Raw genomic sequence first — 57,213 nt, 5'->3', positions numbered from 1 at the left:
GAAAATAAATATGAAGAATTCATCGAGAAATACAGCAAACAATTCATCGTTCATCAAAGCATCATTAGCAGGGGCGAAATGTCCGATGCTGATTGTTTTGTGGAACGAACAAACTTGGTGCATGAATACCGTAAATTTTTATTTATCGATCCGGGCCTGCCAAAGGAACTTCTGCCTTCAAAGTGGAATGGCAATCATGCTGCTCTTTTATTTAGCCAGTATTATCAAGTCTTGGCTGAACCAGCAAGCCGTTTTTTTGAAAGCGTATTTCAGGAAAACAATGATTTATGCCGGAAAGATGAAACCTATGATGCCAAGGACCATCCACTGATCATTAAGTGAAAAAGAGCTTCAGCCAGTCGTTAACTACGACTTGCCGAGGCTCTTTTCACATTATCATTTTCGACTCTTGCTTTTAATTAATCAAGTATCCCTTTGAAGTCTTTTCCTTTTTGAACATATGTATCGATTGAAAGTTGGATCAATTCAAGGTCTTTATCATTCAATCTGCGAACCACTTTCCCCGGGGAACCAATAACCAGTGAACGTGGAGGTATGATTTTGCCAGAGGAAATCAATGTGTTCGCTCCGACGATGCATTCTTCGCCAATCTCTACATTATCCAATATCGTTGATCCCATACCGATAATGGAGCGTTTGCCTATTTTACAGCCATGCAGGATGACATTGTGACCAACCGTCACTTCGTCTTCAATGACAACTGGGCATCCTTCGAATAAATGAATGGTGGAATTATCTTGTATACTGCATTTTTCTCCTATTGTAATTGAATCTTCATCACCGCGCAGTACGGAATTAAACCAAATGGTCGAGTCTTTCCCAATCGAAACATCACCGATTAAATGAGCGCCGGGTGCCACGAAAACAGTATCATCAATGGATGGTTTTTTATTATTGTAAGGAATAATCATAGTCTCGCTCCTTTTTGAAAAGTCAGAATTGTTTTTCTAATGAATATAGTATAACATTAAATTGACAGGGAGGGATGAAAGTGAAATATATTTGTGAACTTTTTGCGATAAAATATCCCATTATACAAGGCGGCATGGGGAATATAAGCAATGCAAGTCTTGCGGCTGCAGTATCCAATGCAGGAGGACTTGGGACAATAGGGTGCGGTACCATGAATCCTGAACAGGTGGAAGCCATCATTCTCGAAACCAAAGATAAAACCAATAACAATTTCGCGTTGAACATTCCAATAAATGTTAGTCCATATACAGATGAGTTAGTGAATCTTGTCCTGAAGCATGAAATACCTGTAGTTTCCTTATCTGCAGGAAATCCTGCCCCTTTCATTCCGCTATTGCAAAAAAAGAATATAAAAGTGATTGCCATCGTTGCGTCGGTCAAGCACGCGCAAAAAGCGCAAGCAGCAAGGGCTGATGTGTTGGTCGCAGAAGGGTTTGAAGCTGCCGGCATCAATTCGAACCTGGAAATGACGACCTTTACACTCATTCCGCAAATCAGCAAGCATGTGACGCTCCCGGTTTTGGCAGCTGGCGGAATAGGCAATGGACAGGGTTTGGCAGCGGCATTGATGCTGGGGGCTTCAGGAGTCCAATTGGGAACCAGGCTGATCGCTACACAAGAGGCACCGTTCCATCCGTCATATAAACAGAAACTAATCGAAGCTATGGGCAATGATACGGTAATTTTGGGCAGAACGTTTGGCCAGGTCAGAAGGGTATTGAAGGATCCATATACCGAGAAAGTCCTTGATTTGGAAAAACAGGGGCTGTCTTCTGTGAATTATCGTGAAATGACCTCTGAGGTCCATCATATTAATGGCGCGATGAACGGGGATGTTAACAATGGTTTTATGAACAGCGGCCAGGTTGCCGGATTGATTGACGATATACCCACTGTAAAGGAATTACTTGATGGCATGATGAAAGATGCAAAAAAACAAATGGAAGATGGATTGAGGAGGCTCTCTGCCCCTTTTATGATTTGAGAGGGTTACCGATCTTGTCATGGGTACATCTCTACCCATTTAGGGGCTATTCACTTGATTAACTATAACGAATGCTTGAGGTCAATTCGTCCTCAAGTTTTTTTCGTTTCGGGACATCTGATATTCTATTATCCTTCTTTTTACAAGCGTAGTTCTATAGTGAATAGCCCGATAACAAAATATGGACTCCATAAGAACACTGTTTTAGGATAACATTATAGAAAAATGCGGGTTAACTTGTGATACAATGGACAATGTCCTTTTTGACATCATGGGTGCCCGCATTCATCTTGAAGCACCCCTTTTTATATGTAATAAAAGTTAGAAAAGGGGAAACCTCAATGGAAACTTTAATTATGGATATGATTGAAGCGTTTAAATCTTTATCTTATTTCGGTGTTTTGCTAGCTTTGACTTTTGAATTCATTCCTGCTGAAATAGTTTTGCCACTGGCAGGATACTGGGTTTATCAAGGTGATATGAATTTATACTTGACTATCCTTGCCGGTTCGCTTGGCGGGGTAACGGGCCCATTGACGCTTTATGCCTTAGGCAAGTATGGCGGGAGACCGCTTGTATTAAAGTTCGGAAAATACTTTTTGATCAAAGATGAGCAGCTGAACAAAGCTGACCGCTTCTTTGAAAGGTATGGTGGGGGAATTGCCTTCTTTGGACGGTTTGTACCAGGTATACGTACCGCCGTGTCGCTGCCATGCGGAATATTGAAAATGAATATTTGGAAATTCATATTATATACTTATATGGCGATGCTTCCTGTTACAAGCGTTTATGTTTATTTAGGGTTTAAGTTAGGACCTAGATGGGAGCAGGCGGGAGCCATCTTTTCACAATATGCGAATTTCTTGCTTATCCCTATTGCACTTATAGTCATTTGGTTCATTATGAAGACTCGAAAACAAAAGCAAAGAGAAAAAATAAAAGTCAATTCATAACAAAGAAGGCGCCATGCTCAGGCGCCTTTTTGATTTAGTATATTAGCAGCATCCACCGCCGCCGCCGCCGCCGAATCCCCAACTGCATCCGATGATGATCAACAAGATGAATAATACGATCAGCAATGCAAATCCGTTATCGAAACCGCCGCAGCCGCCACCGCCGCCACAACATTCGTTACCATTTCCACCCATTTGATTTCCTCCTCATACATATTATGAATTACATACCTAGCAAAACATCTTTACCGGGAATACTTCATACTATGTATTCTAGGCCGAAGTGTTTGCTTATTCATAAAAAATGGGCGTGGGCAAAATCAAGGGAATAAGCCCGAATATTTTTTTGATTTTGTTTTAAATGTTATAATATACCATGTGGATTGTGGGGGAAGGGAGCTGAACTAACTCATGAAAGTTGCCATTATTACGGATGTGCATGGTAATGCTTCAGCGTTGAAAGCCGTTCTTAGGGATATTGATCAAAGGGAAGATATAGATCGTCTCTATTGTTTGGGAGATATGGTCGGGATTGGCCCGGATACTAATGAAGTCCTTGAACTTTTATTTTCAAGAAATGATGTATCGATGATAACTGGAAATCATGATGAAGCTGTCCTGGCCATCATTAACGGGGAGCCGCATCCGGACGGTCATATTCATGTTAAGGAGCATCATGAATGGATAGCTGAAAGGATGCATAGGAAATTCATAAATGAATTGGAAAAATTGCCTCGAACCATACATCATATCATTAATGATCACTCCGTTTACTTCACCCATTATCACATGGAATCGAAGAAATTGGATGAGCACATAAGCCAAAATCCATTTAGTAAAATCGTTGAACCGAGTTTAAGTAACTTAGAAACGCTTTTTAAAGATCAGCATCACGATTTAATCGGATTTGGACATCATCATCCCATCCACCTTTTTAAAAATGACCGAACGATATTCCTGAACCCTGGTTCTCTTGGCTGTAATGGTGAACCAGTTGCCCCTTATGCGATTGTTGCGATTGAAAATACCGGTATTCAGGTAAATCTTGAAAAAGTCGCCTATGATAATACATCGTTCCTGTCATCGTATCAAAGCTTACAAGTCCCAGAGCATGAATTCATTATTCGTGCCTTCCATGGCGGCCAGCAGGTCTAGGGCGCTTAAAAAAGATGAAGTATGGGGAAATGTTGAGCATAAAGGTACATGCCTGTGGATACGATAATAGGCAAACTCAACGAAGCTGGAGGTATGTCATGAAGGAAAAGGAACGGGTAGTAAATCAAGAGCAGGAAGAGATGGAAGGGCACAGTTTTGTCTGTAATGATGAATTGTTTAATAAGGATCTGTACGCCATTGTCGATGATACGATGAAAGAGGAAGGATAAACGGGAAAAACGCTGCAGTTAATGTCTGTAGCGTTTATTTTTACATTGAAATGGCTGAAGCCAGAATTTAGGGTTTTCGTAAAAGATCACGTCCTCCTGATTCCATCACTCTTTTTACCGCCAGTGAATCCCGGAAGTGAATCATTTGAAACCATTCTGGATTTATCCCATACTATATATAAGTTTCAAATCCGAGAGGAGGGATGGCATGGGACATCATCATGGTCACTCCCATGATCATGGGCACGGACACCACCACCATTCTAATAATAAAAAAGCCTTGTTGGCATCTTTCTTATTAATCTCCACATTCATGATCGTCGAGGTCATTGGCGGGTTCTTGACAAATAGTCTGGCTTTACTGTCGGATGCAGGTCACATGCTTAGCGATGCAGCAGCTTTAGGGCTTAGTTATACAGCGATAAGGTTGGGGGAAAGGAAAGCGACATCGTCCAAATCGTTTGGATATAAACGGTTTGAAATCATTGCTGCTTGTTTGAATGGATTGACCTTGATCGTCATATCCGTATTCATTTTCATAGAGGCAATTAAGAGGTTCCTGGATCCCCCCGAGGTGCAAAGCTTGGGAATGCTAATGATTTCAATCATCGGCTTACTTGTTAATATCATTGCGGCCTGGATTTTAATGAGCGGAGATAAGGAAGACAATCTGAATGTACGGAGTGCTTTTTTACATGTTATTGGTGATATGCTTGGATCTGTGGGTGCCATTGCGGCCGCACTTTTGATTTATTTTTTCGATTGGGGAATTGCAGATCCGATTGCGAGCATCATAGTCGCGATTTTAATCATTATCAGCGGTTTTAGGGTAGTGAGGGATTCTTTCCATATCTTGATGGAGGGCACACCAGACCAAGTCGATATGGATGAAGTGAAAGCATCCTTGATGGAATTGGATGGTGTATCAGATGTCCATGATCTCCATATCTGGACGATCACCTCTGGCTTTTTGACAATGAGCTGCCATGTTGTCATAGATGAGAGCGGTAATCACGATTCCGTTTTAGCAGAAGCGCAAAAACTACTTCATGATCAGTTTGGAATTGAACATAGCACGATCCAAGTGGAAAGACAGGAAGCGGGTTGTCCGAATCCACACGAGACATGTAATTGAAAAGGGCTGGCTCAGTTTAGAGCCAGCCTCTTAAGAGTGTATTTTCTGGATGATCATTACGACCATGCAGAAGCATTCCTGTTAAAATGAATCGAGATCACTTACACAAGGTTATTATGTGAAAACATCGGCTAATTTTACTGCGAACATAATCCTGACACATAAAAATGGTAAGATTGAGGGAAAATGCTTGGTCTTTTTAATAGTTAGCATATATAAAATGATTCCACTATAATTCAGGAAGGAGGAATCCGTCAATGAAGAAAATTCTTGTAGTAGAAGATGAAATTGCCATATCGATGGTGTTGAAAGCATATTTGGAGCGGGAAGGTTTTGATGTAGTCCAAGTTTACGATGGGCTAAAGGCCATTCCGGTGTTTGAAGAAACGAAGCCAGACCTTGTCCTGCTTGATGTCATGCTTCCTGGTAAGGAAGGCTGGGATATACTGAAGGAAATTCGGGAGGAAGATACATGTCCGGTTATCATGTTGACTGCACTGACAGATGTCGATTACAGATTATCGGGATTTAAGTCAGGTGCGGATGATTACATCTCCAAACCCTTTGTTGCCGAAGAAGTCGTGGCCCGGGTGCATGCCGTTTTAAGAAGATCATCATCGGTTGTTACGGAAGATGGTCATGTACATCAATTTGGGAGTTTAACCATCGATGATCTGTCTTATAAGGTGCATTTGAATGGGGAAGAGATAAACTTGACGCCGCGTGATTTGTCGCTGCTCGTTTTTTTTGCTAAGCACCCTAATCAAATTTTCACGAGAGAACAGCTGCTTGACCAAGTGTGGGGCATAGATTATGACGGCAGTGACCGTGCGGTGGACCTGGCGATCAAACGAATCAGGAAGGCGATAGATGCATGGCCTGTAACTGAGGGGGAAATAAAAACATTGCGTGGATTGGGGTATCAATTGAGTGTCTATGAAAACTAAAAAAAGAACCACTTTACAACGCTATTGGACAAAGAGGTACGTATTGACCTTGATTTCAGGTTTGATATTATTGTCTGTTTTTTCCTTATGGTGGATGGAAAAAACGGCTTTGGAATATAGGCTCAGCCTTCTTAAATACTTAGCTGATGAAACATCCGATCGCGCGATTAAGGAAAATGGCCAGATTGTCGTTGGTCCGATCCTTTCGGAAATTGTTGAGGAAAGGGAGAAAATCCTCCATCTGAACCAACAGCCAATCATCTATATCGTCGATCCCGATGCGACCATCATATATACGATGCCACAATTGTATATCGATCCGGATGAAAATAAACTCCCGGACGTCATCATGAAAAATACGGAGTTAGTCCAGAAGGTCAAGATTTCAGACAACAAAGTATATGTCGTAAAATCCCCCATTACTTTTAACGATGAGACGAGAGGCTGGGTGGTCATTGCCCAGGAAGAAGGGGCATTGAAGGAAATCAACCAAGACCATGGCTTGTTGGCGATCATGATTGGAGGACTTCTGATTCTGGGGACGGGAGTCATTTATTTTCTTTCCAGGCAAATTTCGCGCCCCATCCAAGACGTAGCTAACGCCGCTGTCCAGGTTCGTGAAGGCAACTATGATATCCATTTCAAAGAGGAAGAGGAAATCAAGGAAGAAGAAATTTATGAACTGATAGAATCATTTAAGGAAATGACCAATCGATTGAAGGTCATGGAGAAGTTGCGGGCGGAATTGCTTGCAGGCGTAACCCATGATTTGAAAACGCCAGTCACTTCCATTAGCGGACTGATACAAGCGGTTAAGGACGATGTCGTTAAGGGAGAGCAAAGTAAGGAATTCCTTGATATTTCCTTAAAGGAAACTCAGCGATTACAAGGTATGATAGAGGATTTACTCAATTATAATGCCATATCGGCAGGCGCTTTTAAAATCCGGGTACAAAAAGAGAATATCAATATATTCATCAAGGAAATCGCCTATCGCTGGCAGGTGACCCAGGATGATGATCAAGCGTTCGCTTTTGAGATAAAAGTTCCTGATGAACCGGTCTTTGGTCAAATTGATTCATTGCGGATGCAGCAAATCGTCATTAACCTTTTGAATAATGCCAGACATGCACTTGACGGCAAAGGGAAAATAGCGATTCACCTTTATGAAAAGGATGAAGAACGGATCTGCATTGATGTACTGGACAGCGGGCGGGGGATTCCGAAACATGAACAGCAATATGTGTTCGAACCATTTTATCGAGGTGAAAACAAAAAGCTGAAGGTACGTGGGTTAGGTTTGGGACTGCCATTCAGTAAGATGCTCGCAAAAGCGCAAAAGGGAGATCTTGTGCTTAAGGATAGCGATGAACAAGGCACCACCTTCACGATTGTCATAGAGAAAGCGGATAAGATATAAAAAAGGGTTGTCCGATGTAATGGACAACCCTCTTATTATGCAGAATGTTAACTGATTAAGCCAATTGGCTGATTGCACGCCATAATTGTACATGACGGACCTTCCTTGGAAGGAAGCGTCCCATTTCTTCTTCATTATATCCTGCATGCAAGTTCTTATGGTCGAAAATGATTGGCCGGCGAAGTAAATCCGGGTTATCTTGAATAAGCTTGCAAAGATCATTAAGTGGTGTATTATTTATATCGATATTCAGGCTTTTGAATTTTTTGGAACGGGTTGAGATGATTTCATCTGTCCCGCCTTCCGTTTTACGTAAAATCTCTTTTATTTCTTCTATAGAAAGTGGTTGGGAATATAGGTTACGTTCATTAAAGGAAATTTCGTTCTTCTTAAGCCAAGCTTTTGCTTTACGACAGGCTAAACTGCTTGGGGTAGTATAAATTGTTACCATTAAAATCGACTCCTTCAAAGTTTTCAAGTTTATTGGAATGAAATTATTTTTATATTTGTGATACTCTTACTTTAACGTTCCTTTGTGTCAGCAAGATGTCAAGAAAAATAAACTTAAATGTTATTTTAAAAAAGAAAGGGAGAAAATGAAATGGAATCTGCCTTTAATGAAAAAGAAACGGTTTGGGTAATGGTGCCGAAAAAGGACCTGCATAGGCCGTTATTTAACAGTGATGTGCGGATGGTATCATGACAGGGGATTTTTGGTCACCAGTCAGGCTATCGATACAAGTAGCGGGACTATCGGGTATCCTTGTTTTCGTTTTAGGAATTATCCTAGCGCGAATGATGGCTAAAAAGAAATTCAAGGGAAGAGTCCTGTTGGAAACAGCGTTTTTATTGCCGCTTGTTTTGCCGCCTTCCGTCGTGGGGTTTTTATTGATTGTGATTTTTGGCAAGAGTGGAATGCCGGGACAATTGATTGAAAGGGTTTTTGATCAGCCACTGATGTTCACGTGGTGGGCGGCGGTCATTGCATCTACCGTGGTAGCGTTTCCGCTTATGTACCAATCCGCTAAAACGGGCTTTGAAGGTATAGATGAAGAAATCGAAAATGCAGCAAGGGTTGACGGGGCCGGCGAGTGGAGATTATTCCTGAATGTATCCCTTCCATTGGCGGTCAAATCCATCGTCACTGGTGCCATCTTGAGTTCTGCGCGTGCATTGGGGGAATTCGGGGCCACACTCATGTTTGCCGGAAACATTCCCGGACAGACACAAACCATACCGACGGCGATTTATATCGCCATGGACTCCGGGAATATGACATTAGCCTGGCTATGGGTTGCCGTAATCATTGTCATTTCATTCATTATGCTTTTTATCGTGACATACATAAAATGAATGCTGTTTCTCGAATATGCTTATGAAAAAGAAAGGTGCGGCTTCTACGTCCTCTTTATGGGTGAATCCGTTTTTTTCGTAAAGGTTCCGTGCAGGCAGGTTCATTTTACCGGTCGAAACGGATATCTTTTCCCAGGCGCCGGGTAATTGAAGAGCATGCAGCAGTGCATCCGCGATACCCTGCCGAAAATAATCAGGATGGACGACCATCCGGCAAATCAGTATTTGACCATTTTCTTTTGTATAAGATATTGCACCCGCTAAGGTACCACCCTTTAAAAAGCATAGAAACGTTTCATGACAATGAATGAATTGTTCATATGTTTCCAATAATGGAGGGATATCAGCAAAGCCGATCATTTCCGCTTCCACCTTATAGGCTTCTTTCTGAAGATTAAAAAGCTGCCGGCCATAATCGGAGTCCAGGTCCCGAATTGTCATGAGCAATCAAATCACTCCCTTTCATTACATTATAATGGAAGAGGGGGATTATTGTTTCTAATCAGTCTATGTTATAATCGACAAACAATATGAACTAATGAAATGAGGAAGAAATTTGTTAACATTTGAAGAAAAATTGAGCATCATTGAAACTTTTCCGGAATTACAGCGAAAAGACGTTTCATTGGGACGTGTGAACTTCCATTATCCAGATAGCGTCCAAGAGAAAAAAATCGTCGTTCAGCACTTGCATCCCAATGGAAATGGATTCGTTTACGCTGGGCATATGAGAAAAAAAGACACTGACCGTAAAGGGTTTATCAATATACGTGACTATGATGAAGCGGATTTGAAAGAATTGATTCAAAAAAGCGTGGATTACCTATCAAAACCTCCGGTAGAATTCGAAGAAGAGGAAAACGAGTTCGCTAGGTTGGAAGGGGCATGGATTGGCCCTGAAAAGCAAGAGCTTACACTTGAAAGGGAAGACCTGCTTTGGAATGTTTATTCAGGGTCGAATCTTGAGGAATGTTTCGAGAGTCCGATAGAGGCGGAGCGTTACTTATTGGACGAAGGCTTCCGACAAAGCAAGAAGAGAAATATGTAGAATTTTAGGATAATTTGTCGGTTGATTTACTGCGATAATCTTGTTTTTTTAGGATTTCCCATGATATAATATGAGTAATTATTTTTGTTCGGAAAAGTTTGATAGAAGGATTTACTGTAATAGGATTCCTCTTGAAACATTATCCAGAACCAAAAATAGTAATAAAATGGATTTTTCCAAACACAGGAGGAACTATCATGGTACAAGGTAAAGTAAAATGGTTTAACGCAGAAAAAGGTTTCGGTTTCATCGAAGTTGAAGGCCAAGACGATGTATTCGTTCATTTCTCAGCTATCCAAGGAGAAGGCTTCAAAACGCTTGAAGAAGGCCAAGAAGTTTCTTTCGAAATCGAGCAAGGCGCTCGTGGACCACAAGCAGCTAACGTTCAAAAATAATTGAACGCATATAAAAAAAAGACTCCGATTTTGGAGTCTTTTTATTTTTCTTTTATTTCGGCGATTTCCTTTAATGCTTTGTCCAATTTTTCTTCGATCCGTTTAGAACGATTAAAATGCCCTGACAGGAAAAAGACGATGAATATAACGAATACTACAAGCACTAGCATAAAAATGATAGGAAGGAACTGTGTTATATTTTCAGTCATTGGATATTATCTCCTTTTTTCTTCCATTATACTCCATGCTTACGGCTGCTATGATAGAGGGAGCCAAGTTTTTAAACACTGAAAGGGGATATGCGAGCATGCATATCCCCTTTCAGTCAGTTCTGGAATAGCGAGGCGAACTTTTGAAGTCTGGGCAAGTCTGATTCTTGATACATCTGTTCTATCTTCAATGTCACCAATAACTTGCTCTTGGCAAATAACATGTCCCGGAAATGATCGACCGCCCCACAAAAATGATTATAGTTGGTTTCACCAGTGCCGAAGACTCCCGTTTTCAGATGAGCAATAGGCAACTGTTCCAGTTCTTTATAAAGGGCTGCTGATTTAGCGGGAAGCTCCCCATTGCCCCATGTATAGGTGCCGACGATCAATGCATCGTAATCTGGCAATGTACGTGAATCGAATTCATTCATTCGATATAGTCCAGCTTCAGGTAAAAGGGAAGCGAGGGCTTCAGCAAGCGCTTTTGTATTGCCGCCGGCAGAATGATAGACAATGGCAACTTTACAGCTCATCGAACCCATTGCTGGCATTTACTTGACTGTATGTCCTTGACTTCTGTTCGAAGAAATCGGTTTTGGTAAGTCCGATGGATTCATCATCGAACGTTTTGATCCATGGCATCGGGTTCTCGCCATACTCTTTATACAAATTTTCAAGGCCTAGCATACGTAACCGTTTGTTGGCGATATATTCGATGTACTCATTGAATTCTTCCAAATCAAGATCGGCTTTGGTTTGGATATCTTCGAGCATATATTCAGACCATTCCTTTTCGAGTTCGACTGCTTTTTCAATCGTTGTATAGATGAACTTCGTGTTTTCTTCATTATTTAACTCAGGATATTCATACATCAAGATTTGAATGAGCATTCCAATGAAATCGAAATGTACCATTTCATCGCGATGAATATAGGATATCATCGTAGCCGATCCGGTCATTAGATTTTGCCGTCCTAAATTATAATAAAAGGCGAAAGCCAGATAGAAATAAATTCCTTCAAGGTTCGTTGAATGGATCAGTGCCTCGAATAAATGCTGTGGGCTGGGATCGTCCACGAACGTTTGATAAGCATCAACGATCGGTTGGTTACGCTTAATCACTTCAGGATGTTCTTTGATGCGGTCGAAAAGCTGTTTTTGCTTGCCTACCGGAATCAAGGAAGCAAGGATATAGGAATAAGATTCATTATGGATCGATTCCTGCTGGGCCATGTTGGCCAGGATAGCTTTTGCCGCCGGATCTTTGATGTACCGAAGGATTTCTACTAATGTGGGCGTTTGAAGACTGTCCATTCCAGCGATCATCGTAAGGATATCGAGAAATGCATCCTGGATATCTTCATCCAATTCGCCCCACTGCTTTTTATCCTGAATCATGTTCACGCTCGAAGGCTTCCAAAAGTTATTGATGAGCTGTGTATAGGTATCATAGAATTTTTCATACTGAATATCGTTCCAAAGGAGGAAGCCTGAAGCTTCTCCTTTGAAAACACCGGTTGCCTTGGTTGGATGCGTCGGTTCGAGCATCCGAATTTTTTTGATATGATTGGTCATTCGTGAAAACTCCTTTAAGAATAGATTACTGGGTCATGATTGATTGTCGTTAACTTGAACAGCTTTCGCAGGCATTGTCATATTCGGAAGAAGTCGAACGAACATAATACGTTGATTTCAACCCGCTTTCCCATGCCGTTAAATGTATATCCAACAGGACCTTCGCTTTGATTGTATTGTGTACATACAGATTAAAGCTGATTGCTTGGTCAATATGGCGTTGTCGGGCTGCATTTTGCCTGATGCTTTCCAGTTGGTCCAAATTGAATCGCGTCTTTTTATAATATTCATACGTATTTGGCGTCAAGCCTGGTGCGGTCACCTTGAATTTGAAGTTTTTCTTTTCTTCGTAAAATTCAATTTCATACAAAGGGTCGATGCCATCCGTGGAATTACCGATTTTGGCTGTCGATGAATTGGGGGCAATCGCCATTAAATATCCATTACGGGTTCCGTGTTCCTGTACGTCTGCTTTTAAATCCATCCATTTTTGATCTGTATAGTCACGCAGTTCGAAATAGTCCCCTGTATGCCAATCAGATCCTTCAAAATATGGGTATGATCCTTTTTCCTTGGCCAATTCGTTGGATGCCTTGATTGTTAAGTAAGCGATCTTTTCGTATAAAGCATCGGCATATTGAACAGCCTCATCGGATTCCCAATAAATATTCTGTGTGGCAAGTAAATGATGCCATCCAAACGTTCCTAAACCAATTGCCCGGTAACGTTTGTTCGAGATGGATGCTTGTTTGACAGGAAGATTATTCACATCAATGACATTGTCCAGCATACGGATCTGAATGGGAATCAATCTTTCCAAAACATCGCTGCCCACCGCCCGTGGCAAGTTAATGGATGAAAGGTTGCAGACAACGAAATCGCCGCTTTTACGAACCACAACAACATCTCCATCTTCTGTTTCATATTCATCCGTGATAGTCGAAGGGCTTAGGTTTTGGGCAATCTCCGTACAAAGGTTGGAACAATAAATCATACCTTTATGTTTATTGGGATTCTTCCGATTCACTTCATCGCGGTAGAACATATACGGTACGCCTTCTTCTAATTGAGAAATCATGATGCTTTTCATGATGTCCATCGCATTGATTTTTTCAAAGCTGTAGTTTGGAAGCGTGCCATTTTCTGCGGCCTCGACAGCAAGTGCATAATGTTTCCTGAAGCTTCCTTCGCCTTTCTTCTCGTCATAAAGATCTTCAAGTGAAAATCCAAGGGTTTGCTTGACGGTATGCGGATCGAAAAGATACCATTCTTTTCTGTCGCGTACAGCCTCCATGAATAAATCCGGTATGCAAACGCCTGTAAAAATATCATGGGCTTTTAATCTGTCATCCCCGTTTTGTGTCTTCAAATCGAGGAAGCTCATGATATCTTTATGCCAGGCATCCAAGTAAATCGCGATGGCGCCTTTACGTTGACCCAATTGATCAACACTTACAGCTGTCTGGTTGAATAGTCTAATCCAGGGCGTCGTGCCGGAACTATTTCCAGAGAAACCCCGGATATCAGAACCAAGCGAGCGAACCTTACCAACGTAAAGGCCGACACCGCCGCCGAATTTAGATACTTTTGCTGCATCGTAGTTTGATAGATAGATGCCATCAATGGAATCTTCAATCGCGTCGATAAAGCAAGAGCTTAACTGTCCATGTGTTTTCCCAGCATTGGAGAGTGTAGGAGTCGCAACGGTCATATAAAGGTTGGACATGGCCCAGTATGCTTCTTTTATAAGTTGCAGGCGGTGCTCCGTTTTTTCCATTCGCATGATTTCCATCGCGATGATCATGAAACGTTCTTGCGGCAGTTCGTAGACCTTGTCCTTTTTTGGGCGGGCCAGATAGCGGTCGTTCAATAAGTAGATGCCTATGTATGAGAATAATTTATCTTTTTCCGGGTCGATCACCGAGCCCAATTCCTCAATTTCCGCTTTTGTATATGAAGATAGCAGTTCTGGCTTGTAAATTGGATAACGCTGACCTTCCGAAAGCTGGGAGAGTTCTGTGATCAGCTCATAGAATGGGCCATAACTCTTGCCTGCATAACCTCGATTGGCTTGTGCATCCCTATACATTGTATTCAACAGTTCTGCTGCAGCAACGAATGTCCAATCCGGAGCATCGATATCCACACCCTCAAGAGCGAGTTGAATCAGTTTTTTTGATGCCTGTTCTTCGGTTGAGTCACTTTTGCGATCAAGCCATTTTGTAAAACGCTTTTTGAACTTTTCCATATCGAGACGGCCTTCGAATTCCTTCGATAACATCTCAAGCTGGATGGATTTCTTTTCTGTTTCATTTTCACTTATGGTAGAGTTATATGTTTGAGTCATTAATAATCCTCCTTGTTAACTTCCGCTAAAATAAAAAAACCGCCCAAAGAATTGAGCGGATCAAACGATAGAATAAAAGAGCCATGAAAAAATAGCCGTTATACTATCGTTTCATCATCTCAATCCCCGAAGAATAAGAAACGTGAAAAATTCAAGGCAGGTCTCCTGACTCATGATCATCCTACTTTGAGTCCTTCCCGTATAGAGAGCTATACAGTGGGTTTCTCATTTCGTCACATTTACAGTTGCGGGGACAGTTCCGGGTTTACACCGGATTCCCTTTTCAGCCATCACTGGCACCTTGGATTATAAAAATTCTATATATAGTTATTGGTATAGATTATGTAATCAATATCTAGTATTTCTGCTTATATTATCGTAAGCCATATACGATGATAATTCAACTAATATATTTGAAAAAAACCAACCCTTATCTATTGACAAAGTGATGGCAGAGGGTGAAGGAATGAAAGATTTTATTGGGGAATGGATAATTCAAGCGCTGATTTTACGGGATTTTGTGTTAAAATAAAGTGTCTAGTAAAGGTGGCTCTCCCTTATTGCGGTGAGGGGATTCGCGGAAAAATATTTATGAAAAAGGGGATAAAATCTTGGAAAAAGTATTAGTTTTTGGACATAAAAACCCGGATACAGACACAATCTGTTCAGCAATCGCTTATGCAGATCTGAAAAAGCAGTTAGGTATCAACGCTGAACCAGTTCGTCTGGGTGAAGTGAATGGTGAAACTCAATATGCATTGGACCAATTCAAATTCGATGCTCCCCGTCTTGTGGAAAAAGTTGCAGGGGAAGCTGATGGCGTAATCTTGGTCGATCATAACGAACGCCAGCAAAGTGCTGAAGATATTGACCAAGTCCGTGTGTTGGAAGTTATTGACCACCACCGTATCGCTAACTTCGAAACGAGCGATCCTTTATATTACCGTGCGGAACCAGTTGGCTGTACGGCAACCATTTTAAATAAAATTTATAAAGAAAACGGCATTGAAGTTCCTAAAGCAATCGCAGGTCTTATGCTGTCTGCCATCATTTCCGATTCTTTATTGTTCAAATCACCTACATGCACGGAGCAAGACGTTGCAGCAGCTATGGAATTGGCTGCCATTGCGGGAGTCGACGCTGAAACATATGGCTTGGAAATGTTGAAGGCGGGAGCTGACTTGAGCGACAAAACGATCGCCCAGCTCATCACACTTGATGCAAAGGAATTTTCCATGGGATTGGCTAAAGTGGAGATTGCACAAGTAAATGCTGTGGATCCAAACGAAGTCCTTGCTAAGCAAGCTGAATTGGAAGCGGCGATTGAAGCGGTAATCGCTGTCAAGGAATTGGACTTATTCCTATTCGTCGTAACGGATATCTTGACTAATGATTCTGTTGCCTTGGCTCTTGGCAAAGCGGCTTATGCAGTGGAAAAAGCATACGACGTTTCATTAAACAACAACATCGCCGTCTTAGAAGGCGTTGTATCGCGTAAAAAACAAATCGTGCCGGTCTTAACGGACGTATTCAGTAAGTAATAAAGGAAAAGGGATGCTCATTATTTGAGCATCCTTTTACTGTACATGCAAAAAAAGACTCAACCATCCATTAAGGATGTTTGAGTCTTTTTTCTTAATTCAAGGCTTCCTTTTCTTTTTCATAGGCGATGACAATCAATTCTTTATTGGCTTCCTCGCCTAGTTTGCTTTCAAAGCTTTTCAGTTCATTCAATAAATCCGGTGACAGATTTGCTGCTGTATAATCCTGCTCGGGTGTCATGCTTTTCGCTCCTTTCAAAAGGAAATGATTCATATTATCTATTTTGTCGGTTTGAAAAGTTTCTATTCAGCAGAATGTTACTTCTTCAAGATATTTTACTTTCTGAGGTGGCGAGTTTTTCAAGCAATGACGAACTTTCTTCATCGAGCCCTTGGACTTGGACAGGTATTCCCAGAAGCTGATATTTAAGGATAACCGTATCAACAGCACCGACTGCTGAAGCATCCCAGATCTTGGAATGGGAGAAGTCGATGACGATTGCATCGGCTTTTTCCTTGAAGTCAAACTTCGAAACAAAGTCCTGGACAGAAGCAAAAAATATTTGTCCGCTGATACGATAAGTGATTTTCTTAGCCTGGATATCTTCCTTTTTCTCTGCTGCCACTTTAGAAATTTTAGCCGAGAAGAAAATCATGCTCAAAAGCACTCCGGCAAATACCCCTTTTGATAAGTCATGTGTATAAAGAACAATGAGGACCGTCACGATCATCACGGCTGCATCCGACTTAGGAGCTTTAGTGAGCCTCTTTAGGGAAGACCAGTCAAATGTCCCGATTGAAACCATGATCATGACTGCGACAAGTGCAGCCATCGGTATTTTAATAAGGACATCATTCAATACCACGATTAATACCATAAGGAATGCTCCCGCTACAAATGTCGAGAGCCGGCCCCTTCCACCTGATTTAATGTTGATACCGGATTGGCCAATCATCGCACATCCTGCCATGCCTCCAAAACATCCGGCGATTATATTCGAAATCCCCTGGCCCTTGGCTTCCCTATTTTTATTACTGTCCGTGTCAGTCATCTCATCGACAATTTGAGCTGTCAATAACGATTCAAGCAGCCCAACAAATGCAAGGGCAATGGAATAAGGGAAAATGATTGCCAAAGTTTCGAAGGTCAAAGGGATGTCTGGAAGCATGAACATCGGGAGCGCTTCGGTCAATTGCCCCATATCCCCAACCGTCCGCACCGTAGCCCCTGTGGTAACTGCAACGACCGTCATGAATATGATGGCGACAAGTGGTGAAGGTATGACTTTCGTGATCAGCGGAAAAAGATAAATGATTGCTAATGAAACGGCTGTCATGACATACATGATCCACGTTTCGCCTATGAAATGGGTAAGCTGTGCCGTGAAAATCAAGATGGCTAAAGAATTCACAAAACCAGTCATGACCGGTTTCGGGATGAACTTCATTAATTTCCCGATTTTTAAGACCCCTAGTAAAATTTGCAGCAAACCAGTCAATATTGTTGCAGCAAGTAAATAGTTCAAGCCATGATCTTTAACAAGGTCGACCATGACGAGTGCCATTGCGCCAGTGGCAGCCGATATCATTCCCGGCCTCCCGCCGACGAAAGAGATGACAATGGCAATGCAGAATGAGGCATATAGACCAACCATTGGGTCAACGCCAGCAATGATCGAAAAGGCAATCGCCTCCGGAATCAATGCCAAGGCAACGACAATTCCCGATAGGACATCTCCTCTAACGTTGCCGAACCATTCCTGTTTGTATGCAGATGTATTCAAAGAAACACTCCTTCTTTCTTTTATATATGTGTGTTAAATTTCTTTTTTTAACGCACTAAATTATAGCATGAGTCCTTCTTTCTATCTATATGGATAATATAAACGACAAATCGAGGGCTATTCATTTCTAATTGAATGAAGGTAAAATGCCTAAAGCGGGAAGAATTGATACAAGAGGTGCTTGAGCCATCTTTTAAGGAAACCAAGGCTGAAGAAGCCTCGATTCATCTATGGGATGAATCGGAAAACTGTCTATTGACCTTCGGTAGGGTCTCCAAAAAATGAATGACTAAAAGGGATGATATGAAGATTACCGGTTGAGTGGCAAATAAACTCGTACCTTCGTATTGGGAGGGATATATCATTATCTTATAACAGCCGATTATATATGGAGGTAGGCGGTACCACTAGAAAGCTGGATCATTTAGTATGTTTGCATACAGGGCATGCATGTAATAATGTCAATCGAAATGGATTTCCGAAAAAGTGGCTTGGCCATTTTTGACGTAATGGGCTCCTACACGCTTTGCCCCAACGATTGGAACCGGTTCATGACAGGCCAGACATGGGCTTTAGAAGGTAGTGATACGCGATAGAATCTAATGATTTTTTATAAACCACATGATGATTTATCAATCGAGCCAGTTATAGGCCGACCGTACATTTACTATTCATATAATGAAAAATGATAGTGCTTTAACTGTGTCAGTATAATTGGGCATGAGGTAATTGAGTGTTTTTTACCGGAACTATATATTCCTTTTTTTATACAAGGAAGTGGTGAGGGTTAAAAAGTAAGGAACCCCATACCATTGTTAAGGGGCTAACCCTTATCAATGCTGGATTTACATTTAGGACATGTCACTTCTTTATAATGCTTGAACCTGATCTTTCGAAGGTCGCTTCTGGACAACATTGCGAATACATTATATCTTGTGCCGCATGCACAAGTATTTTTATCTTTAACTATGTGTCTCTCATCCGTAGTAGCTGAATAAATGGTTGGAAAGAACATATATAACCCTCCTTGTTTTAATTTTAGGCAAATTAAAAAGGGGCAAGAAATTGATAATAAAGTGATCCATTCAAGAAAAATCTTGGCAGCCCGGCTGCCATGACAACTAGTTGTTGGTTTAGGCCCGTGGCTTTGCGTCTTTTACTTTCATAAAATTTGCCTATAATAATCTTAACATAAAACCTAATGTGTGATGAAGTGCAGTGCAGTAAAAATACTTATCAGTTTATGGGTGGGACCTAAGGTTGGATGGAGTTTACGGATAGGCATGAACGTTACCGGTTTCAAATTTTACCGAAACGAGATTCAGTTCCAAAAGTATCCATCGCTACAGCTGTATGAGCATAAACATGAGAAAGCCTGCTTCCATCTGGAAGCAGGCTTTCTTGCCAAAGTGTGATTAATGTGATCTGGCCAACTCCGGATTGCGGTGCATCGCGAAATAGAGGACAAGTCCGGCAATGAGGAGTAAAGTGCTGGTCGTTATGAAAACGGCGGAGAATCCGTAGAAACCAGCAACCATTCCGCCCATAGCGGGTCCGATGATATTGCCTAAAAAGCGCAGGCTCGTATTGTACCCAAGCACTTCCCCCTGCATTGCGACAGGCGCTTCTTGGCGAATGTAGGCAATCCTTACAGGGATGATGCCGCCTATTGCCATGCCTAGTATGAAACGTACAAAAACAAGCTGCCAAAAATGATTGATGAAGGCACCGGGCAAGTAGACAAGAGCTGTCAGAAAAAGAAGCAGCACAAGAATCTTCACATGACCATGCCGATCACCTATCTTGCCCCAGTGACGCGCCATCAATAAATTCCCCAGGCCTGCTGCAGAAAAGGCGATTCCTGAATAAAATCCGAGATTGGAAGTTCCATGCAGCTCGCCAACGTATAAAGAAAGAATGGGCTGGATGCTGAAGTGGGCAACTTGGACAAGTGTCGAAATGAGCATGACATTAACTAAGATGGGGTTCCTTAAGATATGCGAAAGAACCTCCCTGCTTGTATAGCTCGACTTCGTTCCCTTCTGCTGTTCCATTATGTACTCCTTGGTTGCAAAAACAAGAAGTCCAGAGATGAAAATGGTGATGGAGGTGAATTTAAAGGCGGTTGAATAGCCGAGTGTGTCTGCAAGCACGCCGCCAAGCAATGGTCCGAAAAGGGAACCGGTTATATTTCCCGTTTGTAAGGTTCCAAGTACACGTCCGGCAATTTCTTTTGGTGTCTGCGTTGATATGAAGGCCTGTGACATGGAAATGAAGCCAGTGAATATTCCTGTGAACATCCTTAAGACGAATAGCTGCCAAACATTTTCGACGAATCCCATCAGGAAGATGGACAGACCCATCCCAAAGGCGCAGGCAATCAGGATTTTCTTTCTGCCATACCGGTCACCAATCCGTCCCCAAATGGGGGAAAATAAAAAGGCTGTCACGAAAGTGATTCCAAAAGTCCATCCGGACCAATGCTGGATATATTGAGTCGAGTAATCTCCGAATGTACCAATGTATAAGGATATGAATGGAAGAACCATCGTCATGCTCCCGCCTATGAAGAAATTGGCGAACCACATGATGAAAAGATTCCGTTTAGCTATTTTATGAGCGTTCATTTTACATACAACACTTCTTTCCTCCGAAAAAACTTCGGGTTCCTAAATAATAGTATACAGAATTTAACTAATTTATTAAACGAATTTGTTTTACTGGTTTTTTAATGAATGTGCAAATGTTATAATGTGAAAATATTGATTTTTCAGAAAAATTAAAAATCTAAAGGTTCTCATATTTTCAATTAAAGGAGTTTTTAACATGTTAACGATTTTAGGATTTTGCATGATTTTAACGTTTCTTGTCTTAGTCATCACAAAGCGCTTATCAGTGGTTGTAGCTTTTATCTTCACGGCGATAGCCTTTGGTCTGATTGGTGGGTTTGCTTCGGAAATGGGAGATATGATGGTTGCCGGTATTTTAAAGGTGACACCAACGGCAGTCATGATCGTTTTTGCTATTCTATACTTTGGTTTAATGATTGACGTTGGTTTATTCGAGCCCATGATCGCTAAAATACTGAGTTTTGTAAAAGGAGACCCGCTAAAGGTTGTCATGGCAACCGCCATAATAACCATTTTGGTAGGTTTGGACGGAGACGGATCTTCTACATTCATGATCACCGTTTCAGCCATGCTGCCGCTTTATATCAAATTAGGGATGAACAGGCTCGTATTGGCCTGTGTCGTTGGTTTAGCCGCTGGTGTCATGAATATGATCCCTTGGGGAGGTCCTTTGGTCAGGGCGGCCGCGAGCCTTCAGGTTGAAGTATCGGAGTTATTCATTCCTCTCATACCGGTCATGATCTGCGGTCTTTTATGGACGCTTTTTTCGGCATATGTACTTGGCAAAAAGGAAAGGGAGAGATTGGGAGTCAGCTCCCTGGAAACGAACATGCAACCTGGTATGAGCGAACAGGCTGCAGCTGTTGAAACCGCACCTCAAGGAACATCCAAGCTTTTTTGGTTTAATTGGTTCTTGACGATTTTACTGATGGTTTTGCTGGTGATGGAAGTGCTGCCGATACAAATCTTATTTGCCTCCGCTTTTGCGATTGCACTATTCGTTAACTTTCCGAACCCAAAAGAACAGCAGGAAAGGATTTTAAGTCATGCCAATAGTTTTGTGATGATCTGTACACTCATTTTCGCTGCAGGGATTTTTACGGGTGTATTCACAGAAACAAAGATGATGGACTCGATGGCTGCTTCAATCGTAACCGTCATTCCGGAGTGGCTCGGGGCACATTTGCCAGTGGTGGTAGCGCTGACAAGCATTCCGATGGGGTTCATTTTTTCACCTGATGCCTATTACTTTGGCATTCTGCCAATAATAAGTGAAACGGCATCGAACTTCGGTATTGCTCCTGTAGAGATCGGAAGGGCGGCTTTATTAGGTCATTCGACCGCAGGGTTCCCCTTATCGCCATTGGTGCCTGCAACATTCATATTGATTGGCCTTGTAGGCGTGGATTTTGGGGATCACCAAAAATTCCTGTTTAAATGGGCGTTTGGGACAACCATCATCATGACGATTGCAGCCATTGCTTTCGGGGTCATCACTTTGTAAAATATGAGCCCATTAAGCTATATTGTAAAATCCTTGTCTGTGAATTTAGTAAGGTGTTCACTCTCACTGGTGTAATCTATTTTCCTATTTATCCCTCTTTCTGTTTATTCTTCCATAATAGTGGAAAGTAATAAGAGGAAATACATATAAGAGAGTGAGGGAATTTATCATGAACTATAAACAAAAACTTATACTGCCTATGTGTACTGCCTTTTTACTGTATGGATGTAATTCAGCGGATGATTCAAATCAGGCCGATAATAATGCAGAGGACATGACTACAGTGGGACAAGGAACAGATGCAGAGGTTGATCCGCAGGTGAAAGCGGAAGTTAAAGATGTTGAAGGTAATACACTTGGGACGGTGAACTTTACCGCTGAAGAGAATTCTGTAGTGATCGAGACCGCTTTGGAGGGCCTTGAGCCAGGCTATCATGGATTTCATGTTCACGAAAACGCAGCATGTGAGGCGGATGCCAAGGATGGCCCTTTCACTACAGCTGGAGGACACTTCAATCCAACTGACGAAACGCATTCTAAGCATGCAGGTGATATGCCTCCTTTATATGTAAAAGAAGATGGGACAGCAAAATATACGGCAACATTGGATAACATGACAATAGACCAACTGAAGAAAGAAGAGCTGGCTGTAATCGTTCATGCGAATCCAGACAACTTTGCCAATATTCCTGACCGCTATGAAGCCAATGGAGAAAAAGGACCGGATGCAGATACTTTGAAAACTGGTGATGCAGGCGATAGGCAAGCTTGCGGGATTGTTGTAAGTGCAGAGGCAAAATAAAATTAATGAAGTAAGAGCGATTCCTCTAAAGAGGAATCGCTCTTTTCATTGAAGGTAGGACTGCAGACAGCTAAAATCTAAAAGCTGAAACCATTCTTTTTACGAATTAAGAAGGTTTTTTCTATTGTGATATAGAAGTAAGAATGTAAGTAATATTGCAAAAGAAGCAGTAGTATTAAAAAAGATCATAGTTAATTCTTGCAGTGGAATGAAGTCCAAGACATAGGTTTAATATAGAAAAATAAGGTTTGGTTTGAATCGATAAAAAAACCCGAACAGGGATCTTGTCCACTGATTCGGGTTTGCTAAAATTATTTTGCCGTAATGGAATTATCGATTAGCTGTAATCTCTCAGCCACTTCTTCTTCAGAAAGGTTATGCTCGACTACATAGCGATTACGCGGATGCACTCGGCATTCATGGGTACAGCTGCGCATATGTTTGTGCTCGTTCTCTTCGCTGCAAAGGATTTTCTTGTTGCATTCAGGATTAGCGCAATTGACATAGCGTTCACAAGGTTCGCCGGAATAAATATCGCGTCCGACAATGACATGTTCCTTTTGATTGATAGGTACGGCAATCCTTTCATCGAAAACATACATTTGGCCATCCCATAGTTCACCTTGGACTTCGGGATCCTTCCCGTATGTTGCGATGCCGCCATGCAGCTGGCTTACATCTTCAAAGCCTTCTTCGACAAGCCAGCCAGAGAATTTCTCACAGCGGATACCGCCGGTGCAATACGTTAGGATTTTTTTGCCTTCGAACATTTCTTTATTTTCCCGTACCCATTCCGGAAGTTCACGGAAATTCGTGATTTCTGGCTTGATTGCACCCCTGAAATGTCCTAAATCAAATTCATAGTCATTTCTGGCATCAAGGACGATGGTGTTTTCATCTTGCATTTGCTCGAAGAACTCCTTCGGGCTCAAGTATTTGCCAGTCGTCTGGTTCGGGTTGATGTCGTCTTCCAAGCGAAGCGTTACAAGTTCATTGCGTGGACGAACATGCATTTTTTTGAAAGCATGGCCTTCAGCTTCATCTATTTTAAACACGATATCGGCAAAGCGGGGATCGCTTTTCATCATGTCCATATATTTGTCGGTTTGTTCGATCGTACCTGAAACTGTTCCGTTGATACCTTCTGAAGCCACCAAGATACGGCCTTTCAATTCAAGGGCTTTACATGCCGCAAGATGCTCGACTGCGAATTCTTCGTGATTCTCGATAGGTACATACAAATAATAAAGTAATACTCTATATGGTTTTGATTCCATTTTTTATTTACCACCTATGTTTTATATTTGCAAGATATAAAGGGTGATCATTTAGACACTTTTCTCTTACAGATAATCATTATACCAAGAAAACGTAAAAATGATAAGGGCATGAAGAAAAATCAAGAGGAGTTGTATGGAATGTTGAAAGAGTTAATGAGATATCCAATCATTCAGGCACCGATGGCAGGAGGAGCTTCCACTCCGAAGCTTGCGGCTTCAGTATCCAATGCAGGAGGATTGGGCTTTCTCGCAGCTGGCTATAAGACTGCGGAAGAGATGAAGGACGAGATTGGGCAGACCCGTCAGTTGACTGAGCGCCCTTTTGGCGTGAATATATTTGTGCCAGGCAACGAGGCGGTGGATGAAAATATATTATCTGGCTATCGTGAAAAGATCGAGAAAGAGGCCGAGAGCGTTGGGGCTGAGATTGGAAAAGCCGATAGTGATGACGATGATTGGGGAAATAAACTACATGTATTGAAGGAGGCTGGGGTCGCTGTCGTCAGTTTTACGTTTGGATGTCCAACGGAAGATGTAATAAGGGAGCTCCAAGATGTCGGTTCCCTTATAGCCGTGACAGTAACCAACCTTCAGGAAGCAAAAAAGGCGGCGGGAGCAGGCGCCGATGTTCTATGTGTACAGGGGTTTGAAGCAGGGGGGCACCGGGCCAGCTTTGATAACCGCACAGAAGATGATTATGGTCTTTTAGTATTGATACGGATGATAAAAGATGAACTGGACTTACCGATCATTGCCGCGGGCGGACTGATGCATGGAAAGGATATCGCGGCCGTGCTCGAAGCGGGAGCAACAGCGGCGCAATTGGGAACCGCTTTCCTTCGCTGTCCCGAAAGCGGGGCAAGTCCGGTCCATAAGGCGGCGCTGGGAAATCCACGATTTACTCAAACCTCTATTACCCGAGCCTTCAGCGGCCGGAGGGCACGCGGGTTGGTGAATCACTTTATAACGGAATATGATAGCGTTGCACCCGTCGCCTATCCTTTTGTCCATCACATGACAAAACAAATGCGAAAAGCGGCTGGACAAAAAAACAATCCTGAATTGATGGCTTTGTGGGCAGGACAGGGATATAAGTTGAGCAGGGAACTTCCTGCATCGGAATTGGTTGAACTTCTTGTAGAAGAATTAAACTGAGAAGGGTTTGGATGATGATGGAGATAAGGGAATTATTCAAGGATGAGCCACCCCCGATGCATTTATTGCTTTTGGCAGATCCTTCAAGGGAATTGGTCAAGGAATATTTGGGGAGCGGAACGTGCTTTGTTGCCGTGAGTGATAAGCGAATGATCGGTGTTTATGTTTTACTGCAAAAAGGCCCGGAACTGATAGAGATAATGAACATCGCAGTCGATGAACGGCACCATGGAAGGGGAATCGGCAGGCAATTGATTGAACACGCCAAAGGCCATGCAAGGGTACAGGGATATAAAATGATTGAAATCGGAACGGGGAATTCGGGGATAGGGCAGCTTGCCCTTTACCAAAAATGCGGTTTTAGAATCACTGGGGTCGATCGGGATTTTTTTAATAGAAACTATTCCGAGGCCATTTATGAAAATGGGATTCAGTGCCAGGATATGATTCGCTTGTCACAAAGCTTAGACTAAGCAATGATCATCCAGTTTGACGGAAATGCTTTACTGACAAAAGTGCGCGTCGCATTGCTTAGGAGGAATGAACTTGTTCTTTGGTGATATGATTTATCTTCTTTTTGCTTTACTTATGCCGTTTTTATTTGCGATTGGCGTTTTCATATTCATTCGATCAACGAAAAGGCAAAAGGATTCTTTATCGAAAATTCGTAAAGACTCAGATGAAAAATAGCGCAAGAGAAAAAGAGTGCAAAACAACGGCACTCTTTTTCTCATTTTCACCTTTCCAAAAAAGCTTCCAAATTCCTTTTCACACTGGGCCATTCATGCTCAAGAATACTATAGACCACCGTGTTCCTGATCCTCCCATCTTGCAGTTTTTTCTCCATCCTCAAAATGCCTTCTTCAAGGGCGCCGAGCCTGGTTATTGCTGCACGCGATCTATTGTTGCATTCGTCAGTCCTGAATTCAACCCGTTTCATTTGCCACTTTTCAAAAGCATGCTGCAATAGCAGGTACTTACATTCTGTGTTAATGGCTGTTCGCCATTTGTCGGGATGATACCAAGTCGCGCCGATTTCCAGGGATTGATTATGAAAGTGAATATTTCTTAAGCTCGTGCTGCCGACTATCGAATCATCAGTCCGATCGATAACGACAAATGGATGATGAAGTTCCTGTTCCCTTGCTCGAATGCCTTCCTTTACATAAGAGATCGCCTCTTCATATGACAAAATTTTTGTTGCACTCCATTCCCATATTTCAGATGGCAGGGAAGCGGCGTAAAGCGGTTCGATATGACGTTCCATCATCGGGGTGAGTATCACGTGTTTCCCGTATAATTCGATATGCTCCATAGTTTCCTCCTCTTGATTGATATCTTCATTATAAAAATATTCTGGTTCTTCAATAAGGACCAATGCTGATATAATTTATGGAACCAGTTTGAAGGAGGACCAAATGTTTGAAATCACTCTAACCTTAGATAAAACGAATAAAGAAGCTTTATATGTCCAATTGTATAAATACTTTATAAAGGAAATCCAGAATGGGCAAATCCAGGCAGGAATGAAACTGCCTTCTAAACGAAAACTGGCCTTGCATTTAGGGATAGGCCTGAATACAGTGGATACGGCTTATCAGCAGTTGATGGCAGAAGGATATGTGGAAAGTCAATTAAGGAAAGGTTATTACGTAGCCGATTTAGAACCGATCTCAGATATGAATGAGCCGTTGCCTGTAACAGAAGGGATGATGTGTCCTCCGAATGAAGGAAATGAGATAGATTACAACCATGGCCGGGTGGACGTGGATTCTTTCCCGCATGCCGTGTGGAAAAAATGCTTGAACAATACTTTGTATCTACAGGAAAGGGAAATGTTCATGAGCGGTAATCCTCAAGGGGAATGGGGGCTCAGGGCTGAGATTTCATCCTATCTATTTCAATCAAGAGGAGTTCGCTGCGGGGCTGATCAAATCATCATTGGAGCAGGTACCCAGTATTTCATCCATCTGCTGCGGTTACTTCTTGGAAATGAACGGGTATTTGGGTTGGAAGACCCTGGCTTTCATCGGGTAAGGGAGGTACTGAGGCTGGAGGGAGCGGATATGGCATACATACCCTTGGATGAAAGTGGAATGAGTGTGGACTCCTTGAAAGAGAGTGCAGCGAATGTTGCCTATGTCACTCCTTCCCATCAATTTCCTTCCGGTATGATCATGCCGATAACTAGACGGGTGGAATTGCTCAATTGGGCAGTGGAAAAAAAGGGTTATATTATTGAAGATGATTATGACGGGGAATTCCGACATGCTGGTAAACCGATTCCGTCCTTGCAGGGGTTGGACACCAATGGAAGGGTCATCTATTTAGGCACGTTTTCAAAGTCGCTCATCCCATCAATCAGGGTGGGATTTATGGTGTTACCCATGGAGTTGGCTTGCCGCTATCAGCAGAAGTTAATAGGATACAAACAGACCGTTTCCAGACTGATTCAGGAAACGCTCTGTCTTTTTATGAAAAATGGACATTGGGAACGCCATCTGAATAAAATGCGAACGATTTATCGAAAAAAGAATAAGGTGCTGCTGAATGCCATTGAAGAGAGCTTCCATGATCGTGTAGCCGTAATCGGTGAAAAGTCAGGCTTGCACGTTCTTTTAAAAGTAGAAAACGGCAGCAGTGAGGCAGAGCTCATTCAAAAGGCTGCCAGTGTGGGGGTTAAAGTCCACCCAACATCGGTTTATCATTCAAAGAATGTGAAAGATCCGACTATTTTGATTGGGTACGGTGGTTTAACCGAAAGGGAAATCGAAGCAGGAATCCGGCTTTTAAAAAAGGCATGGCTATAGCTTGGTGTGCGACAATGATATAAGATACCATTTTAGTTTCTTATATTATTGAGGATTTTAAGGACCGTCTGGAAAAATACTTCCTGTTCTTCTTCTGTAATTCCTTCCAGGGCTTTCCCTTCGATTTTTTCGGCAATCTTAAGACATTTTGTATGTACCTCTTTGCCCCGGGGGGTCAATTCGATTCGTTTTTCCTGTTCATCTTTTCCAGGAACTTGTTTAATCATATTATTCTGTTCCATACTGTTGACCGAACGTGTGATGATAACACTATCTACATCCAAGTAACTGCAAATATCGGGGATTGTGGAATAGCCACAGTTCTTTAAGTAATTCAGGATTGTCCACTGATTATGGTAAATTTCAAGTGCTGTAATTTGTTCATTCATTTTGCTTACTAATGATCTCGATACTTGTAAATATTGATGAAATAATTGAGTAGGGTTCGTCATATGATTCTCCTTTATAATGGTCGACCAATCCATTATATTCTTTAATTCTTAAAAGTCTATTGTAAAGAATCATTTATTTCAGTCAATGTTTATTTTTGGAAGCAAAGCGGGAAAGGGAAAAACACTGGCAATATGAATGAATTGAGGGAAAGCTCAGTCTTCCCAAATCATCAAAAAACTACGGGGAAGCATAAGCACATTCACAAGAAGAACCTTAATATATGATGGGAGATATTTACTATAGGAAATTCGAGTTTGCCAACAGTTTATTTATGGTTTTTCCATTTGGGCGTTTATTTCCGCACCAGGCACTCGCTTTCCTCGGCTTGCACCTGCGGGGTCTCCCTTGGACGCGCTTTTCCCGCAGGAGTCTCGACACCCGCTCCAATCAACTTTGTTATAACATTAAGTCAGAAACCATACCTGAGGAGTTGAAGGTGTTGCTTTGCGGGTCAGTTAGGCCCGGTACATCATATAATTAAAAATACGTTTTCCGAACTCCTTTTGACTACTAACTGTAATATATGTTTTCCTTCAAATATTCTATTAGCAAGTACTAGTGGCGCAGAGAAAAGTCTATACGACACCTCACCTTGAAGCCTGAATTCAGTATATCCTGCAAACAAAACCCAGCCTCTAAAGTGGCTGGGTTTTGTTTAAAGCTTCTCGCTGGTGGAGCGGTGTTTTGTTTCTTTTTTATTTCTTTCTTCTTGTTGTTCATATTTAATTTCATCAATTGGTAAATCATCAATGGGCATGACCACTTGATCACGTTCCAGCTGTTTTTCCTGATTTTTCTTGAAGGCCTTGGATTTATCATTACGCTCCTCAAGATACTTTTCTTTATCTTTATTATCCAATGTCAATCCCTCCATCTCTTTGTATCTCTATTTCCCCTTATTGAGAAAATAAAACGTATAAGCGAAATATATGTGATCCCATTTCATAAATATAAGGAGAACAGGAAAGTGCAAGGAGGGTTTGTTCAGTGAATTTCGCCGTCTTTTTTCGCTGGTTTTGGAGGGGGCTTCTCCTTTTAGTCATAGTAATCGTCATTCCCTATTCATGGGCTTTGATTTTAGCGTTGCTCACCGCCATTCTTTTGGATGGATTGGTCCGCATGATTGGTGAAACGGCAAAGCTGCATCGTTTTTGGGCAGTATTGATTTCATTTGTTTTATATGTAGGCGGGCTTATGAGCATCACTTATTTTTCCTTTTCGGTATTAATCAAGAAGGTCATTGTCTATTCGGAAGAATTTCCCGGTTTCATACGTGAAGTGTATTTGACGGCAATATTGCCAGTCATTAGGCAATGGGAAAGATATTCCCAAACTTTACCGCCAAATCTCATTCAATCAATAGAACAAACGATGGAAAAGGGAGTCATGGCTCTGGAGGGGTTCACAGAGGGCTTTGTTCAGGATATGGTTCAATTCGTTACACTCATTCCGGGTTTTTTCATTGACTTTTTAATTTACTTAATCGCTTTATTCTTATTTAGTCTTGAATTGCCAAAGTTAAGAAAAAAGGCAGTCCTTTATTTGAAGACATCCACCTATCAAAAGATTTCGCTAGTTTATCAAGATTTAAGTATGGCAGCCGTAGGCTTCATCAAGGCACAAATCACGTTGAGTTTAATAACGTTCATCATGGCTTATGGAGGACTATGGTTGTTAGAAGTGAAGTATACGATTCCGTTGGCACTCTTAATAGTAGTTGTGGATATTCTTCCTATCTTGGGGACGGGATCTGTACTGGTTCCTTGGGCAGTTATCGTCTGGGCTCAAGGAAACCATCATCTAGGTATTGGCCTCATCATCCTATTCCTGGTCATTACCATCATAAGAAGGACAATCGAACCAAAAATCTATTCAGCAAATATGGGGTTGAGCCCATTGGCATCGTTGATCAGTCTTTACTTAGGGTTTAAGATGCTTGGCTTCATTGGGCTTTTCCTTGGACCTTCGATACTGATTGTTTATGATACGTTAAAGAGGGCAGGTGTCATCAAAACCAATTTCAAAATATGAAAGATTATTAGATGTTTTTTGCCTGATTTCTTAAATTTGACATATCTTTTACCGCTTTACCTTGACCGTTGCAATGATTGCAGTCCCGGGAAAAGAATTGCAGAAAACGGGTTTTCCCTTTCCCTTTGCAGTGCTGGCAAATGGTTATGAGTTTCATGATTCCTCACTCCTTCAAAAAGTATCGCTTTTTTAACAGTATGAAACAATTAAGGTAGAACTATACTTCATGTAATCATTCAATGTTAAAACAGCAGGTTTTATATAATATGTATTTATTTTATTTCATGTACCAGTTGAAAAAAATAACCCCCGATCCTATTGTCTTTTAGGAACGGGGGTTATTATCATGAAACGATTTCGGTTTGTGATATGATCGGGAATTCTTTTACTTCGCTTACGACTTTTACTTGTTTATATATTTCAATATAACGAATATGGTGATCTTCCATTTCCTTTATCTTAAAGTTATAAGGACCGTAAGTCAGGATATCACCTTGTTTGGCCTCGTAATTCTCGGTAAGGATCCATCCGCCCATCGTATCAATATCTTCATCATTGATATCCAATCCAAGTAAGTCATTCACTTCGCTGACCAATACCTTGGCATCGATGATGTAGTGATCTTCTTTTAATTTACGGACATCGGGCACTTCATCCAGGTCGAACTCATCGCGGATATCGCCAACGATTTCTTCAAGGATATCTTCAACGGTCACCAACCCTGACGTACCGCCGTATTCGTCCATGAGGATAGCCATGTGAATCCGTTCCTTTTGCATTTTTAAAAGTAAATCGTGAATGGGGATACTGTCAATGACACGGATGATCGGACGAATATATCGGTCGATCGTTGACGCAGCCTGATTGTTCTTATCTATCATTTCAGTGAATAGCTCTTTGATATTGACCATTCCGATAACATGATCCTTATCACCGTCAATGACAGGATATCGTGTAAAGTTCTCTTCCGCCATAACAGTGAAAAACTGCTGGATCGTATCTTCTTTGGATACCGTTGCAATTTCTGTACGTGGAACCATGATTTCTTTTGCAATCCGATCATCGAATTCAAAAATTTTATTCACATATTTAAACTCTGATTGGTTAATTTCGCCACTTTTGTAGCTTTCGGAAACAATGATACGCAGCTCTTCTTCTGTATGAGCCAAATCATGTTCGGAAACTGCTTTTAATCCTAGCATTCTTGTAAGCGACCTTGCAGAGCCATTCAGTACCCAAATGAAAGGATACATGACTTTGTTAAAGGCAATTAAAGGTTTCGAAACCAATAATGTTACTTGCTCCGCTTTTTGAATCGCCAATGTTTTCGGTGCCAATTCTCCAACAACGACATGTATGAACGTAATGAAAGAAAAGGCAATTGCAACTGAGAGTAAATGTGAAGCCGACTCCGGAAGATTTAATTGATTTAAAAGTGGTCGCAAAATGTTTTCAACTGTCGGTTCCCCAAGGAATCCAAGCCCTAGAGCTGTAACGGTAATTCCGAGCTGACAAGTTGAGAGGTATTCATCCAGGTTGGAGATGACCTTCTTTGCTGAAATAGCATTCCTCGTTCCTTCTTCAATTAATTGATCGACCCTCGTGCTTCTCACTTTAACAATCGCAAACTCCGTAGCTACAAAAAATGCTGTTAAAGCAATTAAAATGGCAATAAGAACCAAGTTTATTATGTCCAAATAGTCTCCCTTAACTCGCCTTCGAGACGAATAAGGAGTACACCTCCTACATTTTTAAAATATACAAGTATATTTTTTTTCCGTGCTGAATATTTTTGGGATTACTTCAAAATGGCTGTGGTAATAGATGTGCAGCCGCTTGAACTCCCATTTCTTTTAGTGATGAAGAGAATAATAGTATATGCCGATTAGCGATGCGTAGACGGGAAATAGAAGAATTTCTGTCTGAAGGAGTGCAGCCATTTTCCAAAAGGATGCACATATCCGTTACGCAAAGCAGCTTCCGTCCGTCAAAACGAACATTCTTTAATGCCCCATCAAATCACCTCATTCTAATTAATTTAAATACTTTCATTATAGAAAGAGTTAATCATTCAGTCAAACAGCTTACGGCACCTTAAATCCGGTAAATTGCTTGTAAAGGATCAGTTTGAGCTAATAATTAGCTGTTTTTGACTGTTTTCTCTACTTTATTGTAACATATTATAGAATATTCAGAAAACTAAGGGCCGTTTCATAAAAAATTCGTCAGTTACATTATTTTTTGGATGGTACAAACATATTCTATAGAAACCAAGACAAGTTTTAAATGAAGATTAAAGGGGGTTGCAGCCATGAAAATCATGGAAAGGATGGCAGCGATCATTGCTGGCAGCATGCTGGTAGGTGTGGGAATCAATTTTTTTCTGATACCTTATCATTTATTGGATGGTGGCATGATAGGGATTGGGCTGATTTTTCATTACTATATAGGACTTCCTACCGGACTGGGTGTGATTTTAAGCAGCATTCCATTATATATATATGCTTGGTATTTTGAAAAAAAATTATTTCTGAACAGCTTGCATGGCTTGCTTTTTTCCTCTTTATGCATCGACATTTTTTCCGACGCTGTCACAGGATGGAGTCTTCCCATTTATGTAAGTGCGATAATCGGGGGAGGGTTGATTGGACTTGGAATCGGCTTGATGCTTCGGTATGGGACTTCTACAGGCGGAACGGATATGCTGGCACAGATCCTTTCCAGGAAAAGTGGACTCAATGTAGGGCTGCTGATTTTTTTCATTGATGGATGCGTATTGCTTTGCGGATTGAGCGTTGTGGGGACTTCAATCTTTTTATATTCATTTTTAACGATCATTGCGGTAGCCATGCTGACTTCAGTCACCGTGATGCGGACGATTTAGTTTTGATTTATGTATAAAAATCTGAAAAATGGAAAGGATGGGCAATATGAAAAGGACAGATTTTTAGTCTAATAAATAGTAAAGGGAAGTTCATATGAAAAAACTTTATATGTGTACTGCATTGTTAGTTATGCTAGCTGGGTGTCAAGAGGCTGAAATGCCAGAGGATAAAGAAGTGAACAGTGCTGTTCCAGAATCGATGGATGCATCAATTGTCATTAAAGGGAAAGTGGAGCCTGGAAAAGAAGTCATTCTTGAAACGACAGTGAAACAGGGAAGCCAATTGGTGAATGAAGCTGATGAGGTACTGTTTGAAGTGAGAAAGTCCGGACAGGATAAACGGGAAATGCTTGAAGCGAAGAATACTGGAAGTGGAATGTATCAAGTGATGCATACTTTTGAAGAACAAGGCAAATATATTGTAGTCTCCCATGTAACGGCTAAAGGCCTTCATGTAATGCCTGAAAAAGAAGTTGTCGTTCCTGAACATGAAAGTGAAGGTGCATCGGTTCATCCTAGTACGGATGTATCCATCGAGTTTCAAAGTAACCCTGTAAAGGCAGGAAAAAGTTCAAACTTTGAAGCGACCGTTGAATTGAATGGGAAACCACTGACAAATGCAGATGTGAATTTCGAGGTCTGGAAGGAAGGCAGCGAAGAGAGTCATTTCACCAAAGCTGAAGAAGATGGAAATGGAACATATCTAAATAAGGTATCTTTCGAAGAATCGGGAACCTATAAGGTGCAGGTACATGTTGAAAAAGACGAAGTGCATGAACATCAACTGCAAACGATTCAAGTCAATTGATTGTTTTTTGATCCCATCGTTTAAACAGGTTTCATCTCTTCGTTAAATGGGAAGTTAAAGGATAACGGTACAGCAGAAAGGGAGGGTAAGCATGAATAATCAAAAAATCAACAAGTATAAAAATCTCGGGATTCATATCGAAAAAACGAAATCACGCCAAGAGATTTTCACTAATGTTTCACAAAATGATTCATCCTTACTCACCACAGCTGTTTTTTCTCAATTTTCCCAAAAACGGGAGCTAAAAGAATATTGATGCAATGAGACCGGAGTACATATCAGCTGGTCTTTTTTTGTGCATTCCAAAATGTGATGTATTGTGAAGCTGGTATGAAAAATCGAATAGAACCTCATGAGCTGAAATAGGATAGAAGGACAAACAATTTGAAATTAGCGGTAAGGGGAGTCCGATAGCATGATATCACAGCTTATTATGACAATATTGAATTGGTTTGCGGAAATGGGGTATATGGGGATTTTATTGGGGCTGATGGTTGAAATCATCCCGAGTGAGCTTGTTCTCGGATACGGTGGTTATGTCGTCGGCCTGGGGAAAATGAATTTTTGGGGAGCTGTTCTTGCAGGAGTGGCAGGCGGGACGATGGCACAGCTATTTCTCTATTGGGCTGGTTATTATGGAGGACGGCCCTTTCTCTTGAAGTATGGAAAATATATATTAATTAAAGAAAATCATATTGTACATGCTGAGGAATGGTTTCAAAGGTATGGCGTAGGCGTGATTTTTACGGCTCGGTTCATTCCAGTGGTTCGCCATGCCATTTCCATCCCTGCCGGAATTGCGAGGATGTCCATATGGAAGTTTATATTTTATACGGTTGCGGCTGTCATACCTTGGACCATCTTGTTTCTGACCTTAGGGCGGATCCTCGGCGAGAATTGGCAGCAAATCCGGGAAATAACGGAACCTTATCTCATTCCGGCTGCTGGTTTTTCCTTTATCTTTATCATGCTGTATATTCTATGGAAAAAAAAGAGTACACCTCCAATCGTAACGGTCAAAAAAATGGGACGGTTTCCCGATAAATGAACAATCGAAAAAACAGCCACGTAAAATCACCTTTTACGTGGCTGTTTTTAATCATTATCCTTGGGTAAGGTCTTCTTCCAGAGGAAGCTGAATGACCTTTTTTGTCACCTCGATAGAACGAATGGCGTGATCTTCCATTTCAATCACTTTAAAGCAGAAGCCGTCTTTTTCCATGATGTCCCCTACCTTCACATCATAATTTTCAGTAAGGACCCATCCGCCTATCGTATCGACATCATCTTCTTCTAAGTGAATGCCAAGTAAATCATTCACTTCCTTTACAAGAAGTTTAGAATCTAAAATATAATGGCCATCTTTAATTTTCCTGATCGAGGCAACTTCATCGATATCGAATTCATCACGAATTTCGCCAACGATTTCCTCGAGGATATCCTCGACTGTGACAAGTCCTGAAGTCCCGCCGTATTCATCCATCAAAATAGCCATATGAATGCGTTCTTTTTGCATTTTTAACAGCAAATCGTGAATCGGGATATTTTCCATTACCCGAATGATCGGACGAGCGTAATTTTCTATCGCTTTGATATGGATTTCCCGATTCTTTATAAGATCCGAGAAAACTTCCTTTAAGTTCACTAAGCCGATGACATGGTCTTTATCACCTTCGACAACAGGATATCGAGTGTATTTTTCCAATTTGGCGACATCGACGAATTCCTGAACCGTATCATCTTTGGATATGGTCATGATTTCCGTCCTAGGAACCATGATTTCTTTGGCAACACGATCATCGAATTCAAAGATGTTGTTTACATATTTAAATTCCGACTGGTTGATCTCTCCGCTTTTATAGCTATCTGATAGGATGAAACGCAATTCTTCTTCCGTATGGGCTATTTCGCTTTCGGATGCTGGCTTGAAGCCAAATAAACCGACAACTAATCGGGAAGAATGATTCAAGGCCCAGATGAAGGGAAAGGCTATCTTATGGAAAAATATCAGCGGGCTGGCAATTGCCAAGGCCACTTGCTCAGCCTTTTGGATGGCAACCGTCTTTGGAGCCAATTCACCTACAACCACATTCAGGAACGTAATCAGGGAAAATGAAATGACGAATGTCAGAATGCTTGTGACTTCTTGAGGGAAATTCAAGGCATTGAATAATGGACCAACCAATTTTAGGACGGTCGGCTGTCCAAGCCACCCCAATCCAAGGGCAGTAACGGTAATACCAAGCTGTGTCGCGGATAGGTACTCATCAAGATCGGATGTAACCTTCTTAGCCGCAATGGCTTTTTTATTTCCCTCTTCAATCAATTGATCGATCCTGGAGCTGCGAACCCTTATGATCGAAAATTCAGAAGCTACAAAAAAGGCCGTTAAAGCGATTAAAATAATGACGAATAAAAAACTTAATATGTCCAATTAGTGTGGGACTTAATTGAATCGCAAAACGATTTAATTATCCCAGTCACCTCCCAAAACCAATAATGAATGAAATGATATTTAGTGTATAAAATGTTAGATGAAAAATAAGTCTTGTCTATCTTGTATGAAAATTATGCTGGTTTATATTTTCAATCTATAGGATCATTCACCTCGATTAGTAGTGGAACCTACCTATTAGTATAAGTAACTGGACGTCAATCAGTCAAAAATTTCACACTAAAAACCTAAGTAAAAAAGGTTGTTTATCCATTATTTAGTTTTCAATTGTATGGAAAAGGTCGTTAGGAAATCGGTAGAGTGACAGGTTAAGGTTCCATGATGCTTTAAGACGATTTCTTTACAGACGAATAATCCCAATCCCGTTCCCCTTTTTTTGGTGGTGATGAATGGTTCAAAAATATTCGGCAAAACGTCGTCAGGTATCTTCGGCCCGTTGTTCGATATATTTAAAGTAAGAATGCCGGGTGGTGATTCAGAGCCTGAAATGTAAATGGATGGGGAAGGCATCCCTGCAACCACATCAAGAGCATTTAAAATAATATTAAGTAAAACCTGACGGAATTCTTCTTTAGAACCGGAAATTACGGCATCCTCGGCAATATTACAAGTAATGGAAGCATTTACTTCCAAGATGCTTGGATATAGAAATTCGATTACCTCATTCACAAGCTGAGCAATTGAAAATAGATCAGGAGGTGATGTTGAAGTTTCCTTTTTGGAAATATTAAGGAATTGTGTGATCCGGTAATTGAGCTGATCCAATTCCTTTGAAATGATATCAAGGTATTTTATTTCAGGCTGTTCTGCCTGTAACAATTGTATGAATCCCATGATGGAAGTCAGTGGATTTCTGAATTCATGGACAAAACTTGAGGTCATTTGGCCAAGTAGCGTCAAACGGTCTTTATGGTTTGGGCTTATGAATTGATAGCGTTCTTCAAGTTCCATCGTTTTCAATTCGGTATAATGGGATAATGCAAAATGAATGAGTTTATCGAAGCAAACGATTATTTGCTTAATTAGATCCGATATTTCTACTTTGGGTGCTTCGGAATTCAATACGTGCTCAATGATGATGGATCTCCCGATGGTTGCAGTGGAAAAGAAATTTTCCATATCCAATTGCTTATTAACTCGTTCAGACGCAATTTTTTCCCCTACGACCTTCAGTACATCGCCTATTTCAGTATCCGATTTTCCAAGCTGATCCATTAGCAGATTAAAAATATTTTCCACTTCTCCTTTAAAATACCCTAGATATCCGTCAGGTAAATGCAGCAACTCATCTTTCCATTTGGAAATGATGCTGGTTTTTTGAGAAGATAAAAAGTGAATGGTCATTTCTCGATTAGATACCATTTTGCCCTCCATACTGTAGGAAAATGAATTTACTTTTGACCCAGAAAGTGCTTTATTAGAATAAAATTACAAAATATCAAAATAATTACATGTTGTTTTCATGATAACAGATTACTGTTCTTTTAACATGTGTCAATTGGATAAATATTCGGCAATCAATCAATAAATACCTTTTTTTGACACAGTTTTATTACAGTAATTACAGGAATTAATAACAAAAAAAGGTATCCGTAAAGTTAATGACGGTTACCTTTTTTATGAAATGCATATGGTTCGATATGAACGATCACATGCTGAATATTATATTCCTTCAAAAGATTCTCTTCGATTTTAACCGTAATATCATGACCTTGAATGACGGTCAAAAGGGGGTTAACGTGAACGGTAGTTTCGAGCAGGATTTCACTTCCGTGCATCCGGGCTTTAATTTCACTCATTTCTTTAACACCTTCTGTCAAAATAATGGTTTTTCCGATCTTTTGCAGGAGCTGCTCGTCGAAACCGTCGGTTAAAGAGATGGAGGCATCACGAAAGATATCCCAGGCTGTTTTACAGATAATGATCCCCACGACTGCTGCAGCTATCGCATCCAGCCAAGGGATTCCCATCTTGGTGCCGATGATTCCAATGAAAGCACCAACACTGACAAGGGCATCGGATCGATTATCCTGTGCGACGGCATAGATGGAAGAGCTGTTGATCTTTTTACTTAGAGATAAGTTATAACGGTAGATTCCGTACATGAAGATTGCAGAGAATAGAGCTACATAGCCGGTCAGCATACTGGGAACGGTTGTTGAATCTTGGTGAAAGAAGGATTCAATGGCACTGAATACAACCTGGAGGCCCACGGTGATCATGATGAAGGCAGCTACCAACGAGGCTACGGTTTCCGCCCGTAAATGACCATATGAATGATTATCATCGGGAGGTCTCTTTGAAATTTTTAAACCGATCAATACGGCTATGGAAGCGATGATGTCAGTCGTATTATTTAAACCATCAGCCCAAAGCCCTTTGGAATCTCCAAAATAACCGAATGACAATTTAAGAGCAGACAAGAATATGTAAGCGGCGATGCTTATGTACGCACCTTTTTCAGCTGAAATCGAATGTTTATCCATGTCCATTCCCTCCCCAATGTAAATTAGGCTTAATAAAGATACCAAATCAAACCTTAGTGAGTCTATAGAAAAATTGTCGTATTTAGCCATCTAACATGGTTAATAGCAGGTGTATTGAAGGTCTGTAAAGAAGTTGGATAAACGAAAGAATATCGCCAAAAAATGGGAACGGCGATTTTTGATGATATGTGCATTTTCTTTAATTGTAATATTCTAACCGATGATCGAAAATTAAATACTTACAAAGGGGAGCCAAATAGGCTGAGAGTGAACAGTTAGAACTGGTGCAGGGATGTGGTTTTGGATACAAACAATACATGTATTACTGAAAAATCCAACAAAAAGTCCGGATTCTATAAGAAACCGGACTTTTTCGAAGTATGAACAACTAGTGTGAACCGGCTCAATTTTCATTTTGCAATGAATACCGAACAGGGTGCGTTTTTCAAAATGGAACTACTTGTACTGCCAAGGAAGAACTTTTCCAAACCGCTTTTAGCGCTATTGCCGACTACGATAAGATCAGCTGAAGTTCTTGCTGCAAAGTCACATACGCTATCTGGCGCATATCCTTCCAATAGTTCGAATTTTCCCTTGACTTGACATTCACTTAACAATCTCAACGTATTACTTTCTGCGTTCTGAATACTATTCTCGATGGCGGAAGGGGTGTCATTTACCTTTTGATTTCGTGGCTGATCAACTTCAACAACAGGATGTGTCTGGACTGGATCTACATAAAATCCGGCAGCAGGTACGAACCCTGGAGCAGAGGCGTCTCCCACGATACGCTGTTCAACTTTATCATTTAGGACATGAACTACGGTCAACTCGGCTTTTGGAAAGGCCTTTTTCAATGTTGCTCCATATTCGACAGCCCGTTTACTCTCTTCGTTTCCATCAAAAGCGACGACAATATGCTTTAAGTCCTTCATTAATATCATCTCTCCCCTTTTTAAGACCTTAAAGGTGTTATACCCACTTTTAAATGGCTTCACGCCTTTAATCTGTATATAGACTGCCATTTACGGGTAAAGGATAGATACGAGCATAGTTAAAATGGTAGGATGAAATCTGGTCCTTAAGTAAGTTGTCATGCTCAGACCATGAAGAAATATCATCAAGGGTGCCGATATCCGAGTATAGTGCCACATGAAAAGGGCGCCTAGCTTCGGCCTTTTATTCAATCGACGAGTTATCTTTAATAAAAAGGGTAAAATATTTTTAATGAAACATGTCGCAGATGGGAAAATGGGGGTACAAATGAGAGGGTTAGTGAAGTTAGGTCTAATTATAATATTGGTGATTGTGGTTTTAGGCGCCGGTTCACTGTTGTATTTCAGGCAGGGTGCTGATATAAGTCATCTTGAAAATAAGCTTCAGCAACCGACAGGGATCTATGATTTGGATGGGAATCTTGCCAGTACGATCACGGCAAATAAATCCGAAGGTGTTGCGATAGATGAAATACCGGAACATATGAAACAAGCGGTGGTTTCCATTGAGGATCACCGTTTTTATGAACATCACGGCATAGATTATCAAGGAATTATGCGGGCTTTGGTTAAAAATGCAAAGGCTGGAAGTGTTGTTGAAGGCGGGAGCACGCTCACCCAGCAGCTTGTGAAAATCACGATGCTGGAATCGGATCGAACACTGAAGAGGAAGATAGGAGAGTTTTTTCTAGCCCAGGAAGTTGAAAATCAGTATACAAAAGATGAAATACTGGAAATGTATTTGAATCAAGTTTATTTTGGCCATGGGGCATGGGGAATCAAAAAGGCTGCAAATATTTATTTTTCCAAAGAGGTCTCTGAATTGACCGTTGCCGAGGGCGCATTGCTGGCGGGAGTCATTAACTTGCCATCCAAACTTGATCCATACAAGAATTTAGACGGGGCAGTGAAGCGGCGCGATTTGGTTCTTTCGAGAATGGCGGAACATGGTTATTTAACGAAAGATGAAGAAGCAGCTGCAAAAAAAGATGCGGTGACACTTCTTATGGGGGAGAAGGAAACCGATCCATTAAGAGGTAAATATCCCTATTATGTCGATCATGTTTTATCGGAAGCATCGAGTAAATATGGAATAAAGCTTGAGGAGCTGCTTTCAAAGGGCTATAAAATTTACACGACTCTGGACCAATCCATGCAGCAGGCTACAGAAACCGTGTATGAGAATGCAGCCAATTTTCCAGCTGGAACGAGTACAGAAGAACTGGTTCAAAGCGGGTCTGTCCTCCTTGATCCTGAAACCGGCGGCATAAAAGCACTTGTCGGCGGGAGAGGTGAACATCAATTCATGGGATATAATCGGGCCACCCAGCTGACAAGGTCTCCTGGATCATCCATTAAACCGCTTGTCGTTTACACGCCAGCTGTTGAAGAGGGATATGATATCACTGACCCTTTAAAGGATGAAAAAATGAGCTTCGGTGAATATGAGCCAACAAATCTGAGTGGTGAATATAAAGGAGAAGTCCCTATGTATGAAGCGGTGATGAATTCCTTGAATGTACCGACGGTTTGGCTATTGAATGAGATTGGCATCGATAAGGGGCTTGATTCACTTAAGCGGTTTGGAATTCCATATGAAAAGGATGATCGAAACCTGTCGATCGCTTTAGGAGGGATGAAAAAAGGTGTTTCCCCGCTGCAGATGGCAGGAGCCTTTTCAGCTTTTGCCAACGAAGGGGAACGGATGGAGACCCATGCCATTGTAAGAATAGAAAATGCCGATGGAAAAGAGGTTGCCGCCTGGAAAGAGAAGAGCACCAAGGTGACCTCAGTAGGCGCCGTCGATAAAATGAATGCCATGCTGCTTGGAACAGTGGAATATGGCACAGCGAAAAACGCCGCAGTATCAGGTTATGAAATAGCAGGTAAAACAGGCTCCACACAAGTTCCCATCGAAGGAATATCAGGGGTTAAAGATCAATGGTTCATCGGTTATTCACCTTCGCTGGTCGGTGCTGTATGGGCTGGATATGATAAGACCGACGAAAATCATTATCTAACGACACACAGCAGTCAGGGAAGTGCACTCATCTTCCAAAAAATAATGGCGCAAGCTTTACAGAATCAAGCGGCTCAATCTTTTAAAGCTCAGGATATCGGACCGCTAATAGCTGAACAGCAGGCACATATAGCTGAGCAACAGGAGAAGGAAGAAGAGGACAAAAGGAGACAATATTGGATTGATAAAGGAAATGAGATTAGGGAAGGTTTGAATAAATGGAGGGACTGGGAGGTTCCATGGTGATTCTCAGGTAAGGGAGTTTAAATAAAATTAACAAACTGAGACTGTCAATCATTTGACAGTCTCAGTTTGTCGACGAAAGGGAGCGGATTTAATACGTGGCTCCGAAGTCTGAATAATCCGTGAACGGCCGAATAAAAAACGGGTAGGGTCGAATAAATCCGAGAAGGGTCGAATAAATCCGAGAAGGGTCGAATAAAGAGCGGGTAAGGTCGAATAAATCCGAGAACGGTCGAATAAAGAGCGGGTAAGGCCGAATAAATCTGTGAACCGCCCAAAAAAGCTCAGGATAAAATCAACTGGAACGTTTTTAAAATAAAAAAACTGCAGGCAAACTCGCGTTTGGCTACAGTTCTTCATTTATTTTAAAAAATTAGATTTGCTATTATGCCGATTACGACAATTGCGCCTATCACCATTAAAATGGTTCTCATTTTTATACACCCTCTTCATAACGTAGTCGGAATCATTTAAATATTAACGGTTTGGTTCGATTGGAAACCGAATGAACTTTCATCATTTTCTTTACAAATAGCCTGTACTTTTTCTAGCATGGCATGTACATTCTCGCCTTCAAGGATGACTTTCATGGTTGCACACTCTTGAAGAATGAGCACAAAGGATACGAAAGTCGAAAGTTTCTTGGCATCGACCAATTTATGGTTGCAGATAAAATATATATTCCCTTTAAATTCTTTTGTAACTTGATATAGGTTCATGATTTGTCGCATGGATAATCTTTTATTTGTTTTAATGTCAGAAGAAATCACTTTATTCATGTCGTTTGCTCCTTTTGTTTTTATACTTTTGGAAAAGCATAATCAAGATGTCAATTCGGCTACAACTTTTAAAAAATGAACAAGTATGTTTGGTCTTTTTTATGTAATTGTTAGCTGGTCATGTTGTATATTTACCCGGGTAAAAGATTTTGAAACCTATTTGAAAATTTGTATTTTTTGAAGGGAGAAGGAGAATGCTCACACTTATTAAAAATGGGGAGCTATATGGTCCGGAATATATGGGCCAAAAAGATATCCTCTTGGTTGGGAAGCAAATTGGATTCATCGAGGACAAGATTGAGGTACCTGACAATTTCGTTGAATTGGAGGTGATTGATGCGGATGGCCAAATCGTGGCTCCGGGTTTTATAGATGGTCACGTACATATTATCGGCGGAGGCGGGGAAGGCGGCTTTAAAACGAGGACTCCTGAAATCCAATTAACAGATGCCACTTTAGCAGGTATAACGACATTGGTAGGGGTCATCGGAACAGATGGAACGACAAGGACGATGCCCGCACTGCTTGCTAAAGCGAGGGCGCTTGAAGAAGAGGGAATTAGCTGCTTCGTTCAGACTGGTTCCTATCAAGTTCCAGTCAAGACGTTAACAGGTAATATCGAAGATGATTTGATTCTTGTCGATAAAATTATCGGTGTTGGCGAGATAGCCATTGCCGATCATCGTTCCTCGCAGCCGACTGCAGCTGAGCTGGCTAAACTGGCCTCTCAGGCGCGTAATGGAGGTCTGCTGTCCGGGAAATGCGGTATCGTCAACATTCATGTCGGGGACAGTCTAGATCATTTGCATATAATTGAGGAAGTTGTCGAGACAACGGAAATACCGATCACTCAGTTCTATCCTACACATATAAACCGAAATCCGCATTTATTCAATGCAGGGGTGGAATATGCAAAAAAAGGGGGGTATATCGATTTTACGACAAGTACGATCGAGAAGTTCCTTGAAGAAGGGGAGGTCAAAGCAAGTACAGCAATAAAAAGGGCACTGGAAGAAGGGGTTGAAATCGGGCAGATTACCATAACTTCAGATGGACAAGCCAGCCTGCCTGACTTCGATGGAAGCGGCAACCTGCGGGGTTTGAACATTGGTACATGCATGTCCTTATATGATTGTGTTGTCGATGCGGTCCTCGAGGATGGAGTGACAATTGCCGATGCCATACGAGTTGCGACGGCAAACCCGGCAAACATTTTAAAACTTTCTGCAAAGGGTCAGCTTGCGGTAGGTAAGGACGCCGATATCATCATATTGAAGAAACAAACTTTAGAAATAAAAAGTGTTATCGCGATGGGGCAAATCATGGTCAAGGATGGTGAAGCAGTCGTGAAAGGAACATTTGAAAAATAGATCTTTCTAATTTTGGGTGCTATTTCGGTGCGAGTTCTACCCCATTTATCCTGAATTGCAAAAAGGGGTAACATTGATCTAATTTCGGATTTCTGAAAGAGGGAATGTGTAATGATTTCCACTCCAGGCACTCACTTACCGCGGGCGGTCCGGGATCCTTCTCGGCGCTCGCCTGCGGGGTCTCCCTCGACGCGCTTTTTCCCGCAGGAGTCTCGAACACCCGCTCCAATCAACTGGAACTTCTTTTTTAAGAACTATTGTATGGAAACTGGCTCTTCTCCAATTCGTCTAGAGTCTGGCGGCTCCATCAATTTTTTTTGACAAAAGGAGTTTCGGATTTCTCGACCTGAACCAAGATTAAAAAGTAAATTCGATTATCCTTCATCTTTTTTACTATAATCCTCATTGGATTGAAGAAATTTGCGACACTCCTGCCGAATAACTGGCTAGCCAAGACCCTACAGGCGCTTGCGTCGAGGAGGCTTGGCAGAAAGTCGGCGGAAAGGGAGCGGATTTCAGAAATCAACTGGAATATTCCATTAGAAAAAAACGTATGCAACTGGATTTTTCCTTGGAGTTTGTATACAGTCTAAGACCCTTAATTATATAATGGGTCTTTTTTTGTGCTGGATACTTTTTGGATGAGGTCGTGAATAAATCGAGCATATCACAATTTGTAGATAATAAATGAAATTTACCCATTGAATGTTCTCATTTTCAAAATGAAGGTGAAGTATCAGAAAACATATTCTAAATAAAGGCAATATACGAAAAATTCATTCTATTTAACATATTATTAAAAACTTGGATGTATTATCCTTTTATATAAGGAAATGTATTTTATGAAACAGCATTTAATCACAGACATAGAGACCAATAAAACATTTTGGGCTGTTATTTCATGACTGTTCAAAACCTTGGTAAGTTTGCGAATCAAATCTATCTTAAGGGGAGAAATGAAATGGAAAAGACGGGAAACCCAATAATGAAAGCGCATTCAGATGGAACTGAGCCGGAAATGTTTCGTGTATTGACTCCTGAAGGGGAAATCATTGAAACGATTGATGGAAAAATCGATAAATCACTTATGTTAAAGATGTATGAGAGCATGCTCCTGCTCAGAACATTTGACCGAAAATCAATTAATCTTCAGCGCCAAGGCAGGATTGGGACATATGCACCATTCGAAGGACAGGAAGCATCACAGGTAGGAAGCGCTTTAGCATTGTCGGCAGGGGATTGGATGTTTCCCACATACCGTGATCATGGAGCTGCAATCATTCATGGTCAGGAATTATACCGTGTCTTCCTATACTGGATGGCACATTTTGACGGCTCAATTTGTCCAGAAGGAAAAAGGATTATGCCTCCAAGTGTTCCCATTGCCACTCAAATGGTTCATGCAGTTGGTACGGCTTGGGCAAGTAAGCTTAAAGGCGAACAGAATGTTAGCATTGCTTATTTTGGTGATGGTGCCACTTCAGAAGGGGACTTTCATGAGGCACTGAATTTTGCTGGCGTTTATAAAACCCCGACAATCTTTTTCTGCCAAAATAATGGTTACGCAATCAGTGTACCTTTTGAAAAGCAATCGGCATCCAAAACGATATCCCAGCGGGCTGCTGCTTATGACATCCATGGGGTGCGGGTGGATGGAAATGATATTTTTGCAGTATGGATGACTGTAAAAGATGCTGTCGAAAGAGCGCTTAAAGGGGAAGGGCCTACATTGATTGAAGCCATTACCTTTCGCTATGGCGCCCATACTACTGCAGACAATCCGAACATATATCGCGATCAGGACGAAATTTCAACGTTCTGGAGGGAAAACCGCGATCCCATAACACGTCTTAGAAAGTATTTGGATAAAGAGGGTCACTGGAATGAAGAGCAGGAGGAATTGGTGATAAAACAATTCAACGAACTGATCGATGCTCACCTTCAAAGAGCAGAAGGGTATCCAAAATCCGACCCGCTCGAAATGTTTAACCATGTATATGCAAAGGAGTCATGGCATCTAAAGGAACAGAAGCAGGAATTGAATCAAATCTTAAGGAAAGGCGGGAAGAAATAATGGGCAAAAATTTAACGATGCTCCAGGCTATTACGGAAGCGCTGGACCAAATGCTGGGTCATGATGATCGCGTGATGATCTTGGGTGAGGATATTGGAGTTAATGGCGGGGTTTTTCGGTCAACGGAAGGGCTTTATGAGAAGTATGGAAAAGATCGAGTTGTCGATACGCCATTAGCTGAATCTGGAATCATCGGCTCTGCCATTGGTTTAGCCCTTAACGGAATGCTGCCCATAGTGGAGATCCAGTTTCTCGCCTTTATTTATCCTGGATTCGAGCAACTCGTTTCCCATGCTGCCCGTATGAGGTATCGTACCCGTGGGCAATTTGGGGTGCCCCTCGTAATCCGTACTCCATATGGTGCCGGAATCAGGGGTCCTGAACTTCATTCCGAAAGTGTCGAAACCTTCTTTGCCCATACTCCGGGTTTAAAGGTGGTTGCACCCAGTAATCCATATGACGCAAAAGGGCTGCTCATTTCAGCGCTCGAAGATCCAGATCCGGTGATTTTTTTGGAACCGACAAAATTGTATCGGGCCTTTAAGGAAGAAGTTCCCGACGAAATGTACCGAATACCCATCGGTCAAGCAAAAGTGGTCCAGGAGGGAAGCGACCTGACCATTTTTGCATGGGGGGCCATGTTAAGGGAGGCATTGAATGCCGCGAAAAAGATTGAAGCGGAAAAAGGCTGGAAATGTGAAGTGGTCGATCTTAGAACTTTATACCCCCTGGATAGGGATACGATCGTGCAATCCATTAAAAAGACAGGTCGTGCATTAATCGTCCATGAAGCCCATAAGACTGCCGGATTAGGTGCGGAGATCATCTCCATCATTAATGATGAAGCTCTTATTTACCTGAAAGCGCCGATTAAGCGTGTAACTGGATTTGATGTTCCGGTTCCGCCGTTTACAATAGAAGATCATTATTTACCGACTGTTGACCGTGTAAAACAAGGAATAGTCGAAACGATATCATTTTAATTGTGATTAAGGGAGAAGGAGGATGACACATGATGGAATTTAAACTTCCTGATGTAGGGGAAGGGATGCATGAAGGGGAAATTATCCAATGGCTCATCAAAGAGGGGGATGCGGTAAAACAGGATCAACCCATTGTTGAGGTGCAAACGGATAAAGTCAATGCTGAATTGACTGCTCCCGCACCGGGAGTGGTCAAGAAGATATTTTTTTCCGAAGGGGATATCGTGGAAGTGGGAACCACAATATTCACAATTCAGGAAGAGAACGATATGTCAGTTCAGGATACAGTCATTATTGAAGAAGAAAACCATGCCGTGCAATCTAGCGATGTAAAAGTGAATGCAGAGCATATTACGACTAAACAGCATCATGAGACATTGCGTGCGCTGGCAACACCATTCGTGCGTCAATTGGCGAGGGAAATGAAGATTGATATCGAGAAGGTTAAAGGCTCCGGTCCAGCTGGGCGAATTACCGAAAGTGACTTGAAACAGTTTAAAGAAAATAATTCGTTTACACGGGAAAAAGCCAAACAGCTTGAGGACAGGATTGTTCAAGATATGGCCCCGATGAAGGATGCCATCCAGGCAAAAGGTTTGGAAAATGAGCGGGAAGAGCGGATTCCGCTTAAAGGCATTCGTAAAAAAATCGCTGAACATATGGTAAAGTCGGTTTCAACCATTCCTCATGTAACCCATGTAGATGAATTGGAAATGGACCGATTGAAGGAATTTAAAAATCAATTAAAGGAGTACTCCGATGATAAGGATATTAAATTGACTTTTTTGCCATTTTTCGTTAAAGCGATTGTCATCGCCTTAAAGGAGTTCAAAACACTAAACGCTTCAATTGATGAAAGAACCAATGAAATCATCCTGAAAAATTATTATCACATTGGGATTGCGACGAATACAAACGAGGGTCTCATTGTACCAGTCATAAAAAATGCCGATCAAAAAACCATTTTCCAACTGGCTGATGAAATCAAGCGATTGGCAGCCCAAGCCCGTGAAGGGAAGCTGAACATAGATCAAATCACAGGCAGTACATTTACCATCAGCAATGTAGGACCGATCGGAGGGATGCACGCGACCCCGATCATTAACTATCCGGAAGCGGCCATATTAGCTTTGCATAAAATGGAACATCGCATGGTCGTTCGCGATTTGGAAGGTGTTATCCGTTTAATGATGAATATGTCACTTTCTTTCGACCATCGTTTGATTGATGGGGTAACAGCGGTGCATTTTACCAATAGAATTAAGGAATTGCTGGAAAATCCAATTCGTTTAGTTGTGGAGATGAGATAAATGGTAGTTGGGGAAGTTGCTGTAGAGACGGATGTTGTAATCATGGGAGGAGGTCCGGGAGGATATGCTGCGGCTATCCGTCTCGGCCAGTTAGGAAAATCAGTCGTGCTTGTTGAAAAAGATAAGCTGGGCGGGGTATGCCTTAATCGGGGCTGTATACCATCAAAGGCATTAATTCACGCAGCAAATCAATACCAAAGTCTTAATGATTTAGGGAAAATGGGAATCCGGCTGCCTCAGGAAAGCACGACTATGGACTTGGGGGTTTGGCAGGATTGGAAAGCGGGCATCACATCTCAATTGAGGCAAGGTATTGCCCATTTGTGTAAGGAAAATGGAGTGACGGTGGTTAAAGGTCAAGCAACCTTTTTATCTGATGACCGCATTGGAGTCGAAACCGATGGCGATTTCGAAACCTATAAGTTTGAGCAGGCAATTATTGCGACGGGGTCCAGGCCTTTCATTCCATCCTTCATTAAAGTCGATGGAGAATATATATTGGATTCGACATCATCTTTGCAGCTGCAGGAAGTTCCTTCAAGCTTGTCAATCATTGGCGGAGGATATATCGGAATCGAATTGGGTATGGCATTTGCAAAGCTAGGTACTAAAGTGACCATCATTGAAATGGCCAATCGCATACTCCCCCAAGTTGCTGAAAACTTGGTAAAGGAAGTCACAAGGAATGCCAAGAAGCTTGGGATGAAAATCAAAACCTCCTCGAGTGTAGAAAACGCGACAGTAGTGAATGGCCAAGTACATCTTCATGTGTCCTCGGAAGAACAGGGGACGGAAGTGGTCGTGAGCGAAAAGACCCTGGTTACAATTGGCAGGATACCTAACACTGAAGAAATTGGCCTGAATCGGGCTGGAGTTACGGTTGGCGAGAAAGGCCATATAGCAGTGGATATGGAATGCCGTACAAATGTGCCGCACATCTTTGCCATCGGTGATACTACACCTGGTCCGGCTCTTGCCCATCGAGCATCCAAACAGGGAATCGTGGCAGCTGAAGTGATAGGGGGGCTGCCAAGTGCCGTAGACTCACCATATGTTCCATATGTAATCTTCTCGGAACCACAAATAGCTGGTGTTGGTTTAAGCCGTGAAGAAGCTGAACAACAGGGTTACAGCGTCAAGGTCGGCAAATTTCCGTTCAGTGCCAACGGAAGGGCGCTTGCAACGAATGAAACGGAGGGATTTGCTGAAGTGATCGTGGATGCTAATAGCCACATATTGCTCGGGATGCATATGGTAGGTGCTGATGCTTCCAACCTTATAGGTGAAGGGGTCCTTGCCCTTGAACTGGCGGCTCGGGTCGAGGATATTGCCCTCAGCATGCATCCTCATCCAACTTTGACCGAGGGGTGGATGGAAGCGGCTGAGGCAGTTTTGGGACATGCGATTCACATCGTAAATAAATAACATAACTGGAATATGTATCATGGGGATTACCGATGTAGTCCCCGATTAGAATGTTTCATTTTAATAGAGTCAGAAACCCGGTCATTGGTCCCCGTAAGGCAAGGCTATCAGCAAGTCACTCCATTTCGAAAATCTGACCGGCGTTTGACAATACGGGAGCCATATTAGCCTGCAATGATTCCTCTTGTAAAACCATCAGCTTATTGATATCATTTTTACTTTGGGGAAGTATGAGAAGAGTTTTCAAGGAAGGCTTTGCTTTCTTCCACTCCTAAACCATAACGGTTGATGAGATAACTTATCTATTCGCCATTCAACGATTGAAATGGGTTTAATTTTTTATATGAGAAAATTATGGAATGAAGGAGGCAAATGTAATGGAGTCAAATGGTGGGTCACTGCAAAAGAAATTATTGCCACGGCATATTAGCATGATGGCAATGGGAGGGGCTATAGGTACTGGGATTTTTAAAGGAAGTGCCGAAACCATATCGTTAGCAGGGCCAGGAGTTATATTCACTTATATTTTTGCAGGATTATTACTGCTTGTAGTCATGGGTGCTATAGCAGAAATGGCGATTGTCTATCCAAATACGAATATGAAGGGTTTCGTACAGAAAGCATTCGGTAAGCGCTTTTCCTTCATCGTAGGCTGGATGTATTGTTTCATGTGGCTGTCCGTATGTGTCATTGAGGTAGTGGTGGCAGGAAGCTTCTTGCAATATTGGCTCCCGGCTATCCCTCTATGGGTATTAAGTTTAGGGTGTGCGGCTTTCATAATTGGGATTAACATGATGAATGTCAAAAATTATGGTGAATTCGAATTTTGGTTTGCTGGCATTAAAATTACAATGATCATCTTATTCATCATATTGGGAGCCTGTATTTTATTTGGAGTGATCCCAAGCGGCGGATCTAATTATCTGCAAAACTTCACAGGGCATGGAGGATTTTTCCCAAATGGATGGATGTCCATCTTTTCGGCATTACTGATCGTCATGTTCTCCTATGGCGGTTCCGAGTTAATAGGGGTGACAGTAACCGAAGCAAAGGATGCAGAACGCATTTTACCTAAGGTCATTAAAAACTATATTTGGAGAGTCGTTTTATTCTTCACCTTACCGATCCTTGTAATCTGCGGTTTGATTCCTTGGAACGAAATTAGCGACCAGGCAAGTCCGTTTGTACAAGTTTTGTCAATGTCAGGTTTTCAGGGATCTGCACATATCATGAATTTCATTTTGATTACGGCAGTCTTATCAGCCGCTAACTCTGGAATATATGGGTGTACCCGAATGCTGCATTCTTTAGCTGCAGAAGGGGAAGCTCCCAAGTCATTCTCTTATGTATCAAAAAATGGCGTTCCTTTGTATAGTTTGATATTAAGTGCAGTTGTATTGGTCGTCGGCTCCATGATTACTTTCGTTGCACAGGACCAGGCATTTACTCTATTAATGGCTTTTCCGGGCTTTGTAGTATCACTTGTATGGATCAGCATCTGTTTAGCGCAGCTAAAACTTCGCAATTCTTATCCCAAGGCTCCGAGTTTTAAATTGTGGGGCTTTCCATATGTAACCTTGTTTACTGTAATCACCTTAAGCATCATTTGTGTCACGTTCGTGTTCAGTGAACAGAATCGGATCAGTATCATTGCTTGCCTGATTGTGTTGGCTGCATTAATCTCGATTTCGATTTTTAAATTTAAAAGTGTGGATGCACAGGAAACACCTATAATAGAAAAGGATATTGCTAAATAAATTCACGTAAAAGATACGGCATGGGCAAAGGCGTCCATGTCGTATCTTTCATTAATGATCATTGATATACAGCAACTTCATTTCGATCGGTCATGCACCAGACGTTTTATTGATAATATGTTGTAAGGATGCTATGAATCTCTCGTTTTCAGGCGCAGTGCCAATGGTCACGCGGATAGTATTTTCATAGCCTAGCAAATGACCTGAACGGATGATGACACCCTGAATTAATAACTTCTCAAAAATGTCCCTGCCAGGCTGATTCAATTTGACCATCAAGAAGTTGGCATGTGAAGGGTAGAATGTTAATCCCATCTTGCTTAGTTCGTTTTCTAAATATCTTCTTCCTTCCTCATTCTTACGAACACATTTCTCAACAAATGGATGATCGTCGAGGGAAGCGAATGCAGCAGCCTGTGCTAAACGATTGGTATTGAAGGGCTCCTTCACTTTAACTAGCTCTTGTATGATGGAAGCATCCATTAAACCGTATCCAATCCTTAATGCAGCCAGGCCATAAATCTTCGAAAAAGTGCGTAAGATAACCAGATTTGAATGCATATTGAGAAGTGGTAAGGTTTCTAAAAATTCTGCATCTTCGACATATTCATAGTATGCTTCATCAACGATCAGCAAAATATGTTTCGGCACCTTTTCGATAAAAGAGCGCAACTTTTCTTTTTGAACGATCGTTCCTGTTGGATTATTGGGATTACAGACAAATATCATTCTTGTTTTTTCTGTTATGGCCTCATACATACCCTGCAGGTCATGTACCCCATTAATAAGAGGTATCTTTACAGGTGTGCCGCCGTCAATCAATACATTCGTTTCATACCGTGGAAATGTCACATCAGCCATGATGGCTTCATCATTTTGTTGGATATAGGTTCTTGTTAACAAACGAATCACTTCATCAGAACCATTTCCCAAAATGATATGATCTTTATTGATATTCAATTTCCTTGCCAGCTTTTCAGCTAATGCCGGTGCCATACCTTCAGGATAAAATGAGGTTTGCTCCATTTCGGTAAGCATGGCTTCTTTTGCTAGAGGTGAGTAACCGAATGGGTTCTCATTGGATGCCAATTTAACGATCGTTTCAAGACCAAGTTCGCGTTGCACTTCTTCAATTGGCTTGCCGGAAACATATGGGCTGATGCTTTCGATGTTTTGTCGAACCGGGATTTTCGTAAAGGTCAATGCAGGTTCCTCCCTTTGGTGAATTCTGAATTTTCTTTTTCTATTTGATTATTTTAATGATAGAATATTAACTGGTAAAATTACATACAAAAAAGAATGTATTTATTGCTATCCATACAACATTTTAAAGAAATATATGCTTATATTCCTTCATTATGAAAGGCGGTTGCTTCATGGATGAAATAGATGTCAGGTTACTGGAACTTTTACAAAGAGATGGACGCATTACGATTAGTGAACTATCGAAGAAATTGGCTCTCAGTCGACCTAGCATCTCTGAACGTATGTATCGCCTGCAAGAAAAGGGGATCATTGAGGGGTTCAGCGCAAGGGTTTCACCTCTGGCAATAGGAAGGGGTGTACTTGTGTTCATTCAGGTGAGTGAACTTAAGGTTCCTGTTTCCGATTTTGAGACATTGGTGAAAAATGATTTAGACATTATCGAGTGCCATCGTGTAACGGGAACAGTTGGATATTTTTTGAAAGCGGCTTTAGCTGATATGGACAGCATGAGATTACTGATAGATCGATTGATACCATATGGTCATCTGAATACATCCGTGGTTTTGACATCCCCGGTACCTTCCCGCTCCATTCTTCCAAGGTTCAATCATGGGGCGAAATCCTAGGTGGTAATTCAATTTATAAGGATTCGGTGACCGTTCAAACTAGAAAATAGGTTTATTACAAAAGGAACGAGGCAATGCGCCTGTTCCTTTTTGTCGTTATTTTAAATCCATCAAAGCCCCGAAATATTGCTGGGCGGTTGTAAAACAAATGAATGCCAATAGTTCAGAAATCTCTTCATCACTGAATGCCTCCTTCAACACCTGGAAAAATTTTTCCTCCGTTTTTTCACGCTGCAAGAGAAATACCTCCGCAAAGGCGATTGCATAGCTTTCTTTCATATCTTCCGGCTTTAGTGGAGTCCCTTTTGCCTGACAGTATGAGCAGCCATTACCGTATGCCAGCACCCTTCTGACGTTTTCCTTTAACTTCTCCGAAAGTTTCCCATCTGCAGATATGCAATCTGAAAGCTCCGACCATTTATGCGAAATCTCTTCAGAATGAAATAATCTTTGAAATGGACTGGATCCCTGTGATGATTTTTTTATTCTTGTCATGAACATCTCTCCTTTGAGATAATCCTAATATAAAAAACCAAGAAATTTAATTCCGTTTGTAAAGAAATGCGGTTGAATAATGAAAGAATGTAAAGAGAAGAAGGGAAATAATTTAAAAATGAAAATAGATGAGAAAGACCAGAGCATCCTTGCTGAATTAACGTTGAATAGCCGCATCTCCATGAGGGAATTGGCAAAGAAAGTAAACCTCTCTGCTCCCACCGTTGCCGAACGGGTACGGCAAATGGAGTCGTTCGGGATCATTAAAGGGTATGTTGCCGAGATTGATCATAAAAAGATCGGTTTTCCAATTGAGTGTATCGTGGAAGCAACGGTAAAAAATGGGGAATATGAGAAATTCAAAAAGTATATCTCCGAGGTGCCGAATGTTGACTTTTGTTATCGAATTGCCGGGCAGGCTTGCTTTATGCTGAAAATCCACACTCAGAGTCTTGAAGAAGTGGAGGAATTCATCAATCGGACCATTCCTTTTGCGGCAACCGTTACCCATGTGATCCTTTCACAGGTGGAGCGGGAATAGGAATGAGTATTTTTATAATGGAGGAAAAAGAGATCTGTAGGCCGATCATTTGAATTAATGGATAAAATCACGTGTCCATAAAGGTATACATAAGTTTGCAGCGCCTGGATATTTCCAGGTGTTTTTTTGCAATCAATGCTTTCGGTGATTCAAGAAAGAATAAGCTAATGGAATAAAGGGTACATGTAATAGTGGATTATAATCTGAAAAGGTGGGGTGAGGTATGTTGGAGGAAACTGACGACTTGAAACCTGAATTAGCCAGGGAAGCAGTTAATGTGATTGAAGATGTAGCTGGAAAATATCCTGGTTATCGGCGTGCACATGCAAGGGGATATGTTTATGAGGGGGTTTTTACCCCAAACGGAAAAGCGTCCCCATTAACGGTGGCTTCGCATCTTCAGGATGAAGCCGTGCCGGCGATCATTCGGTTTTCAAATAGCTCGCCGATTCCAAGCCATCCTGATGCCATTTCCCCTGTAAAGGGCATGGCAGTCAAGTTTCAATTGCCGAATGGAGAGGTGTCAGATCTTATTACTGTGACCATTCCGTTATTCTTTGCGAAAACACCGGAAGCGTTTGTTGATATAGCTGTTTTTTTCAAATCTGCCAAAGAAGGTTTCCCAAATCTGAAAGAGCTTGCAAAAATCCTGTGGAAGTATCCAGAAAGCAAGGCAAGCCTGCAAATGCTTAAAGAAATGCGTTCTCCAGCCAGTTTCTCAACGTGTCAATATTATTCCATTCATGCATTCTATTTCATTAACGCGGAAGGAAGGAGGCAGGCCATCAAGTACGAGTGGGTACCTGATGCCGGCCTTAGTATGCTAGAAAGAAAGGATTTGGCCAAGCATTCGCCAGAGTATCTGAATGAAGAAATGGAAGAGAGGCTGAAAGAAGGTCCGGTGGGCTTTAAATTGAACATACAAATAGGAGGGGAAAATGACCCGACTGACGATCCAACCACAGCTTGGCAGGAAGATAAACAGGTAATCACGATTGGGCATTTAATGATCTCCAAAAAATCGGAAGTGTGTAAAGATTCTTTATTGTTTGATCCAACCAATATTTCTGAAGGAATCGAGTGCTCGGAAGACCGGATCTTGAATTTTCGCCATAGTGCGTATGCCGTTTCATATGAACGACGGATAAATAACAAATGAATGAAATCACGAAAAGGGAACCCTGCATTAAAGGGGTTCCCTTCAGACTGCTGGAAAACCTGCTTTCGGAAATCCACTCCCTTTCCAACTGTAGACAAGTCTCATCAATGCAAGCGTCTGTGGGTTTCGGCTAGCCCAGTTATTCGGCAGGAGTGTCGCAAATTTCTTCAATCCAGTGAGAATTGCAGTAAAAAACTTAAAGGATAAGGACTTGTTATAAATTCATGGTTCGGGATGAAACTAATCTGAACCCCTTTTATAGTAGGTTACATTTTTCCGGATCTGAATATAGTGTAGAGCATAAGTAAGAACATCAGGGTTGCAACGACAAATCCAATCTCGATAACCGGTATTTTCCATAGGATCAAGGTTTCCCCGCCTATTGCAGAGCCGATAATGAGACCGACCATAATTATGCTGAATGCAAGCAGGATAATACTGAACGACAGCCGGTTCGAGATTTGATCAAGCTTATGTAAAAATACTTGAAGTTCGGGAATGTTGATATCGAGCCGCAATTTCCCTTTTTTAATGATACTTGTCACTTCCTTGATATCCTTGGGCAGTTCGGCAATGGCTTCAGCAGACTCGATGAATTGATTCCAGGCGTTTTTCGCAATGTTTTTTGGATTGTAGCGTTCCTTAAAAAGCCTCTCCCCAAAAGGTTCAGCTGCCTTCATGATGCTGAAATTCGGATCTAACCCTTCGACAATGGCCTCCATGGTAAGCAGAGCCTTGCCGAGCATCGTGAATTCGGGAGGGATTTGGACTTGATGCCGATTGGCAACAGTGAACAGGTCATTGACTGCTCCGCCTAAACTGATTTGGCTCAATGGGATATCATAATATTTATTTCGCA

The 57,213-nt window shown here is 41.5% G+C and carries 59 protein-coding genes and 2 riboswitches (2 of these 61 cut by a window edge); of the genes, 34 read left to right on the top strand and 25 right to left on the bottom strand.

Annotated elements, in window-relative coordinates:
• Positions 1 to 342: the final stretch of a phenylacetic acid degradation operon negative regulatory protein PaaX gene (gene paaX, locus ACSR9O_RS03475; protein ID WP_096339984.1), read on the top strand. The gene continues 540 nt to the left of window position 1, outside the view; 342 of the gene's 882 nt are visible here — the last part of the coding sequence; its start codon lies beyond the left edge, outside the window; the stop codon is at positions 340 to 342.
• Positions 343 to 419: 77 nt separating this feature from the next.
• On the opposite strand, the gene ACSR9O_RS03470 is transcribed toward paaX, so the two are convergent.
• Complete coding sequence (locus ACSR9O_RS03470; protein WP_034314889.1) at positions 420 to 932, bottom strand: gamma carbonic anhydrase family protein; 513 nt, start codon at positions 930 to 932, stop codon at positions 420 to 422.
• 80 nt (positions 933 to 1,012) lie between these two features.
• Here ACSR9O_RS03470 and ACSR9O_RS03465 point away from each other — a divergent pair, with 80 nt between their 5' ends.
• The gene (locus tag ACSR9O_RS03465) at positions 1,013 to 1,978 is read left to right on the top strand and encodes an NAD(P)H-dependent flavin oxidoreductase (protein ID WP_491723913.1); all 966 of its coding nucleotides are present in this window, start codon (positions 1,013 to 1,015) and stop codon (positions 1,976 to 1,978) included.
• Between the two features lie 341 nt (positions 1,979 to 2,319).
• Positions 2,320 to 2,931 carry a DedA family protein gene (locus ACSR9O_RS03460; RefSeq protein WP_230177286.1) on the top strand — a complete coding sequence of 204 codons (612 nt, stop codon included), beginning with the start codon at positions 2,320 to 2,322 and terminating at the stop codon, positions 2,929 to 2,931.
• A gap of 42 nt (positions 2,932 to 2,973) precedes the next feature.
• Here the strand turns inward: ACSR9O_RS03460 and ACSR9O_RS03455 are convergent, their stop codons facing one another.
• A complete protein-coding gene (locus tag ACSR9O_RS03455) occupies positions 2,974 to 3,126 on the bottom strand; it encodes a YjcZ family sporulation protein (protein ID WP_101224262.1) in 153 nt (50 codons plus the stop codon).
• A 216-nt stretch (positions 3,127 to 3,342) separates the two neighbouring features.
• Here ACSR9O_RS03455 and ACSR9O_RS03450 point away from each other — a divergent pair, with 216 nt between their 5' ends.
• The 5 genes from ACSR9O_RS03450 to ACSR9O_RS03430 all read left to right on the top strand — a co-directional run bounded on the left by ACSR9O_RS03450 (position 3,343) and on the right by ACSR9O_RS03430 (position 7,818).
• Positions 3,343 to 4,086 (top strand): metallophosphoesterase family protein, encoded by a 744-nt coding sequence (locus tag ACSR9O_RS03450; RefSeq protein ID WP_101224261.1) that lies wholly within the window; start codon positions 3,343 to 3,345, stop codon positions 4,084 to 4,086.
• 98 nt (positions 4,087 to 4,184) lie between these two features.
• Entirely contained in the window at positions 4,185 to 4,316 is a 132-nt protein-coding gene (locus tag ACSR9O_RS03445) for a hypothetical protein (protein ID WP_260356845.1), read from the top strand.
• 208 nt (positions 4,317 to 4,524) lie between these two features.
• Positions 4,525 to 5,451: a cation diffusion facilitator family transporter gene (locus ACSR9O_RS03440; protein ID WP_260356846.1), complete on the top strand. Its 927-nt coding sequence runs from the start codon at positions 4,525 to 4,527 to the stop codon at positions 5,449 to 5,451.
• Positions 5,452 to 5,708: 257 nt separating this feature from the next.
• Positions 5,709 to 6,398: a response regulator transcription factor gene (locus ACSR9O_RS03435; RefSeq protein ID WP_101224259.1), complete on the top strand. Its 690-nt coding sequence runs from the start codon at positions 5,709 to 5,711 to the stop codon at positions 6,396 to 6,398.
• Positions 6,388 to 7,818 carry a HAMP domain-containing sensor histidine kinase gene (locus ACSR9O_RS03430; protein WP_230177435.1) on the top strand — a complete coding sequence of 477 codons (1,431 nt, stop codon included), beginning with the start codon at positions 6,388 to 6,390 and terminating at the stop codon, positions 7,816 to 7,818. The genes ACSR9O_RS03435 and ACSR9O_RS03430 overlap by 11 nt, the downstream gene beginning before the upstream one ends.
• 55 nt (positions 7,819 to 7,873) lie before the next feature.
• Here the strand turns inward: ACSR9O_RS03430 and spx are convergent, their stop codons facing one another.
• The gene (spx, locus tag ACSR9O_RS03425; protein WP_034314875.1) at positions 7,874 to 8,269 is read right to left on the bottom strand and encodes a transcriptional regulator Spx; all 396 of its coding nucleotides are present in this window, start codon (positions 8,267 to 8,269) and stop codon (positions 7,874 to 7,876) included.
• A 248-nt stretch (positions 8,270 to 8,517) separates the two neighbouring features.
• Between spx and modB the strand changes: the two genes are divergently transcribed.
• Positions 8,518 to 9,171, top strand: coding sequence for a molybdate ABC transporter permease subunit (gene modB / locus ACSR9O_RS03420; RefSeq protein ID WP_101224257.1), 654 nt, complete (start codon positions 8,518 to 8,520; stop codon positions 9,169 to 9,171).
• Here the strand turns inward: modB and ACSR9O_RS03415 are convergent.
• Positions 9,133 to 9,612, bottom strand: a complete 480-nt coding sequence (locus tag ACSR9O_RS03415) for a GNAT family N-acetyltransferase (protein ID WP_260357943.1) — start codon at positions 9,610 to 9,612, stop codon at positions 9,133 to 9,135. The genes modB and ACSR9O_RS03415 overlap by 39 nt on opposite strands.
• Before the next feature lie 115 nt (positions 9,613 to 9,727).
• On the opposite strand from ACSR9O_RS03415, the gene ACSR9O_RS03410 reads away from it, so the two are divergent.
• On the top strand, positions 9,728 to 10,219 hold the full coding sequence (locus ACSR9O_RS03410) for a hypothetical protein (RefSeq protein WP_101224256.1): 492 nt from the start codon (positions 9,728 to 9,730) through the stop codon (positions 10,217 to 10,219).
• A 197-nt stretch (positions 10,220 to 10,416) separates the two neighbouring features.
• The gene (locus tag ACSR9O_RS03405; RefSeq protein ID WP_028393295.1) at positions 10,417 to 10,614 is read left to right on the top strand and encodes a cold-shock protein; all 198 of its coding nucleotides are present in this window, start codon (positions 10,417 to 10,419) and stop codon (positions 10,612 to 10,614) included.
• 41 nt (positions 10,615 to 10,655) lie between these two features.
• On the opposite strand, the gene ACSR9O_RS03400 is transcribed toward ACSR9O_RS03405, so the two are convergent.
• From ACSR9O_RS03400 to ACSR9O_RS03385, 4 genes are all read right to left on the bottom strand, one after another.
• A complete protein-coding gene (locus ACSR9O_RS03400; RefSeq protein ID WP_157831098.1) occupies positions 10,656 to 10,823 on the bottom strand; it encodes a hypothetical protein in 168 nt (55 codons plus the stop codon).
• A gap of 116 nt (positions 10,824 to 10,939) precedes the next feature.
• Positions 10,940 to 11,359 carry a flavodoxin domain-containing protein gene (locus ACSR9O_RS03395; protein WP_491723912.1) on the bottom strand — a complete coding sequence of 140 codons (420 nt, stop codon included), beginning with the start codon at positions 11,357 to 11,359 and terminating at the stop codon, positions 10,940 to 10,942.
• The gene (locus tag ACSR9O_RS03390; RefSeq protein ID WP_137023613.1) at positions 11,349 to 12,401 is read right to left on the bottom strand and encodes a ribonucleotide-diphosphate reductase subunit beta; all 1,053 of its coding nucleotides are present in this window, start codon (positions 12,399 to 12,401) and stop codon (positions 11,349 to 11,351) included. Before ACSR9O_RS03390 ends, ACSR9O_RS03395 begins: the two co-directional genes overlap by 11 nt.
• Positions 12,402 to 12,450: 49 nt before the next feature.
• Positions 12,451 to 14,748 carry a ribonucleoside-diphosphate reductase subunit alpha gene (locus ACSR9O_RS03385; RefSeq protein WP_260356847.1) on the bottom strand — a complete coding sequence of 766 codons (2,298 nt, stop codon included), beginning with the start codon at positions 14,746 to 14,748 and terminating at the stop codon, positions 12,451 to 12,453.
• 138 nt (positions 14,749 to 14,886) lie between these two features.
• Positions 14,887 to 15,067, bottom strand: a riboswitch (cobalamin riboswitch).
• Positions 15,068 to 15,359: 292 nt separating this feature from the next.
• On the opposite strand from ACSR9O_RS03385, the gene ACSR9O_RS03380 reads away from it, so the two are divergent.
• Positions 15,360 to 16,289, top strand: a complete 930-nt coding sequence (locus tag ACSR9O_RS03380; protein ID WP_101224252.1) for a manganese-dependent inorganic pyrophosphatase — start codon at positions 15,360 to 15,362, stop codon at positions 16,287 to 16,289.
• 94 nt (positions 16,290 to 16,383) lie between these two features.
• Here ACSR9O_RS03380 and ACSR9O_RS03375 read toward each other — a convergent pair whose 3' ends face one another.
• The gene (locus ACSR9O_RS03375) at positions 16,384 to 16,530 is read right to left on the bottom strand and encodes a hypothetical protein (protein ID WP_155726446.1); all 147 of its coding nucleotides are present in this window, start codon (positions 16,528 to 16,530) and stop codon (positions 16,384 to 16,386) included.
• An 85-nt stretch (positions 16,531 to 16,615) separates the two neighbouring features.
• Positions 16,616 to 18,073, bottom strand: a complete 1,458-nt coding sequence (locus ACSR9O_RS03370; RefSeq protein WP_491723911.1) for a SulP family inorganic anion transporter — start codon at positions 18,071 to 18,073, stop codon at positions 16,616 to 16,618.
• A gap of 135 nt (positions 18,074 to 18,208) precedes the next feature.
• Here ACSR9O_RS03370 and ACSR9O_RS03365 point away from each other — a divergent pair, with 135 nt between their 5' ends.
• Positions 18,209 to 18,358: a hypothetical protein gene (locus ACSR9O_RS03365; protein ID WP_260356848.1), complete on the top strand. Its 150-nt coding sequence runs from the start codon at positions 18,209 to 18,211 to the stop codon at positions 18,356 to 18,358.
• A gap of 811 nt (positions 18,359 to 19,169) precedes the next feature.
• Positions 19,170 to 19,259, bottom strand: a riboswitch (cyclic di-GMP riboswitch).
• Positions 19,260 to 19,488: 229 nt separating this feature from the next.
• On the opposite strand, the gene ACSR9O_RS03360 is transcribed toward ACSR9O_RS03365, so the two are convergent.
• Positions 19,489 to 20,700, bottom strand: coding sequence for an MFS transporter (locus ACSR9O_RS03360; RefSeq protein ID WP_101224249.1), 1,212 nt, complete (start codon positions 20,698 to 20,700; stop codon positions 19,489 to 19,491).
• A gap of 199 nt (positions 20,701 to 20,899) precedes the next feature.
• On the opposite strand from ACSR9O_RS03360, the gene ACSR9O_RS03355 reads away from it, so the two are divergent.
• A complete protein-coding gene (locus tag ACSR9O_RS03355; RefSeq protein ID WP_230177291.1) occupies positions 20,900 to 22,207 on the top strand; it encodes a CitMHS family transporter in 1,308 nt (435 codons plus the stop codon).
• A 169-nt stretch (positions 22,208 to 22,376) separates the two neighbouring features.
• Entirely contained in the window at positions 22,377 to 23,009 is a 633-nt protein-coding gene (locus tag ACSR9O_RS03350; protein ID WP_101224247.1) for a superoxide dismutase family protein, read from the top strand.
• Between the two features lie 311 nt (positions 23,010 to 23,320).
• On the opposite strand, the gene trhO is transcribed toward ACSR9O_RS03350, so the two are convergent.
• Positions 23,321 to 24,286: an oxygen-dependent tRNA uridine(34) hydroxylase TrhO gene (gene trhO, locus ACSR9O_RS03345; protein WP_260356849.1), complete on the bottom strand. Its 966-nt coding sequence runs from the start codon at positions 24,284 to 24,286 to the stop codon at positions 23,321 to 23,323.
• A gap of 141 nt (positions 24,287 to 24,427) precedes the next feature.
• Between trhO and ACSR9O_RS03340 the strand changes: the two genes are divergently transcribed.
• From ACSR9O_RS03340 to ACSR9O_RS03330, 3 genes are all read left to right on the top strand, one after another.
• The gene (locus tag ACSR9O_RS03340; protein WP_260356850.1) at positions 24,428 to 25,444 is read left to right on the top strand and encodes a nitronate monooxygenase; all 1,017 of its coding nucleotides are present in this window, start codon (positions 24,428 to 24,430) and stop codon (positions 25,442 to 25,444) included.
• A gap of 17 nt (positions 25,445 to 25,461) precedes the next feature.
• A complete protein-coding gene (locus ACSR9O_RS03335) occupies positions 25,462 to 25,917 on the top strand; it encodes a GNAT family N-acetyltransferase (RefSeq protein ID WP_260357945.1) in 456 nt (151 codons plus the stop codon).
• 73 nt (positions 25,918 to 25,990) lie between these two features.
• The gene (locus tag ACSR9O_RS03330) at positions 25,991 to 26,134 is read left to right on the top strand and encodes a hypothetical protein (RefSeq protein ID WP_157831096.1); all 144 of its coding nucleotides are present in this window, start codon (positions 25,991 to 25,993) and stop codon (positions 26,132 to 26,134) included.
• A gap of 46 nt (positions 26,135 to 26,180) precedes the next feature.
• Here the strand turns inward: ACSR9O_RS03330 and ACSR9O_RS03325 are convergent, their stop codons facing one another.
• Positions 26,181 to 26,759: a GNAT family N-acetyltransferase gene (locus ACSR9O_RS03325; RefSeq protein WP_260356851.1), complete on the bottom strand. Its 579-nt coding sequence runs from the start codon at positions 26,757 to 26,759 to the stop codon at positions 26,181 to 26,183.
• Positions 26,760 to 26,862: 103 nt separating this feature from the next.
• Here ACSR9O_RS03325 and pdxR point away from each other — a divergent pair, with 103 nt between their 5' ends.
• Entirely contained in the window at positions 26,863 to 28,254 is a 1,392-nt protein-coding gene (pdxR, locus tag ACSR9O_RS03320; RefSeq protein WP_260356852.1) for a MocR-like pyridoxine biosynthesis transcription factor PdxR, read from the top strand.
• 32 nt (positions 28,255 to 28,286) lie between these two features.
• On the opposite strand, the gene ACSR9O_RS03315 is transcribed toward pdxR, so the two are convergent.
• Together ACSR9O_RS03315 and ACSR9O_RS03310 are read right to left on the bottom strand one after the other, a co-directional pair.
• Positions 28,287 to 28,706, bottom strand: coding sequence for a MarR family winged helix-turn-helix transcriptional regulator (locus tag ACSR9O_RS03315; RefSeq protein WP_034314851.1), 420 nt, complete (start codon positions 28,704 to 28,706; stop codon positions 28,287 to 28,289).
• 656 nt (positions 28,707 to 29,362) lie between these two features.
• Entirely contained in the window at positions 29,363 to 29,566 is a 204-nt protein-coding gene (locus ACSR9O_RS03310) for a YczO family protein (RefSeq protein WP_101224447.1), read from the bottom strand.
• 128 nt (positions 29,567 to 29,694) lie between these two features.
• Between ACSR9O_RS03310 and ytvI the strand changes: the two genes are divergently transcribed.
• Positions 29,695 to 30,738, top strand: coding sequence for a sporulation integral membrane protein YtvI (ytvI, locus tag ACSR9O_RS03305; RefSeq protein ID WP_260356853.1), 1,044 nt, complete (start codon positions 29,695 to 29,697; stop codon positions 30,736 to 30,738).
• Between the two features lie 344 nt (positions 30,739 to 31,082).
• On the opposite strand, the gene ACSR9O_RS03300 is transcribed toward ytvI, so the two are convergent.
• On the bottom strand, positions 31,083 to 32,435 hold the full coding sequence (locus ACSR9O_RS03300; RefSeq protein ID WP_260356854.1) for a hemolysin family protein: 1,353 nt from the start codon (positions 32,433 to 32,435) through the stop codon (positions 31,083 to 31,085).
• Between the two features lie 614 nt (positions 32,436 to 33,049).
• Here ACSR9O_RS03300 and ACSR9O_RS03295 point away from each other — a divergent pair.
• The 4 genes from ACSR9O_RS03295 (at position 33,050) to uptA (ending at position 35,478) form a co-directional block, all read left to right on the top strand.
• Entirely contained in the window at positions 33,050 to 33,622 is a 573-nt protein-coding gene (locus ACSR9O_RS03295; protein WP_311735918.1) for a YitT family protein, read from the top strand.
• A gap of 94 nt (positions 33,623 to 33,716) precedes the next feature.
• On the top strand, positions 33,717 to 34,430 hold the full coding sequence (locus tag ACSR9O_RS03290) for a FixH family protein (protein WP_101224241.1): 714 nt from the start codon (positions 33,717 to 33,719) through the stop codon (positions 34,428 to 34,430).
• Positions 34,431 to 34,521: 91 nt separating this feature from the next.
• Positions 34,522 to 34,686, top strand: coding sequence for a hypothetical protein (locus ACSR9O_RS03285; protein WP_157831095.1), 165 nt, complete (start codon positions 34,522 to 34,524; stop codon positions 34,684 to 34,686).
• Positions 34,687 to 34,848: 162 nt separating this feature from the next.
• A complete protein-coding gene (gene uptA / locus ACSR9O_RS03280; protein WP_427575044.1) occupies positions 34,849 to 35,478 on the top strand; it encodes an undecaprenyl phosphate transporter UptA in 630 nt (209 codons plus the stop codon).
• A 54-nt stretch (positions 35,479 to 35,532) separates the two neighbouring features.
• Here uptA and ACSR9O_RS03275 read toward each other — a convergent pair whose 3' ends face one another.
• The 4 genes from ACSR9O_RS03275 to ACSR9O_RS03260 form a co-directional block, all read right to left on the bottom strand.
• Positions 35,533 to 36,864: a hemolysin family protein gene (locus ACSR9O_RS03275; RefSeq protein ID WP_491723910.1), complete on the bottom strand. Its 1,332-nt coding sequence runs from the start codon at positions 36,862 to 36,864 to the stop codon at positions 35,533 to 35,535.
• 273 nt (positions 36,865 to 37,137) lie between these two features.
• Positions 37,138 to 38,247 (bottom strand): histidine kinase N-terminal domain-containing protein, encoded by a 1,110-nt coding sequence (locus tag ACSR9O_RS03270; protein ID WP_491723909.1) that lies wholly within the window; start codon positions 38,245 to 38,247, stop codon positions 37,138 to 37,140.
• A gap of 236 nt (positions 38,248 to 38,483) precedes the next feature.
• On the bottom strand, positions 38,484 to 39,371 hold the full coding sequence (locus ACSR9O_RS03265) for a cation diffusion facilitator family transporter (RefSeq protein WP_402941120.1): 888 nt from the start codon (positions 39,369 to 39,371) through the stop codon (positions 38,484 to 38,486).
• A gap of 410 nt (positions 39,372 to 39,781) precedes the next feature.
• Entirely contained in the window at positions 39,782 to 40,396 is a 615-nt protein-coding gene (locus ACSR9O_RS03260) for a universal stress protein (protein WP_491723908.1), read from the bottom strand.
• 202 nt (positions 40,397 to 40,598) lie between these two features.
• Here ACSR9O_RS03260 and ACSR9O_RS03255 point away from each other — a divergent pair, with 202 nt between their 5' ends.
• A complete protein-coding gene (locus ACSR9O_RS03255; protein ID WP_491723907.1) occupies positions 40,599 to 42,632 on the top strand; it encodes a transglycosylase domain-containing protein in 2,034 nt (677 codons plus the stop codon).
• Between the two features lie 467 nt (positions 42,633 to 43,099).
• On the opposite strand, the gene ACSR9O_RS03250 is transcribed toward ACSR9O_RS03255, so the two are convergent.
• A complete protein-coding gene (locus tag ACSR9O_RS03250; RefSeq protein ID WP_098372549.1) occupies positions 43,100 to 43,408 on the bottom strand; it encodes a hypothetical protein in 309 nt (102 codons plus the stop codon).
• A gap of 194 nt (positions 43,409 to 43,602) precedes the next feature.
• On the opposite strand from ACSR9O_RS03250, the gene iadA reads away from it, so the two are divergent.
• The 6 genes from iadA (at position 43,603) to ACSR9O_RS03220 (ending at position 52,327) form a co-directional block, all read left to right on the top strand.
• Positions 43,603 to 44,778: a beta-aspartyl-peptidase gene (gene iadA, locus ACSR9O_RS03245; protein WP_491723906.1), complete on the top strand. Its 1,176-nt coding sequence runs from the start codon at positions 43,603 to 43,605 to the stop codon at positions 44,776 to 44,778.
• Between the two features lie 985 nt (positions 44,779 to 45,763).
• Positions 45,764 to 46,852, top strand: coding sequence for a pyruvate dehydrogenase (acetyl-transferring) E1 component subunit alpha (gene pdhA / locus ACSR9O_RS03240; protein WP_491725439.1), 1,089 nt, complete (start codon positions 45,764 to 45,766; stop codon positions 46,850 to 46,852).
• Positions 46,852 to 47,835, top strand: coding sequence for an alpha-ketoacid dehydrogenase subunit beta (locus tag ACSR9O_RS03235; RefSeq protein ID WP_101224443.1), 984 nt, complete (start codon positions 46,852 to 46,854; stop codon positions 47,833 to 47,835). Before pdhA ends, ACSR9O_RS03235 begins: the two co-directional genes overlap by 1 nt.
• A 29-nt stretch (positions 47,836 to 47,864) precedes the next feature.
• Entirely contained in the window at positions 47,865 to 49,145 is a 1,281-nt protein-coding gene (locus ACSR9O_RS03230; protein ID WP_491723905.1) for a dihydrolipoamide acetyltransferase family protein, read from the top strand.
• Positions 49,146 to 50,570, top strand: a complete 1,425-nt coding sequence (gene lpdA, locus ACSR9O_RS03225) for a dihydrolipoyl dehydrogenase (RefSeq protein WP_230177308.1) — start codon at positions 49,146 to 49,148, stop codon at positions 50,568 to 50,570.
• A 377-nt stretch (positions 50,571 to 50,947) separates the two neighbouring features.
• Positions 50,948 to 52,327 (top strand): amino acid permease, encoded by a 1,380-nt coding sequence (locus ACSR9O_RS03220; protein ID WP_101224231.1) that lies wholly within the window; start codon positions 50,948 to 50,950, stop codon positions 52,325 to 52,327.
• A gap of 90 nt (positions 52,328 to 52,417) precedes the next feature.
• Here the strand turns inward: ACSR9O_RS03220 and hisC are convergent, their stop codons facing one another.
• Entirely contained in the window at positions 52,418 to 53,530 is a 1,113-nt protein-coding gene (hisC, locus tag ACSR9O_RS03215; RefSeq protein ID WP_491723904.1) for a histidinol-phosphate transaminase, read from the bottom strand.
• 173 nt (positions 53,531 to 53,703) lie between these two features.
• Between hisC and ACSR9O_RS03210 the strand changes: the two genes are divergently transcribed.
• Entirely contained in the window at positions 53,704 to 54,159 is a 456-nt protein-coding gene (locus tag ACSR9O_RS03210) for an Lrp/AsnC family transcriptional regulator (RefSeq protein ID WP_491723903.1), read from the top strand.
• A gap of 96 nt (positions 54,160 to 54,255) precedes the next feature.
• Here ACSR9O_RS03210 and ACSR9O_RS03205 read toward each other — a convergent pair whose 3' ends face one another.
• The gene (locus ACSR9O_RS03205; protein ID WP_101224228.1) at positions 54,256 to 54,654 is read right to left on the bottom strand and encodes a carboxymuconolactone decarboxylase family protein; all 399 of its coding nucleotides are present in this window, start codon (positions 54,652 to 54,654) and stop codon (positions 54,256 to 54,258) included.
• A gap of 118 nt (positions 54,655 to 54,772) precedes the next feature.
• On the opposite strand from ACSR9O_RS03205, the gene ACSR9O_RS03200 reads away from it, so the two are divergent.
• Positions 54,773 to 55,195 carry an Lrp/AsnC family transcriptional regulator gene (locus ACSR9O_RS03200; protein ID WP_101224441.1) on the top strand — a complete coding sequence of 141 codons (423 nt, stop codon included), beginning with the start codon at positions 54,773 to 54,775 and terminating at the stop codon, positions 55,193 to 55,195.
• A gap of 223 nt (positions 55,196 to 55,418) precedes the next feature.
• Entirely contained in the window at positions 55,419 to 56,354 is a 936-nt protein-coding gene (locus ACSR9O_RS03195; protein WP_491723902.1) for a catalase family peroxidase, read from the top strand.
• 42 nt (positions 56,355 to 56,396) lie between these two features.
• Here ACSR9O_RS03195 and ACSR9O_RS03190 read toward each other — a convergent pair whose 3' ends face one another.
• The gene (locus tag ACSR9O_RS03190; RefSeq protein ID WP_491723901.1) at positions 56,397 to 56,525 is read right to left on the bottom strand and encodes a hypothetical protein; all 129 of its coding nucleotides are present in this window, start codon (positions 56,523 to 56,525) and stop codon (positions 56,397 to 56,399) included.
• A gap of 95 nt (positions 56,526 to 56,620) precedes the next feature.
• Positions 56,621 to 57,213: the final stretch of an ABC1 kinase family protein gene (locus tag ACSR9O_RS03185; protein ID WP_491723900.1), read on the bottom strand. The gene runs 1,078 nt beyond the window's last position; 593 of the gene's 1,671 nt are visible here — the last part of the coding sequence; its start codon lies beyond the right edge, outside the window — the gene reads right to left on this strand; the stop codon is at positions 56,621 to 56,623.

The organism is Peribacillus sp. B65 (assembly GCF_058513295.1).
Note: the sequence above shows the minus strand (reverse complement) of the source record. Positions and strands in the feature narration are given on the sequence as shown.

What these genes read in the sequence shown, in the direction of transcription:
- ACSR9O_RS03260 (WP_491723908.1), bottom strand. Translation starts at nt 40,396, where the DNA reads ATGGCAGTCTATATACAGATTAAAGGCGTGAAGCCATTTAAAAGTGGG.
- trhO (WP_260356849.1), bottom strand. Translation starts at nt 24,286, where the DNA reads ATGGAATCAAAACCATATAGAGTATTACTTTATTATTTGTATGTACCT.
- ACSR9O_RS03285 (WP_157831095.1), top strand. Translation starts at nt 34,522, where the DNA reads ATGAATAATCAAAAAATCAACAAGTATAAAAATCTCGGGATTCATATC.
- pdxR (WP_260356852.1), top strand. Translation starts at nt 26,863, where the DNA reads ATGTTTGAAATCACTCTAACCTTAGATAAAACGAATAAAGAAGCTTTA.
- ACSR9O_RS03255 (WP_491723907.1), top strand. Translation starts at nt 40,599, where the DNA reads ATGAAACATGTCGCAGATGGGAAAATGGGGGTACAAATGAGAGGGTTA.
- ACSR9O_RS03250 (WP_098372549.1), bottom strand. Translation starts at nt 43,408, where the DNA reads ATGAATAAAGTGATTTCTTCTGACATTAAAACAAATAAAAGATTATCC.
- ACSR9O_RS03400 (WP_157831098.1), bottom strand. Translation starts at nt 10,823, where the DNA reads ATGACTGAAAATATAACACAGTTCCTTCCTATCATTTTTATGCTAGTG.
- ACSR9O_RS03430 (WP_230177435.1), top strand. Translation starts at nt 6,388, where the DNA reads ATGAAAACTAAAAAAAGAACCACTTTACAACGCTATTGGACAAAGAGG.
- ACSR9O_RS03230 (WP_491723905.1), top strand. Translation starts at nt 47,865, where the DNA reads ATGATGGAATTTAAACTTCCTGATGTAGGGGAAGGGATGCATGAAGGG.
- ACSR9O_RS03210 (WP_491723903.1), top strand. Translation starts at nt 53,704, where the DNA reads ATGGATGAAATAGATGTCAGGTTACTGGAACTTTTACAAAGAGATGGA.
- ACSR9O_RS03460 (WP_230177286.1), top strand. Translation starts at nt 2,320, where the DNA reads ATGGAAACTTTAATTATGGATATGATTGAAGCGTTTAAATCTTTATCT.
- ACSR9O_RS03470 (WP_034314889.1), bottom strand. Translation starts at nt 932, where the DNA reads ATGATTATTCCTTACAATAATAAAAAACCATCCATTGATGATACTGTT.
- ACSR9O_RS03405 (WP_028393295.1), top strand. Translation starts at nt 10,417, where the DNA reads ATGGTACAAGGTAAAGTAAAATGGTTTAACGCAGAAAAAGGTTTCGGT.
- lpdA (WP_230177308.1), top strand. Translation starts at nt 49,146, where the DNA reads ATGGTAGTTGGGGAAGTTGCTGTAGAGACGGATGTTGTAATCATGGGA.
- iadA (WP_491723906.1), top strand. Translation starts at nt 43,603, where the DNA reads ATGCTCACACTTATTAAAAATGGGGAGCTATATGGTCCGGAATATATG.
- spx (WP_034314875.1), bottom strand. Translation starts at nt 8,269, where the DNA reads ATGGTAACAATTTATACTACCCCAAGCAGTTTAGCCTGTCGTAAAGCA.
- ACSR9O_RS03325 (WP_260356851.1), bottom strand. Translation starts at nt 26,759, where the DNA reads ATGGAGCATATCGAATTATACGGGAAACACGTGATACTCACCCCGATG.
- ACSR9O_RS03440 (WP_260356846.1), top strand. Translation starts at nt 4,525, where the DNA reads ATGGGACATCATCATGGTCACTCCCATGATCATGGGCACGGACACCAC.
- ACSR9O_RS03415 (WP_260357943.1), bottom strand. Translation starts at nt 9,612, where the DNA reads ATGACAATTCGGGACCTGGACTCCGATTATGGCCGGCAGCTTTTTAAT.
- ACSR9O_RS03270 (WP_491723909.1), bottom strand. Translation starts at nt 38,247, where the DNA reads ATGGTATCTAATCGAGAAATGACCATTCACTTTTTATCTTCTCAAAAA.
- ACSR9O_RS03450 (WP_101224261.1), top strand. Translation starts at nt 3,343, where the DNA reads ATGAAAGTTGCCATTATTACGGATGTGCATGGTAATGCTTCAGCGTTG.
- modB (WP_101224257.1), top strand. Translation starts at nt 8,518, where the DNA reads ATGACAGGGGATTTTTGGTCACCAGTCAGGCTATCGATACAAGTAGCG.
- ACSR9O_RS03295 (WP_311735918.1), top strand. Translation starts at nt 33,050, where the DNA reads ATGAAAATCATGGAAAGGATGGCAGCGATCATTGCTGGCAGCATGCTG.
- ACSR9O_RS03340 (WP_260356850.1), top strand. Translation starts at nt 24,428, where the DNA reads ATGTTGAAAGAGTTAATGAGATATCCAATCATTCAGGCACCGATGGCA.
- ACSR9O_RS03360 (WP_101224249.1), bottom strand. Translation starts at nt 20,700, where the DNA reads ATGAACGCTCATAAAATAGCTAAACGGAATCTTTTCATCATGTGGTTC.
- ACSR9O_RS03365 (WP_260356848.1), top strand. Translation starts at nt 18,209, where the DNA reads ATGAAGGTAAAATGCCTAAAGCGGGAAGAATTGATACAAGAGGTGCTT.
- ACSR9O_RS03315 (WP_034314851.1), bottom strand. Translation starts at nt 28,706, where the DNA reads ATGACGAACCCTACTCAATTATTTCATCAATATTTACAAGTATCGAGA.
- ACSR9O_RS03375 (WP_155726446.1), bottom strand. Translation starts at nt 16,530, where the DNA reads ATGACACCCGAGCAGGATTATACAGCAGCAAATCTGTCACCGGATTTA.
- ACSR9O_RS03350 (WP_101224247.1), top strand. Translation starts at nt 22,377, where the DNA reads ATGAACTATAAACAAAAACTTATACTGCCTATGTGTACTGCCTTTTTA.
- ACSR9O_RS03265 (WP_402941120.1), bottom strand. Translation starts at nt 39,371, where the DNA reads ATGGATAAACATTCGATTTCAGCTGAAAAAGGTGCGTACATAAGCATC.
- ACSR9O_RS03205 (WP_101224228.1), bottom strand. Translation starts at nt 54,654, where the DNA reads ATGACAAGAATAAAAAAATCATCACAGGGATCCAGTCCATTTCAAAGA.
- ACSR9O_RS03195 (WP_491723902.1), top strand. Translation starts at nt 55,419, where the DNA reads ATGTTGGAGGAAACTGACGACTTGAAACCTGAATTAGCCAGGGAAGCA.
- pdhA (WP_491725439.1), top strand. Translation starts at nt 45,764, where the DNA reads ATGAAAGCGCATTCAGATGGAACTGAGCCGGAAATGTTTCGTGTATTG.
- ACSR9O_RS03290 (WP_101224241.1), top strand. Translation starts at nt 33,717, where the DNA reads ATGAAAAAACTTTATATGTGTACTGCATTGTTAGTTATGCTAGCTGGG.
- ACSR9O_RS03445 (WP_260356845.1), top strand. Translation starts at nt 4,185, where the DNA reads ATGAAGGAAAAGGAACGGGTAGTAAATCAAGAGCAGGAAGAGATGGAA.
- ACSR9O_RS03390 (WP_137023613.1), bottom strand. Translation starts at nt 12,401, where the DNA reads ATGACCAATCATATCAAAAAAATTCGGATGCTCGAACCGACGCATCCA.
- ACSR9O_RS03435 (WP_101224259.1), top strand. Translation starts at nt 5,709, where the DNA reads ATGAAGAAAATTCTTGTAGTAGAAGATGAAATTGCCATATCGATGGTG.
- ACSR9O_RS03395 (WP_491723912.1), bottom strand. Translation starts at nt 11,359, where the DNA reads ATGAGCTGTAAAGTTGCCATTGTCTATCATTCTGCCGGCGGCAATACA.
- ACSR9O_RS03335 (WP_260357945.1), top strand. Translation starts at nt 25,462, where the DNA reads ATGGAGATAAGGGAATTATTCAAGGATGAGCCACCCCCGATGCATTTA.
- ACSR9O_RS03220 (WP_101224231.1), top strand. Translation starts at nt 50,948, where the DNA reads ATGGAGTCAAATGGTGGGTCACTGCAAAAGAAATTATTGCCACGGCAT.
- ACSR9O_RS03385 (WP_260356847.1), bottom strand. Translation starts at nt 14,748, where the DNA reads ATGACTCAAACATATAACTCTACCATAAGTGAAAATGAAACAGAAAAG.
- ACSR9O_RS03455 (WP_101224262.1), bottom strand. Translation starts at nt 3,126, where the DNA reads ATGGGTGGAAATGGTAACGAATGTTGTGGCGGCGGTGGCGGCTGCGGC.
- ACSR9O_RS03355 (WP_230177291.1), top strand. Translation starts at nt 20,900, where the DNA reads ATGTTAACGATTTTAGGATTTTGCATGATTTTAACGTTTCTTGTCTTA.
- ACSR9O_RS03235 (WP_101224443.1), top strand. Translation starts at nt 46,852, where the DNA reads ATGGGCAAAAATTTAACGATGCTCCAGGCTATTACGGAAGCGCTGGAC.
- ACSR9O_RS03200 (WP_101224441.1), top strand. Translation starts at nt 54,773, where the DNA reads ATGAAAATAGATGAGAAAGACCAGAGCATCCTTGCTGAATTAACGTTG.